General features: G+C 40.3%; 43 protein-coding genes, 1 tRNA gene, 1 other RNA gene and 2 pseudogenes (2 of these 47 running past the window's edge). 16 read left to right on the top strand and 31 right to left on the bottom strand.

Translation table 11 applies throughout. From position 1 onward, the window contains the following. From truA to fabB, 5 genes are all read right to left on the bottom strand, one after another. On the bottom strand, positions 1 to 485 hold the 5' portion of the coding sequence (gene truA, locus AC6H44_RS04275; RefSeq protein WP_500737715.1) for a tRNA pseudouridine(38-40) synthase TruA. 313 nt of this gene lie to the left of the window's left edge; the window shows 485 of its 798 coding nt (coding positions 1-485); the start codon lies at positions 483 to 485; the stop codon falls past the left edge of the window. Positions 486 to 648: 163 nt separating this feature from the next. Continuing rightward, positions 649 to 5,586, bottom strand: coding sequence for a FimV/HubP family polar landmark protein (locus tag AC6H44_RS04270; RefSeq protein WP_500737714.1), 4,938 nt, complete (start codon positions 5,584 to 5,586; stop codon positions 649 to 651). A 349-nt stretch (positions 5,587 to 5,935) separates the two neighbouring features. After that, positions 5,936 to 6,952: an aspartate-semialdehyde dehydrogenase gene (locus tag AC6H44_RS04265; protein WP_500737713.1), complete on the bottom strand. Its 1,017-nt coding sequence runs from the start codon at positions 6,950 to 6,952 to the stop codon at positions 5,936 to 5,938. Between the two features lie 45 nt (positions 6,953 to 6,997). Continuing rightward, positions 6,998 to 8,119: a 4-phosphoerythronate dehydrogenase gene (locus AC6H44_RS04260; protein WP_500737712.1), complete on the bottom strand. Its 1,122-nt coding sequence runs from the start codon at positions 8,117 to 8,119 to the stop codon at positions 6,998 to 7,000. A 109-nt stretch (positions 8,120 to 8,228) separates the two neighbouring features. After that, entirely contained in the window at positions 8,229 to 9,440 is a 1,212-nt protein-coding gene (fabB, locus tag AC6H44_RS04255; RefSeq protein WP_500737711.1) for a beta-ketoacyl-ACP synthase I, read from the bottom strand. 179 nt (positions 9,441 to 9,619) lie between these two features. On the opposite strand from fabB, the gene mnmC reads away from it, so the two are divergent. Both mnmC and AC6H44_RS04245 read left to right on the top strand, forming a co-directional pair. Continuing rightward, positions 9,620 to 11,629, top strand: coding sequence for a bifunctional tRNA (5-methylaminomethyl-2-thiouridine)(34)-methyltransferase MnmC2/FAD-dependent 5-carboxymethylaminomethyl-2-thiouridine(34) oxidoreductase MnmC1 (gene mnmC / locus AC6H44_RS04250; RefSeq protein WP_500737710.1), 2,010 nt, complete (start codon positions 9,620 to 9,622; stop codon positions 11,627 to 11,629). 122 nt (positions 11,630 to 11,751) lie between these two features. Then, positions 11,752 to 12,387, top strand: a complete 636-nt coding sequence (locus AC6H44_RS04245) for an SDR family oxidoreductase (protein ID WP_500737709.1) — start codon at positions 11,752 to 11,754, stop codon at positions 12,385 to 12,387. A 159-nt stretch (positions 12,388 to 12,546) separates the two neighbouring features. On the opposite strand, the gene darG is transcribed toward AC6H44_RS04245, so the two are convergent. The 4 genes and pseudogenes from darG to AC6H44_RS04225 all read right to left on the bottom strand — a co-directional run bounded on the left by darG (position 12,547) and on the right by AC6H44_RS04225 (position 18,455). After that, a complete protein-coding gene (gene darG, locus AC6H44_RS04240; protein WP_500737708.1) occupies positions 12,547 to 13,581 on the bottom strand; it encodes a type II toxin-antitoxin system antitoxin DNA ADP-ribosyl glycohydrolase DarG in 1,035 nt (344 codons plus the stop codon). Positions 13,582 to 13,599: 18 nt separating this feature from the next. Continuing rightward, positions 13,600 to 14,271 (bottom strand): annotated as a pseudogene (gene darT, locus AC6H44_RS04235) (type II toxin-antitoxin system toxin DNA ADP-ribosyl transferase DarT). Continuing rightward, complete coding sequence (locus tag AC6H44_RS04230; RefSeq protein WP_500737707.1) at positions 14,264 to 17,140, bottom strand: DEAD/DEAH box helicase; 2,877 nt, start codon at positions 17,138 to 17,140, stop codon at positions 14,264 to 14,266. The pseudogene darT and the gene AC6H44_RS04230 overlap by 8 nt, the downstream one beginning before the upstream one ends. 412 nt (positions 17,141 to 17,552) lie before the next feature. Continuing rightward, complete coding sequence (locus AC6H44_RS04225) at positions 17,553 to 18,455, bottom strand: McrC family protein (RefSeq protein WP_500737706.1); 903 nt, start codon at positions 18,453 to 18,455, stop codon at positions 17,553 to 17,555. A 73-nt stretch (positions 18,456 to 18,528) separates the two neighbouring features. Here AC6H44_RS04225 and AC6H44_RS04220 point away from each other — a divergent pair, with 73 nt between their 5' ends. Further along, positions 18,529 to 20,136, top strand: a complete 1,608-nt coding sequence (locus AC6H44_RS04220) for an IS1634 family transposase (RefSeq protein WP_500737705.1) — start codon at positions 18,529 to 18,531, stop codon at positions 20,134 to 20,136. Here AC6H44_RS04220 and AC6H44_RS04215 read toward each other — a convergent pair. The 9 genes from AC6H44_RS04215 to ssrA all read right to left on the bottom strand — a co-directional run bounded on the left by AC6H44_RS04215 (position 20,093) and on the right by ssrA (position 31,042). Beyond that, positions 20,093 to 20,653: a 5-methylcytosine restriction system specificity protein McrC gene (locus AC6H44_RS04215; protein ID WP_500737704.1), complete on the bottom strand. Its 561-nt coding sequence runs from the start codon at positions 20,651 to 20,653 to the stop codon at positions 20,093 to 20,095. The two genes, AC6H44_RS04220 and AC6H44_RS04215, sit on opposite strands and share 44 nt — an antisense overlap. Positions 20,654 to 20,662: 9 nt before the next feature. Further along, positions 20,663 to 22,384: an McrB family protein gene (locus tag AC6H44_RS04210; RefSeq protein ID WP_500737703.1), complete on the bottom strand. Its 1,722-nt coding sequence runs from the start codon at positions 22,382 to 22,384 to the stop codon at positions 20,663 to 20,665. 95 nt (positions 22,385 to 22,479) lie between these two features. Further along, complete coding sequence (locus AC6H44_RS04205; RefSeq protein WP_500737702.1) at positions 22,480 to 22,866, bottom strand: hypothetical protein; 387 nt, start codon at positions 22,864 to 22,866, stop codon at positions 22,480 to 22,482. Positions 22,867 to 23,092: 226 nt separating this feature from the next. Then, positions 23,093 to 23,581: a hypothetical protein gene (locus AC6H44_RS04200; RefSeq protein ID WP_500737701.1), complete on the bottom strand. Its 489-nt coding sequence runs from the start codon at positions 23,579 to 23,581 to the stop codon at positions 23,093 to 23,095. After that, a complete protein-coding gene (locus AC6H44_RS04195) occupies positions 23,578 to 24,279 on the bottom strand; it encodes a DUF3800 domain-containing protein (RefSeq protein ID WP_500737700.1) in 702 nt (233 codons plus the stop codon). Before AC6H44_RS04195 ends, AC6H44_RS04200 begins: the two co-directional genes overlap by 4 nt. A gap of 12 nt (positions 24,280 to 24,291) precedes the next feature. Continuing rightward, positions 24,292 to 26,145 carry a restriction endonuclease subunit S gene (locus AC6H44_RS04190; RefSeq protein WP_500737699.1) on the bottom strand — a complete coding sequence of 618 codons (1,854 nt, stop codon included), beginning with the start codon at positions 26,143 to 26,145 and terminating at the stop codon, positions 24,292 to 24,294. Further along, positions 26,145 to 27,635, bottom strand: coding sequence for an N-6 DNA methylase (locus AC6H44_RS04185; protein ID WP_500737698.1), 1,491 nt, complete (start codon positions 27,633 to 27,635; stop codon positions 26,145 to 26,147). The genes AC6H44_RS04190 and AC6H44_RS04185 overlap by 1 nt, the downstream gene beginning before the upstream one ends. Before the next feature lie 118 nt (positions 27,636 to 27,753). After that, positions 27,754 to 30,204: an EcoAI/FtnUII family type I restriction enzme subunit R gene (gene hsdR / locus AC6H44_RS04180; RefSeq protein ID WP_500737697.1), complete on the bottom strand. Its 2,451-nt coding sequence runs from the start codon at positions 30,202 to 30,204 to the stop codon at positions 27,754 to 27,756. 481 nt (positions 30,205 to 30,685) lie between these two features. After that, positions 30,686 to 31,042: a transfer-messenger RNA gene (ssrA, locus tag AC6H44_RS04175) on the bottom strand. Positions 31,043 to 31,295: 253 nt separating this feature from the next. Between ssrA and AC6H44_RS04170 the strand changes: the two genes are divergently transcribed. Beyond that, complete coding sequence (locus tag AC6H44_RS04170; protein WP_500737696.1) at positions 31,296 to 32,921, top strand: flagellar assembly protein A; 1,626 nt, start codon at positions 31,296 to 31,298, stop codon at positions 32,919 to 32,921. Positions 32,922 to 32,974: 53 nt separating this feature from the next. Here AC6H44_RS04170 and rnt read toward each other — a convergent pair whose 3' ends face one another. Further along, on the bottom strand, positions 32,975 to 33,649 hold the full coding sequence (rnt, locus tag AC6H44_RS04165) for a ribonuclease T (RefSeq protein ID WP_500737695.1): 675 nt from the start codon (positions 33,647 to 33,649) through the stop codon (positions 32,975 to 32,977). 201 nt (positions 33,650 to 33,850) lie between these two features. Between rnt and AC6H44_RS04160 the strand changes: the two genes are divergently transcribed. From AC6H44_RS04160 to AC6H44_RS04150, 3 genes are all read left to right on the top strand, one after another. Continuing rightward, positions 33,851 to 34,729, top strand: coding sequence for a flagellar protein MotY (locus AC6H44_RS04160; protein ID WP_500737694.1), 879 nt, complete (start codon positions 33,851 to 33,853; stop codon positions 34,727 to 34,729). A 290-nt stretch (positions 34,730 to 35,019) separates the two neighbouring features. Further along, a complete protein-coding gene (gene tyrP / locus AC6H44_RS04155; protein WP_500737693.1) occupies positions 35,020 to 36,222 on the top strand; it encodes a tyrosine transporter TyrP in 1,203 nt (400 codons plus the stop codon). 184 nt (positions 36,223 to 36,406) lie between these two features. Further along, positions 36,407 to 36,772, top strand: coding sequence for a hypothetical protein (locus AC6H44_RS04150; RefSeq protein ID WP_500737692.1), 366 nt, complete (start codon positions 36,407 to 36,409; stop codon positions 36,770 to 36,772). A gap of 69 nt (positions 36,773 to 36,841) precedes the next feature. Here the strand turns inward: AC6H44_RS04150 and AC6H44_RS04145 are convergent, their stop codons facing one another. After that, positions 36,842 to 39,064 (bottom strand): TonB-dependent receptor, encoded by a 2,223-nt coding sequence (locus AC6H44_RS04145; RefSeq protein ID WP_500737691.1) that lies wholly within the window; start codon positions 39,062 to 39,064, stop codon positions 36,842 to 36,844. A gap of 291 nt (positions 39,065 to 39,355) precedes the next feature. Here AC6H44_RS04145 and AC6H44_RS04140 point away from each other — a divergent pair, with 291 nt between their 5' ends. Both AC6H44_RS04140 and AC6H44_RS04135 read left to right on the top strand, forming a co-directional pair. Continuing rightward, a complete protein-coding gene (locus AC6H44_RS04140; protein WP_500737690.1) occupies positions 39,356 to 40,501 on the top strand; it encodes a porin in 1,146 nt (381 codons plus the stop codon). Positions 40,502 to 40,513: 12 nt separating this feature from the next. After that, positions 40,514 to 40,921, top strand: a complete 408-nt coding sequence (locus AC6H44_RS04135) for a type 2 periplasmic-binding domain-containing protein (protein ID WP_500737689.1) — start codon at positions 40,514 to 40,516, stop codon at positions 40,919 to 40,921. A 114-nt stretch (positions 40,922 to 41,035) separates the two neighbouring features. On the opposite strand, the gene AC6H44_RS04130 is transcribed toward AC6H44_RS04135, so the two are convergent. From AC6H44_RS04130 to rlmE, 8 genes and pseudogenes are all read right to left on the bottom strand, one after another. Beyond that, complete coding sequence (locus AC6H44_RS04130; RefSeq protein WP_500737687.1) at positions 41,036 to 42,661, bottom strand: methyl-accepting chemotaxis protein; 1,626 nt, start codon at positions 42,659 to 42,661, stop codon at positions 41,036 to 41,038. Positions 42,662 to 42,914: 253 nt separating this feature from the next. Continuing rightward, positions 42,915 to 42,998, bottom strand: a tRNA-Leu gene (locus tag AC6H44_RS04125). 77 nt (positions 42,999 to 43,075) lie between these two features. Beyond that, positions 43,076 to 43,429: a preprotein translocase subunit SecG gene (secG, locus tag AC6H44_RS04120; protein ID WP_500737685.1), complete on the bottom strand. Its 354-nt coding sequence runs from the start codon at positions 43,427 to 43,429 to the stop codon at positions 43,076 to 43,078. A 1-nt stretch (position 43,430) separates the two neighbouring features. Next, on the bottom strand, positions 43,431 to 44,180 hold the full coding sequence (tpiA, locus tag AC6H44_RS04115; protein WP_500737683.1) for a triose-phosphate isomerase: 750 nt from the start codon (positions 44,178 to 44,180) through the stop codon (positions 43,431 to 43,433). Positions 44,181 to 44,261: 81 nt separating this feature from the next. Continuing rightward, positions 44,262 to 45,601 (bottom strand): annotated as a pseudogene (glmM, locus tag AC6H44_RS04110) (phosphoglucosamine mutase). Continuing rightward, complete coding sequence (folP, locus tag AC6H44_RS04105; protein ID WP_500737681.1) at positions 45,602 to 46,447, bottom strand: dihydropteroate synthase; 846 nt, start codon at positions 46,445 to 46,447, stop codon at positions 45,602 to 45,604. 105 nt (positions 46,448 to 46,552) lie between these two features. Further along, positions 46,553 to 48,496, bottom strand: a complete 1,944-nt coding sequence (ftsH, locus tag AC6H44_RS04100) for an ATP-dependent zinc metalloprotease FtsH (RefSeq protein WP_500737679.1) — start codon at positions 48,494 to 48,496, stop codon at positions 46,553 to 46,555. Positions 48,497 to 48,562: 66 nt separating this feature from the next. After that, complete coding sequence (gene rlmE, locus AC6H44_RS04095; RefSeq protein ID WP_500737677.1) at positions 48,563 to 49,192, bottom strand: 23S rRNA (uridine(2552)-2'-O)-methyltransferase RlmE; 630 nt, start codon at positions 49,190 to 49,192, stop codon at positions 48,563 to 48,565. 88 nt (positions 49,193 to 49,280) lie between these two features. Between rlmE and yhbY the strand changes: the two genes are divergently transcribed. Then, positions 49,281 to 49,577 carry a ribosome assembly RNA-binding protein YhbY gene (yhbY, locus tag AC6H44_RS04090; protein WP_500737675.1) on the top strand — a complete coding sequence of 99 codons (297 nt, stop codon included), beginning with the start codon at positions 49,281 to 49,283 and terminating at the stop codon, positions 49,575 to 49,577. A gap of 84 nt (positions 49,578 to 49,661) precedes the next feature. Here yhbY and AC6H44_RS04085 read toward each other — a convergent pair whose 3' ends face one another. Then, positions 49,662 to 50,816: a serine hydrolase domain-containing protein gene (locus AC6H44_RS04085; protein WP_500737674.1), complete on the bottom strand. Its 1,155-nt coding sequence runs from the start codon at positions 50,814 to 50,816 to the stop codon at positions 49,662 to 49,664. A gap of 116 nt (positions 50,817 to 50,932) precedes the next feature. Here AC6H44_RS04085 and AC6H44_RS04080 point away from each other — a divergent pair, with 116 nt between their 5' ends. The 6 genes from AC6H44_RS04080 to AC6H44_RS04055 all read left to right on the top strand — a co-directional run bounded on the left by AC6H44_RS04080 (position 50,933) and on the right by AC6H44_RS04055 (position 56,732). After that, positions 50,933 to 51,742: a hypothetical protein gene (locus tag AC6H44_RS04080; protein WP_500737673.1), complete on the top strand. Its 810-nt coding sequence runs from the start codon at positions 50,933 to 50,935 to the stop codon at positions 51,740 to 51,742. Between the two features lie 84 nt (positions 51,743 to 51,826). Beyond that, positions 51,827 to 52,684: a MipA/OmpV family protein gene (locus AC6H44_RS04075; protein WP_500737671.1), complete on the top strand. Its 858-nt coding sequence runs from the start codon at positions 51,827 to 51,829 to the stop codon at positions 52,682 to 52,684. Continuing rightward, a complete protein-coding gene (locus AC6H44_RS04070) occupies positions 52,674 to 53,060 on the top strand; it encodes a DUF3019 domain-containing protein (RefSeq protein ID WP_500737669.1) in 387 nt (128 codons plus the stop codon). The genes AC6H44_RS04075 and AC6H44_RS04070 overlap by 11 nt, the downstream gene beginning before the upstream one ends. 26 nt (positions 53,061 to 53,086) lie before the next feature. Beyond that, positions 53,087 to 53,791: a response regulator gene (locus tag AC6H44_RS04065; RefSeq protein WP_500737667.1), complete on the top strand. Its 705-nt coding sequence runs from the start codon at positions 53,087 to 53,089 to the stop codon at positions 53,789 to 53,791. Positions 53,792 to 53,911: 120 nt separating this feature from the next. Continuing rightward, on the top strand, positions 53,912 to 55,210 hold the full coding sequence (locus AC6H44_RS04060) for a sensor histidine kinase (protein ID WP_500737665.1): 1,299 nt from the start codon (positions 53,912 to 53,914) through the stop codon (positions 55,208 to 55,210). Positions 55,211 to 55,376: 166 nt separating this feature from the next. After that, on the top strand, positions 55,377 to 56,732 hold the full coding sequence (locus AC6H44_RS04055; protein ID WP_500737664.1) for a sodium-dependent transporter: 1,356 nt from the start codon (positions 55,377 to 55,379) through the stop codon (positions 56,730 to 56,732). 45 nt (positions 56,733 to 56,777) lie between these two features. Here AC6H44_RS04055 and AC6H44_RS04050 read toward each other — a convergent pair whose 3' ends face one another. Beyond that, a complete protein-coding gene (locus tag AC6H44_RS04050; protein ID WP_500737663.1) occupies positions 56,778 to 57,221 on the bottom strand; it encodes a GNAT family N-acetyltransferase in 444 nt (147 codons plus the stop codon). A 53-nt stretch (positions 57,222 to 57,274) separates the two neighbouring features. Further along, positions 57,275 to 57,671, bottom strand: partial view of a sporulation protein gene (locus tag AC6H44_RS04045; RefSeq protein ID WP_500737661.1) — the 3' portion only. 347 nt of this gene lie beyond the right edge of the window; 397 of the gene's 744 nt are visible here — the last part of the coding sequence; the start codon falls outside the window, past its right edge — the gene reads right to left on this strand; the stop codon is at positions 57,275 to 57,277.

The following is a 57,671-nucleotide window of genomic DNA, read 5'->3' as shown; positions in this document are numbered from 1 at the left end:
GCTTGGCAGTGAATTGCCCTGAACGAGGTAAAGTCATGCTCACCTAGTAAATATTGGCAAGCTTGCTGCATTTTCACTTCATCTAATGGGTGATGAAAATGGGTCACTCCCTCATTTAATACTGCACCACGAAACGCATAATTATAAATAACATAACGATAGCGCCGAGCGGTTGCGCTAAAGCGAGCATGAAAGTCTGCAACCACAGGTTGTGCAAAACGAATAGCAATATCCTTAGGTAGTAAGGTGTTCATACCCAAAGTAAAGGCCACCATTTCACGCTGGGCATGTGTATCAAAATGCACCACTTGCCCAGTGCCATGAACACCCGCATCGGTGCGCCCTGCACATACAATGTCAACTGGATGGTTACAAATGCGAGACAACGCTTTTTCTACTTCTTGTTGTACACTATTTACATGTGATTGACGCTGCCAACCACTGTAACGCGCGCCATTGTATTCAACCCCAAGTGCTACTCGCATAATTACTGCTTTACCTACTGTGCTAATCGACGCTGCATTTTATGCTATATGGCGTTCCAATAAAAGCGGCGAACTTGGGTTCCTAACAATGTGATACAAAAAACCGTTATTAGTGGCACTAATAACGGGTTTTTCAGTCTGTAATCAGTGATAGCAAAACTGATCATTCGTTTTTAAGTTTAGCCTTTAAGTTTTGTGCTTCTTCTTGCACATCATCTGGGCCATTATTAATGATTTCTTCAAGAATTTTAATTGCAGAGTCGGCATCATCAATCTCAATGTAAGCATGAGCAAGGTCAAGCTTAGCTGAGTAACCGCCACTTTGGGTATCAACATCCATAGGATTATCGCCCGCAAGTAATGAGTCATATTCACCTAAACCAACATCCATATCAACATCGGTGTAGGGTTCATGATCTAAATCTGCTTCATCGCTTTGCTCTAATAATGCATCAATATCGACAAAATCGTCCTGCGCTGCTGGCTCAGTAACCTCAGGTTGTTCAATAGGCTCTTGCAACGACGATGCTTTATCGTCAGCTAAGTCTTCACTTAACAAGTTATTAAAATCAACATCAAACTCACTGCTATCGCTTAAATCAAGGTTTTCAGGCTCAGCCAGTTCACTCAACAATGCGTCAAAATCAGTTTGCGTTAATTCAGCCATAAACTCATCGTCAAGTTCATCATCTGAAATCACTTCTGATTCAGGTGGTACTGAAGTTTGCGTTAAATCAGCTTCACTGTCGGCGTTTGTTTGCTGACTGTCAAATTCTGATGATTCAAAAGCGTCAAGCTGTTCATCATCAAAATCATCTTCTAAGCTATCTAATCCACTGCCAGCAGATAACGCATTAGCGAGATCTTGTTCAGCCTGACTAGCTGGCATAGCCGTTGTATCACTGTCTGAATTATCGCCTTGAAGCTCTTGCGGTGTTAGCGGTTGCTCTTCTTCATCAGGTAAAGATAGCTCATCATCAAGTTCTAACTCAGGATACTCTTCAAGCTCTTCACTCGGTGTGACTATTTCTGGTTCATAGAGTCCATCATCTGACGGTAAATTGTCGTATTCAACATCATCTGCGAGCGGATCATCACCTAAATCAATTTCATCTTCTTCAAGTTCATCGTTTAAGTCATCAGTTGACCAATCTGGTGCTTGTTCAGCTTCATCGCTTGTTTGCTCAAGCTCACTTAACAGTTCATCGACACTTTTAAAGTTTTCATCGTCGTACTCGTCGAGCGCATCTTCTGGATCGAGTAACGTTGATGACGTATCTGAAAAATCATCATCCGATCCAAGCTCCAGTTCAGATTCAACTTCTGGCTCTACTTCAAGTTCTGGTTCAGCTTCAACTTCTGGCTCTGCTTCAATTTCAGGCTCAGCTTCAAGTTCTGGTTCAGCTTCAACTTCTGGTTCTGCTTCAACTTCTGGTTCTGGTTCAGCCTCAACTTCTGGTTCGGCTTCAAGCTCTGGCTCTACTTCAAGTTCAGGTTCTTCTTCAAGCTCAAGCTCTGGCTCAGCTTCAATCTCTGGTTCGGCTTCACCCTCTAACCGAGATTCAGCTTCAAGCTCAGATTCTGATTCAAGTTCAGGTTCTGCTTCAAGCTCAGGCTCTGCTTCAACTTCTGGTTCAGCCTCAACCTCTGGCTCGGCTTCAACTTCTGGTTCAGCCTCAACCTCTGGCTCGGCTTCAACTTCTGGTTCAGCCTCAACCTCTGGCTCGGCTTCAACTTCTGGTTCAGCCTCAACCTCTGGCTCGGCTTCAACTTCTGGTTCAGCTTCAACTTCTGGTTCAGCTTCAACTTCTAACTCGGCTTCAGGTTCTGCCTCAGCTTCAAATTCTGGTTCAGCTTCAACTTCTGGCTCGGCTTCAGGTTCTGCCTCAGCTTCAAATTCTGGTTCAGCTTCAACTTCTGGCTCGGCTTCAGGTTCTGCCTCAGCTTCAGCTTCAATTTCAGGCTCAGCTTCAATTTCAGGCTCAGCCTCAAATTCTGGTTCCGCTTCACCCTCTAACCGAGATTCAATTTCAGATTCAGCTTCAACTTCTGGTTCTGGTTCAGCTTCAACTTCTGGTTCAGCTTCAACTTCTGGTTCAGCTTCAACTTCTAGCTCGGCTTCAGGCTCTGCCTCAGCTTCAAATTCTGGTTCAGCTTCAACTTCTGGTTCTGCTTCAACTTCTGGTTCGGCTTCAAGCTCTGGTTCAGCTTCAAGTTCTGGCTCAGCTTCAGATTCTGGCTCAGCTTCAGGCTCTGGCTCAGCTTCAACTTCTGGCTCAGCTTCAACTTCTGGCTCAATCTCAGCTTCTGGCTCAATCTCAGCTTCTGGCTCGGCTTCAACTTCTGGCTCGGCTTCAACTTCTGGCTCTGCGTCAAGCTCTGGCTCGGCTTCAATTTCTAACCGAGATTCAATTTCAGATTCAGCTTCAGGTTCTGGCTCTGCTTCAAGCTCTGGCTCAGCTTCAAGTTCTGGTTCTGCTTCAATCTCTGGCTCTACTTCAAGCTCAGGTTCTACCTCAAGCTCAGGTTCTGCTTCAAGCTCAGGTTCTGCTTCAAGTTCAGGTTCTGCTTCAGGCTCAGGTTCTGCTTCAAGCTCTGGCTTTACTTCAAGCTCTGGCTCTACTTCAAGTTCAGGTTCTTCTTCAAGCTCAGGTTCAGCTTCAATTTCAGGCTCAGCTTCAACCTCTGGCTCAGCCTCAAGTTCAGGTTCTGCTTCAAGCTCAGGTTCTTCTTCAAGTTCAGGTTCTTCTGCAAGCTCAGGTTCAGCTTCAAGCTCAGATTCTGATTCAAGCTCAGGCTCTGCTTCAAGCTCTGGCTCTGCTTCAAGCTCTGGCTCAGCTTCAATTTCTGGTTCTGCTTCAACTTCTGGTTCTGGTTCAGGCTCTGCTTCAAGTTCAGGTTCCGCTTCGAGCTCAGATTCCGCTTCAAGCTCAGGTTCTGCTTCAAGCTCAGGTTCTGCTTCAACTTCTGGTTCAGCTTCAAGCTCTGGCTCTGCTTCAAATTCCGGTTCAGATTCAATTTCTGGTTCAGCTTCAAATTCCGGTTCAGCTTCAATCTCTGGTTCAGCCTCAATCTCTGGCTCAGCCTCTGGTTCAGCCTCAACCTCTGGCTCGGCTTCAATCTCTTGTTCGGCCTCAACCTCTGGCTCGGCTTCAATCTCTTGTTCGGCCTCAACCTCTGGCTCAGCTTCAACCTCTGGTTCAGACTCAGCCAACGATGAAGCGATAGATTCAACATCTTCATTGTCTAATTCTTCTTGTGCCTCTGTTAAATCCTCAATTGAATCAGCAAGCGCATGATCTATTTCAGAATCATGAGCATCATTTTGAGGTTGCTCTGCATCAAGCACATCATCAATGTCAAACTCGTCATCTTCGTCGATTAAACTATCAACATCAGCCTCTGTAACGTCATCTTCAGAAGTAGGTTGCTCGGCATCGAGTAAGTCGTCAATGTCAAATTCATCGTCATCTTCGTCTATTAAGCTATCAACATCAGCCTCTGTAACGTCGTCTTCAGAAGTAGGTTGCTCGGCATCGAGTAAGTCGTCAATGTCAAATTCATCGTCATCTTCGTCGATTAAGCTATCAACATCAGCCTCTGTATTGTCGTCTTCTGAAGTAGGTTGCTCGGCATCGAGTAAGTCGTCAATGTCAAATTCATCATCTTCGTCGATTAAGCTATCAACATCAGCCTCTGTAACGTCACCTTCAGAAGTGGGTTGCTCTTCATCAAGCAGGTCGTCAATATCAAAGTCTTCACCTTCTTCGGCTAGCTCTTCACTGAGCGCTGCCATGTCATCATTCGATTCATCTTTAGATTCATAAGGCAATGAATCGTCGTCAGCTTCATCAAATAAGCTATCTAAATCATCATCACTTAAAATATCATCTGACTCATCAACATCAATTGTATCGCCAGTGTCATCCATATCTGGATTATCGAAGTCTTGCTGCATGAAAACATCAAGCTCGTCTTCCTCGGTATTCTCATCCTCAAAAACAACATCATCGCTCAGTAAACTTTCTAACTCATCTTGATCTAACAGGCTGTCATCATCTAAATCATCACTGAATGCCACGTCATCATCGAGCAACACGTCATCCATGTTATCGTCTAGGCGCACACTTTCGTCATCAAGCGGATCGGGAGCTTCGTCAAGTGAAGGCTCGGGCGCTTCATCTAGCGGGTCTGTATAACTGGGTGCCTGCGGTGTAAACTCATCGTCGTCACTCTCAACCTCTTGATTATTACGTTTACGCAACCACATAACCACGGCAAAAATAATTAATAAGGCTGGAATAGTCATTAATAAAATAAGTACAAAAGGATTAGACAGTAACGCGGCAAAACTAAATTCGCTCTCTTGTTGGGCATCTTTTAGCTTTTGTTGCGCAATCATTTGGTTTTGCTTAATGATTAGCTCTTTAAGTTGTTGCTGAATTTCACTGTCTTGACCAAGTTGAATACGCACATTTTCCAACTCGTTTGAAATACCTGTCAGTTGCTTTTTAAGGTTATTATTTTCAACTAAGATTTCTTCAACATTATCTACTGAGCTTTTAAATTGTTGCTGAAGCTCTATCAATTTATTACTTTGATCTGTTTTTATTGCTTTTAGTTCTTGCTGTAATTCTTTTTTGGCTTCATCAACGTCTGCTTTGCGGGCTTGAGTTACTTGTGTTTGTGCTAAATTGATTTGTGCTTGAGTGAGCGTGCCATTTTTCTTTTTTTCCCATAGCTCATCATCTTGCTCAGAGCGCTGTTTAGCTAATTGCGGGTTTATTCGTCTAATTTCTGCCAATGTGGGTATATTTAAATAGGCACCACTTTGCATATGATTTAAATTTTGCTCTAAAAACGAATTGGGGTTTTTTTCATACAAGGCCTGCATTACTTGATAAATGCTGACGGAATCATTTGGGCGAACTTTAGCGGCAATGCGCCAAAGCGTATCGGTTGGTTTTATAGGCCCTATAGAGCGGCCCTGTGCGCCGTAATCAGCACCCTTTGGCCCTCTTAATTGGGTACTGTCTTGAGAGTAAACAGTCGTTACCATCAGTGCAGACGCTAAAAAAATAAGTGAAACGAAACCGCGCATGCTGATCCTTTAATGTTTAAATGTTAGCGCAGCGCTTTAAAATTAGCGCTTAAACATTGATTATTCTTGCCGTTGTCAGCCAAGTGGCTAACGCACATTTTTATTACAATCTATTTTTATTGCAAGCTCTATTCCAGTTACAAACTATAAACCAGTTAGGCCATAATATCCATCGCAACGCATTGAAAATAAATACCTTAAACATCAAGGTGAATTATTTTTATGTTGTTTATCAATATGTTTACACTATCACAATTAATAAGTGGCAAAAAAATGACAAGTAACGCATAAAAAAACGGCAAACCACGTTGGCTTGCCGCTGTTAAGACTAATCTAAACTTTTACCAAACTACATATAATTGGCAATCAGTTCTTCTGCTATTTGCACGCTGTTAGTTGCAGCTCCTTTGCGAGTGTTATCACTCACAACCCACATGTTTAATCCATGAGGGTGAGAAATATCTGCACGTAAACGCCCAACATACACAGTATCGTTACCACTGGCATCCGACACTGCCGTTGGGTAGTCACCCGCATCGTCAATTAGCTCAACACCGGGTGCATCGCTTAATAGCTGCTTAACATGCTCTAAATCAAAAGGCATTCGGGTTTCAATGTTAATAGACTCAGAATGGCCAAAAAATACAGGCACCCTTACACAGGTCGGGTTTATTGCTATGCTCGTATCGCCCAAAATTTTATGTGTTTCGTTAACTATTTTCATTTCTTCGCGCGTGTAGCCATTATCTTCAAAGCTATCTATTTGCGGTATTACATTAAACGCAATTTGCTTGGGGAAAATTTCACTTTCCATTGGGCGCGCATTCATTAAGTTAGCCGTTTGTTTAGCCAGCTCATCAACCGCGTTTTTGCCCGCACCCGATACGGCTTGGTAGGTTGAAACGTTGATACGATCAATGCCGTATGCATCATAAATAGGTTTAAGCGCAAGCATCATTTGAATGGTTGAACAATTAGGGTTAGCAATAATATTGCGGTTTCTAAAATCGGCTAAGCTCGCTGCATTTACCTCAGGCACAATAAGCGGCACTTCAAAGTCATTTCGAAAGTGTGAAGTGTTATCAATCACAATACAGCCAGCGTCTGCAGCAATCGGGGCATACTTTTCAGACACACTGCCACCGGCTGAAAATAAACCGATATGCGCTTGGCTAAAGTCAAAACCTTCAACATCACGTATTTCTATGCTCTCACCGCGAAATTTAATATCTTGGCCTGCACTACGACTACTTGCGAGTAAAAATAGCTGATCGACCGGAAATTTACGATCTTCCAATGTTTCAATAATTTGACGACCTACAAGACCTGTAGCACCGAGTACGGCAATGTTATATTTTTGCGACATAGTTTATCCTCTGTAAGCACGATTAAAACAACCGTGCTAATTAAATTAGTTTGCTGTTGTAAAACCAAGCTGCGCAAGCGCAGCAAGCTCAGTGCTATCACCTTCAACCATTACGGTGCTAAATTCACGTCGCGTTGGGTAGTTTTTTCGTAAACTGTCAAACCCTTCATCGGCTAAGTGACGCAGCAAAATGCCGTCATCGCGGCGAACATCATAAGTTAAGTGCACTAAACGCGCGATGTCGGCTTCCGTAAAGCTTGGTGCTAAAGTAACGCGGTTAATAGCCGCTGGCGGTAAAAAATCGCTGAGTGACTTATTTGCCTCAAGCCCTTTTAGTTCGCACAAGCTTTGATACAACATGTGAGTCCCCCGCGCTTTCCCCTCTAAGGTGTGACCTGCAATGTGCACACTGGCATAACGCACATGTTCAAGTAATTCAGTTAAAATGTTAGGCTCATTTTCCCAAACATCCATGACTAAATCGAGCTCTGCTCCTGCTTTCATCACTTCAAGTAAGGCTTGGTTATCAATCACATCGCCTCGGCTGGCGTTAATTAACGTCAGTCCGGGTTTAAGTTTAGTTAACCGTGTTTTATCAAGCATGTGCAGGGTTTTATGCTTACCCGTTTTAACTAATGGCACATGAAAAGTAACAATGTCTGATTGCGCTAATAGTTCATCAAGTTCAACATGTTCGGTTAATAACCCTTGCGCATGCTTAATTGGGTCGCACAATAATAAGTTAACATTCAATGCTTTTAACTTTTGAGCTAAGCAACTACCAATATTACCTACGCCAACAATGCCAATTGTTTTACCGCTTAACGGGCTGGCGTTTTCTTGGCTTAATGCAAACAAACTACTAATTACATATTCAGCAACCGCGATGGCATTACAGCCAGGTGCACTGGTAAAAACAATATTGTTGGCATTAAGTAAATCGGTATCAATATGATCAACACCTATCGTGGCGGTGCCTACAAAGCTGAGCTTATTTGCTTTGGCGAGTAATTCACTGTTTACCTGCGTAACAGAGCGCGTAAGCAATACATCAACATCAATGAGTTGTTCAGGGGTTAATTGCCTGCCATCAAATCGTTTTACCTCACCCACATCTTTAAAGAATTGCTCAACTAAAGGCATATTTTGATCGGCAAGAATGTTCATTGTGAGTCCGTTTGGCAATTAAGAGTGGCTATTGTAACGAACAATCGCCTATTTACACAAACGAAAAAGCCGAGCATTTTACTCGGCTTTAAAATAGTTAAAGGTTAACTTAGCCTTTGTATTTGCTCATCACTAGTGTGGCGTTAGTACCACCAAAGCCAAAGCTGTTAGACATAACGGTGTTTAATTCCACGTCTTTTGCTTCAGTCACAATATTCAAGCCTGCCGCTTGTTCATCTAGCTCATCAATATTAATTGAAGGTGCAACAAAACCATGCTCAAGCATGAGTAGTGAAAAAATGGCTTCGTGCACGCCTGCCGCGCCAAGGGCATGGCCTGTCATTGCTTTAGTGGCGCTGATCATTGGCGAGTTACCACCAAATACTTCTTGAATAGCGCCAAGTTCTTTCACATCACCTACCGGTGTTGACGTACCATGGGTATTTAAGTAATCAATACTATCGACGTTTTGCATAGCTTGACGCATACAGCGTACCGCGCCCTCGCCTGAGGGAGCAACCATGTCATAGCCGTCAGATGTCGCACCGTAACCGGTAATTTCTGCGTAAATATGCGCGCCACGAGCAAGTGCATGCTCAAGCTCTTCAACAACCACAATACCGCCACCCGCTGAAATTACAAAACCATCACGATTTGCATCATACGTACGCGATGCTTTTTCAGGGGTATCGTTATACTTTGTAGACAATGCGCCCATAGCGTCAAATTCCATTGCTAACGTCCAGTGAAGCTCTTCACCACCGCCTGCAAAAATAACGTCTTGTTTGCCAAGTTGAATTTGTTCAACCGCATGGCCAATACAATGCGCAGAAGTTGCACACGCAGAGCTAATTGAATAATTAACGCCTTTAATTTTAAACGGTGTTGCTAAACATGCAGACGTAGTACTTGCCATGGTACGTGGCACCATATAAGGGCCTACTCGTTTAACGCCTTTTTCGCGTAGAATATCGGCCGCCTCTACTTGCCATTTTGATGAACCACCGCCAGAGCCCACTAATAAACCAGTACGCTCGTTCGACACTTGATCGTCGCTAAGGCCCGCATCTTCAATCGCTTGCACCATTGAAATATAAGAATAAGCCGCCGCATCACCCATAAAGCGCATAGCTTTACGGTCAACATGTTCTTTAACATCAATATCAATTTTACCTGACACATTACTGCGCAACTTGTAATCAGCAAATTCTTGATTAAACGCAATACCACTTTTACCTGCTCTTAATGACTCTAATACTTCTTGTTTATTATTACCGATGCTTGATACAACACCAATACCTGTTATTACGGCTCTTCTCATGGGTAATTCCCTTAGCTTAATACTTAATTGTGTTCTATTTTACGCGAATTTGATCGCCTAAGTGGTCAGCTTTCTAGCGTACACTTGTACTCTGAACCTACAGCTTATAAATAACGCCAGACTATTTCAAAGAAAACACGTAAAATAATTAAAAAATTATCTATAAAATTGAATTTGTCATGATAAAAAATGCCCATATACACTTTAACGATTTAGGCACACCGGTTGCTAATGACTTTGACGATGTTTATTTTTCTAATGACGATGGCCTCGCTGAATCTGATTATGTGTTTTATCAGCAAAACAATATAGCGACACGGTTACAAAATCATGACCGTGAACACTTTGTAATTGCCGAAACGGGTTTTGGTACTGGGCTTAACTTTTTAAATGCATGGCAGCAATTTTCAGACCACCTACAATGCCCACAAGTTCAAAGTAAGCACCCTAATAGCGTGCAGCGACTACATTTTATTTCTTTTGAAAAATATCCACTTAGCGTAAATGATTTAAAACAAGCATTACAAGCTTGGCCTAGTTTAAGTCATTTAAGCGACCAACTCGTCTCCAACTACCCTATTAATTTAACGGGCTGTCATCGGCTTGAATTTGCCAATGGCCGCATTGTACTCGATCTATATTTTGGCGATGTGTTGGCGTGCATTAATAACATGAGCTACCCGCAAAATGGATTAGTAGACGCGTGGTTTTTAGATGGCTTTGCACCAAGTAAAAACCCCGATATGTGGCAGCAAAGTGTATTTAATGCCATGGTCGACATTTCTAGAGCCAGCGCCACATTAGCTACATTTACCGCGGCGGGTTTTGTGCGCAGAGGCTTAATTGAAGCCGGCTTTAACATGCAAAAAACCAAAGGCTTTGGCCGTAAACGCGATATGCTTATTGGCACACTTGCCAAGGCCAATGCTAAGCAATCTGCTCCTGCCTATTTTGAGCATCACCCCTCACCGCTTTCAAATGTGGCTGTAATAGGCGGTGGCATAGCCAGCAGTTGTGTCCTGTATAGCCTCGCAAAGCGTGGGATAAAGAGCCAGTTATTTTGCCAAGATGAAAAGCCCGCCATGGGTGCATCGCACAATGTACAAGGGGCGGTGTATCCGCACTTGCAAGCAAAAAACTCGCCACACAGTGAGTTATTTGCGCATAGCTTTTTATACGCAAAACGGCTTTATAATCAATTAATCAACACGGGCTTTTTGTTTGATCATCAATGGTGCGGCGTGCTGCAACATGCAGTAAAACCGCCACTGGCAGAGCGTCATCAAAACCTTGCTGATAAACAACTGTGGCCAGAGCAACTTATGCGTAATGTTACCGCTGATGAGGGTGATGCAATTGCTGGAGTTAAAACAGGTTACTCTGGGGTGTTTTTTGAACAAGGCGGCTGGGTTAATCCCCCGCAGTTGGTTTGTGCTATGCTAAATGCTGCACAGCAGTTAAACCCGTTTAAAAGCCAATTTAATTGCCACATTGAACAGTTAACTAAGCAACCTGATGGCTGGTACTTAACCACGCAAAAGCAAACAATTGGCCCCTTTAGCGATGTGATTATGTGTGCCGGCGAGCACAGCGATGCATTTACGCAAACCAACACACTCCCTATTGTTGGCGTACGTGGCCAAGTGTCGCATGTTCAGGCAAGCGAGCAATCACGCAAGCTAAAAACCGTATTATGCCACAAAGGCTATTTTACCCCCGCCTATTTAGATCATCATTGTATGGGCGCCACCTTTGAAAAAAACAGCAAAAGCCGCGAAGTGACCAAGCAAGATAACCACACTAACCGTGAACAATTACTGAGTTTTTATAACAACACTGAATTTGCCACCAGCTTAGGCGATATTAGCTCGGCTAAAGCGGCTGTTCGCTGTAGTTTTATTGATCATTTACCTATGGCTGGTGAATGGGCGCAACAAAGTGACTATACACATGCATTTGCTAATTTACGCTTGGGCAAGCGCTATCAATATCTGCCACTTAAAAAGCCACAACAGGGCCTACATATTTTTACCGGCTTTGGCGCGCGCGCATTGTGTAGCGCACCACTCTCTGCCGAGCACTTAATTAGTAGTTTAAACAATGAACCTCGCCCATTAAGCGAGCGGGTAAGCCAAGCCATTCACCCTGGGCGCTTTATTGTGCGTGATTTAATTCGCAATAAAATTTAAAAGGCGCATCGCACCACTAAAAATGAAACTATACTTTAAAAACACATTATTACCCCCAACTCTTTAGTACAGTGGATAAAGTGTAAGTCGGCTGTTTTGTTTTACAAAATAAGGAGTCAGTAATGAATAAAACGTTAGTAATTGGTGCCAGTGGGCAAATTGGTAAACTAACCACCGAGTTATTGCTTAAGCACCAACACCCTGTAGTGGCTTTAGTGCGTGACAAAAGTAAATTAGATGACTTAAAGAGCGATTACCTAACAATTGTAGAGCAAGATTTAGAAAATGATTTTAGCGATGCGCTACGCGGTTGCGACCACGTTATTTTTGCCGCAGGTTCAGGCGGCAATACCGGCGCAGATAAAACCCTACTTATCGATTTATGGGCTGCTACCAAAGCCATTAATTACGCAAAAGAGCATGCAGCTAAACACTTTACTATGGTCAGCTCTATTGGTGCAGACGACCCAGATGCAATCCAAAGCGATTTAAAACCCTATTTAGTAGCCAAACACATGGCGGATAGGCATTTAATTAATAGCGGACTCAATTATACAATTGTCCGCCCAGGCTCACTCACTAATGATGATGCCTCAAAACTTATTTCTACCGAACGACCAAAAGAGCGTTCTAAAGCAATAATTAGCCGTGAAAATGTAGCCCATATTTTATTTACCATTGCCACAGAGCAAGGCAGTAACCGCTGCATATTCGAAGTATTTGACGGCGACAAACCAATAAAAGCCGCTATTAAGTAAGCATTACACTCACCCCTTGCCATGCAAGCTGCATGGCAAGCAAGGTTAAAACACCTTTAAAAATAACCGATTGGCATTAGAGCCTAACTGCACTAAACCATGTACCGGCACTTAATTTATCTTAAAATCAAGGGCCAATTAGTAGTCCTTAATCTACTTCTAAATCCAGTCGTGACTCTTTAGCTGCTCCCATGCGGAGGATACATGCTCTAAAGACATTAAGCTCTTCTTACGCTCATTCCAATTTTGAATAGCCATAAATGCTTGCTCAGGTGTGTTTGCATGCTCTTTTTTAGCAACCCAATGAACTGTCGCTAATAACTCTACACCATATGGTGACTCATACCCTTCGATTAAATCTGTAACACGCGCTATTCGAGAACTTATTTCAGGGTTAGAGCTTGCTAAAAATAACTTTGCATCTTCGAGGGTAGTTTCAACTGGACGGATTTCAGACTCAACAACACCATCGCCTACACCTTGAATATAATGACCGTCCATCGTATTTAAAGCATGCCTTAACGCATCAGCATAAGGACCAAACTTATCTTTAACAAAGTTAAGTCGCATATCTTCACCAGCGGCCTGCAAAAAGTAGGCAAGCTTTTGCACTTCAATTTTTGATAAGCCATAACTAATTGATTGGTACGATTGTAATAGAGCTAAAATTGCAGCCCTACCTGGAGTCATTTTTGGCTTAGGGGTACTCGTTTTCATGTCTTGTGCTTTTATAGAGGTTGTTGGCTCATATAAATAAACATCAAGTTCAGGAATGTCAGCCAGATACCTTAACATTAAAGGTTTTACTATTTCCCAATCGAGACCACCATTACCACAACCTAAAGGTGGAATAGCAATAGATTGAATATTTAACTCTTTAATGCAAGCAACCAAATCGTGTAAACCCGCTTCGATATCTTTTAAGCGAGAATCACTGCGCCAATGACCTTTTGTTGGGAAATTAATAATTAGCCGAGGAGTGGCAAGTGCACCCAGTTCAAAAATAAACATTTTACCTAGGGCAATGTCTCCAGCTTTACAGGCTGTCGCATAAGCTTTGTAGTTACTTGGCCATTTCTTTTTAAACTGTAACGCAATACCTTTACCCATGACGCCAACACAATTAACGGTATTGACTATGGCATCAACATTTTGCTGTTGTAAAAGATTGCCCTCTACTGATTTAATACTCATACAGCCCCAAAATAACTCTTAAAAATACCAAACTGGCATAACAACTACTGGCAAGTCTAACGCAAAGCGCCTCAAAATAGCATTAATTTCTTGCGCTTTTGTTTGGTTAGCTACACCAATTCGCACTCCCCAAGTAAGTGGTACTTGCTCTTTTATCAAAAACTCAGCCATACGTTTTTCTAGCCTTTGTGTATATCGAGGGTTAGTAGGCACTGCATGAAAAAACTTACAGTATCCATCTAAACTAGGCTGTTCTGTTAGAAGTTCCCAGTCAATTAATGTATGTAATTGTTTTAAGTCCGTACTTGGTTTGCTATACGCAATAGTCGCATTTCAATCAAAAAAAATATACTCACGCATACCTGAGCGATAAGCTTCCGCTATTGTTAGTTCAAAATAAATAATATCAGTTTGACTATACTTACAACCCTCTACTCGCCCATTATGAATTGCAGATAACATTGGTGAACGCGGTGCAAAATAAAAAGGCACATAATCATGAATACTTCCACCAGGAGGGTTAATTACCTTTTTGTTAGCACGAGTGCTTTGCGCGCCTTTATGTGCAATATTATTGTATGTAATGCCTAATCCAGTTGACTTCGCTTTACTCCACAATGCTTCGTGCTGACAAATCATCGGCAAGTTATCAATCGCAGTAATATGGAATATTCGTACAGGTCTAGGCATGGTCATAGACGATTTGTCCTTTTAAAAGGGTTCTTTTATCTGCATGTATTTTATCCGCAGGTTCTAGCAAACCTATTGCATCAGTGAAATACCGCAGTCCAGCCCATTGGTTATAGCAGCCAATTATATAAACTCGCTTTTTAGCTCTTGTAACAGCAACATTGAGTAAATTAGGTTTACTAGCAGCCCATTTAGCAGCCCCTGCACTATCTGTTGCACCTAAAACAAAAATTACTAATTTTTCTTCTTTACCCTGAAACGTATGAACAGTTCCTACACGCCCTGCTAGCCAAGTTTTAAACTCGGAATCACTAAATTGCTGGTGTGAAAAATGTTTCTTGAGGTATTTAATAACGCCCTTTTTAACATTAGAAAATGGCGAAATGATATAGCAGTCAGGTAAATAATCTTCTCTATTGATGAAATCATAAAGCATTGAGAGTACATATTCAGCTTGCTCAGCGACAAAATGTTTACTCTGCTCTGATCCACTAACGTCAAACCAGCTACTAGGGCCCCATATAAATGACTCTGTTTCAGCTATATCATCCAAACCATGAATCATTTTATTGTTATAAGCTATTTGATTTGATATTGAAAACATAGGATCACTACAACGACGATGCACACGCAAAGGGCTACCCAGCCATTTATCATATGCTATTTGCGAAGTTCCGTAAGGGTTTACTCTATCGGCTAGTTCTTGCACTGAAGTCAAAGAGGGCGACCAGTCAAGCCAATCATCTTGTAATAAACGCTCTCCCAAAAATTCAACTATGTCTGGCGGTATAGTAAATACAGGCTCAATTTGTAGTGGATCGCCAACAACTACAGCACGTTTTGCTCGTAATAATGCGCCAACGGCTAGCTGCGGTGCGGCTTGGCCAGACTCATCGATAAATAACCAACCTATATCACCTTGCCCAAAGCTTGAAAACTGATTCGTTACCGATGCAAACGCGGAAGAGACTACCGGACAGATCATAAAAAACAATTGCCACATTAATTTCGCATCTTCTGGTTTAGTAATTTTGTCTTGCAATAAATCAGGGAGTTTATTGAGAGTTTGACTCAGGCCATTATTGTAACTCGCCACTAGCCAAGCTTCATGCAGGTTAAAAGCTGCAATCGTTAATTCAGAGCGAAGTTTATTAAGTGTTTGACTGTGCCCAAACGCCTTGCGCTGGTGGACTGTTGTATCTAAGTCATCGTTAGCTAATACAAACATCACATCAGGATGAAGCACCAGGATTTCTTTACACGCACTCTCCTCAGCATGTACTTTAGCTTCGAGTGTTACTACTTGGATTTTTAAAGCTTCAAAAGCTCTCTTTCTTTGTTCAACTCGTAAACAGAATGCACTATATAACACCCTTAGTTTACAGCTTTTAAAGATACGATAATGCCACCAAGGCAAACATTTCTGATGAAGCTTTGATGCAAAAAAATGACATTTTTTATAGCTGACTTCACCCTCTAAGCACTTTTGCTTTAGTTGCTCTAAACTATGCTTTAACCCATTAAGCGCTTCTAAACGATGTAAATCTGCTATCGCTTTATTTACCGCCTTTTCCGCTTTTACATATAGCTGTTGTGCATCTTTAAATAATGTTTCAGGTTCGCCTTTTTGGCTTAATAATTTAATACCATCAACCAAAGTTGTATAGCTTTTAGAGACCTCATCGGTCTGCATCTTATCTGTTTTATCGAAGAACACTTTATTCGTGAAGCGCTTTCTATTGCCACTATTTCCTAATGCAGCTGCAATCATGCCCCAACAGTTATCTTTTTCTTCAAGACCTATTAAACGTTTTTGTTTTATTTCAACATCGGCTGCTACTTTTTGAGCCACTGATTGAAGATAGGTTAAGCAATTAAACTCATTCCCTAGCGCCTTAATTTGAGGCAGCTCCTTCGTGATATTTTCAACAGCATTATTGTTGCTTGAGACAACAACCATTTCAAAACCGGTGAGTGCAGGTTTCAGTACTTGTATTGAAGAGACCTCATCACCTATTTTTATTTTCTTTGTTTTAGAAAATGCACCTTTAGCGCTTTTTAATCGAGACAGCACTTTTGCGCGCTTTACAATATTAGCCGCAATAATATCTCGCAGCATAGTTGTTTTACCAGTGCCTGGCGGACCGTTCACTGAATATAAGCCACCAGCTTTTATATGTTCACTAGCTGTATTTATCGAAAACTGCTGCATTAAACTCATAGTATGTTTAGCGCTATCTGGCCATCGCCCTAAGGGCGTATAATCATGAGAAAGCTTTTGCTTAATGATACTCTCGCCTGATTTACTCAATAAATCTGCATAATAGTTAGGTTTATTAAGTAAATACGAATACAACGGAGAACTAGTATCTAGCTCATTCTTTTCAACCAATTTAATAGAACGGGCTATATCTTCAATAAAAAAACTATTGAGTATAGGTATATCATTTTCATTAATGTGTGAATCAAGCTGCTCGACAGATTCTGCGACTACTTCCTCAACATCAGAGCTATCTTCTTTTAATAAATCAGTAAGTTTACGTAACTTTTCTAAGGCAGCATCAGAAATCAATTTTGAACTTTCAGGGGCGGGTTCCTTAGGTGCATTGTTTAATTGCACTATTAAGGAATAACGGGGTTGTTCTGGTTTGAATCCCGCCCACTGGGACAAAAACTTTAAGATTTCAAATAGCTCAAAATGGGTAAATGCATCACTTGTATTCGTTTCGTGTTTAATGTTTCTAGCTAACTGATGAATTTTTTTTAATTTATCAGAAAAGTCCTCTACGTCTTGGTCAAAATCACTTTTTCGCAGACTATCTATTTCACCCTTCAATAATTTCCCTAAAGCCCATGGCGCAGTAGACATTTCAAGAGAATCAAGTTTAAGCTCAGCTTGTGCATTTAGTTTAATTTTAGCGCAGCAAGTAATACCGCCATCATCACGTCGCTGCTGCCAGTCTTCCTCTTTTTGAGAATTCATGGAGTGATTATCTGCTAAGTCTTTAAAGTACGCTTTTGTCTGCTGTGCAAACTCGTTACGATTAAAAATGCCAATATAAAGAGTATAGCTATATGCTTTATTCGGATGATAATCTTTGCCAGCCAAACGAATTTGCTGACGGTTAAACCAAGGCAAACTATTTGGATCGTTTTTTAAATCACTTGCTGTGTATTGTAAAAAACCATCATCAGCACCTGGCAGCATATTTTTTAAATCAAAGGTATTAAAGAACTCAGTTTGCAGCCAAAACTGTAAAACCTTTAATGCATGGTTTTTATCAAAATTCATTAACTAGAAGATCCTTTTTATTTTTTATTACTGGCCCATCTAAAGTATCTGAAATGATATTTCTATCAATAAGTTTCAAAACCGAGCTATCAATATCAAATGGTAATACTTTGAGTGTAAGCCCGTTATCAAAAATAAAATCAGGCAAGGGCTTTAAAAACTTAGCTGTCATAGGGTAGATCAGCCAAATCACTGCGGGTTCTAATTCACCCTTCTGGTAAGTTTGGTTATAGGCCAACATCTGGTATATGTCGCCCTCACTTATTCCATATTTTTTGTTAGGTAAGCTTTCATCAATCACCTTCCACTTTGTATCACCAATAATTAATTTACTTCCAGCTTGAATATGCAAGTCAGGCCTTAATTGGAAAAGATTGCCATTATTGGTGCGTTTTTTATTGTCGCTAGGCTCATGGCTGATTAAATATTTACTGCGGGTTTGTGTTTTTATGTCATAATTTTGAAATTGTTTTTTTAAACAAATTGGTACGTAATCCTCAAATACGCGCTCCATAGGAAATAATATAGACAACATACTTTTTGAACCGTTTACCGATGTAGGGCTTTGATCTTTAAAAATCATTTCTATCCACGGCCTAATCGCTTCATAATGAGACAAATGCCTGCCCCGTTGCCAAGCATTGAGATCCTGCCATATAGCTTTTGAGCTTGTTACTTCTTCAAAGTGAAATAGTAACTCCCTACAAAGGTGTTGCGTTTTTGCTGTCACGCGCTTGAGCGACCAGAGCAATGCACTTTTAATTAATCGGTTTTCTGGGCGATTAGTTGTCAGTTCATCAAAGGCTATAAAGTGATGATGTTTATTAACTAAGTTATGCCTGATTTGCCGGCCAACTAGTATTCTACCTTTAATCCGTCTTTCCGCACCCAAAAAAATTAATAAAAAAGCTTGACGACGATCTCCATTTTTGATCTATTACTTATCTTTAAGTGGTGTAAAATTTATGGCGTCTTATTCAACAAAAAGTATTGATCATTTAGGTTTAGTCGCAGGTATGAACAAAGAACTTGGTATTGCTAAGTTAATTGATCAATCACTCCCTGAGCAAAGCCCTGATAAGTTGATTTCTTATGGTCAACTTGTTGAAGCCATGATTTTAAATGGGCTTGGTTTTGTTGGCCGCACTCTGCATATGTATCCGCAATACTTTAAAGAGCGCCCCGTTGAGCGCCTTATTGGAGAAGGGATAAAAGCTGAGTACATTAATGATGATGCATTAGGTCGTTGCCTTGATAAACTGTATGACGCCGGTGTTTCCGGTATTTATCAAACCTTATCAGCTCACGTTGTAAAGCACTTAAACCTTCCTTGTGAAGGTATCAATTTAGACTCAACCAGTATTCATGTTGATGGTAAGTATGAGGATGATATTGATAGCCAAGCGATCAAACTTGTCAAAGGCTATAGTCGAGATCACCGCCCTGAGTTAAATCAAGTTATATTGAATTTGATCACAGAAAACAGAGCGGGGATCCCTATTTATATGCAAGCAGCCAGCGGTAATAGCAATGATAGCGAAGGCTTTAAACAGATTGTAAAACAGCATATAAGCAGTCTCAAAGCGGCACAGAATAGCCGTTACTTTATTGGCGATGCAGCGCTTTATACCGCAGAAACGATCCAATCACTTCACGAACAAGCGCAGCTTTTTATTTCCCGTGCGCCACAAAAATTAAAACAGGTTAAAGAAGCCATCAAGGCACAACATACACTCGATTTCGAGCAGATGGACAATGGCTATAGCGGCGCTTGGTTGACATCAGAATATGGAGAAGTCAAGCAGCGTTGGTTATTGCTAAAAAGTGAGCAAGCCAAAAATAGAGAGCAACATACGCTCACTAAGCGGATGGAAAAAGAAAGCAATGAAACGCTAAAATCCTTTAAGAAATTAAACAAACAAAAATTTGCGTGTCGTTTAGATGCAGAGCAAGCATTAAAAACGTGGCAAAAAGGGCATCCTGACAGTGAAGTATATGCGCATGAAATCATTGAGCAGGGCGTATTTAAACGCAGTGGTCGTCCAAAGCTAACGCAACAACCCGATAGTATTGAATATCAAATTACAGGCACAGTTTATTGGACACTAGCAGCGAGAAAAACGAGGTTACAAGACAAAGGCATGTTTATACTGGCGACGAATGATTTACGCGACTCGCTGTCGATGGAAAAAATGCTCAGTTTATACAAATCCCAACAAAGTGTTGAGAAAGGATTTCGATTTTTAAAGAGCCCTGATTTTTTAACCTCATCACTTTACTTAAAAAAACCAGAGCGGATAGAGGCACTGTTAATGATAATGACGTGCTGTTTAATGGTTTACGCTGCACTGGAGCATAAAATGAGGGCTGAGTTAAAAGCGCAGGAAGCTCATTTTCCCAACTTAAAATACAAGCCCTGTCAAAACCCAACAGCGCGTTGGGTATTTTTCTGTTTCCAGGGTATTCATGTGTTAACGCTAAGTGAAACACAGGAATTAGTATTGAATATAGAGCAGAGGAACAGGACAATCATTGATTGCATGGGCAGTATCTATCAAGAAATTTATTCCTGAAAGCGTTGCGGAATGTCGGTTTAATAAAAGGCTCATTACTTTCATGCGTTTCATATTGCCTTGCAACACCACGCTTAATTAATAAGCTTACTTCTTGCAAAAATAATTGAATAAATACATCAAGTAATGGCATTTTAACCATATCTAACGATGCATTGTCAGCAACCTTACCTGGTAAATACTGTGTTGCCTTTAACATCTTTATAAGATTGGAGCGGTTCCTGCTAATACTTTCATCACTCTCAGCATGTACGCTTTTCCGATGTGTTTTAGGCAATATTTCAATTTGATCGCCGCAAGGTAAGCAAATTACACCAACGTAGTTTTGGCAAACTAATATCTCTTGTCGCTTTTCAAAGCCATATCTAAATAACTTATCATGGTCTGCCTCACTGCAAGTTAACAGCTGTTTGAGCGCTTCAAATTGAGAGTGTTCTAGGTTTAAATTATCGCCTTCATACTTAGTAATATTACTTTTATACAAGCGAGAAAACTCATAAACAGACCATGTACGCATAAACCTTCCTTAGTTTTGCTCTTGTTCAGAAAAAAGCGCGGCAAAATTTTTGTCATCAATACCTTGATAAACAGCTGTATAGTTTTTAATCTCGTCAAAAGCTTTACGGTCTACAAAGTAAGACTTAGCTGCATACTCATCGGAGTCACCAAGCCAAGTTGTATGAGCATCTTTGAGCTCTGAAACAAATCCGTTGCCGTTAAATACTTGCTTAATTTTGTCCCAATCTTCAAAAAAGTATTCTTCCAGTAGCGGCATAATGTTAGTGATAAATACTTGTTTAAGATCCGCTAAGTTACTAACTTTCATTAATAAGGCATGGCCAATAATATGCTCTCTATCTAATAAAAGTTCTATCCGTTTATTAATCGTGAATAAGAGCTTTCTTAAGTTAATACCATCTACATTATCGCTTAATAAAGAGTAGTCAGTTCTCAGCTCTATAAATTCAAAGCGGCGTCTTAACGCAATATCTATATGAGTTAAAGAGCGATCAGCCGTGTTCATAGTACCAATAATATCGAGGTTGCTAGGTACCGAAAAAGGTAAGTTTGAGTATGGCAAAGTAACTGTAAGTGAATGCTCTTCACCAGCACGTTTATCTATTTCAATAAGGCTTATCAACTCACCAAATATCTTACTAATATTGCCTCGGTTAATTTCGTCAATCACTAATGCATATTGATGGTTAGAGTCAGCTTCAGCACGCATACACAGGCGTTTTAAAATACCAGGTTTTACAACGTAGCTTATATCGCCATCGTCGTTAGTTACTGGCCTTAAACCTTCAATAAACTCCTCATACCCATAAGATTGATGAAAGGTCACAAATTCAAAGCGCTTTATTTCGTCTTCAACAGGAGGGCCTGCTTTAAGCTCATTTAGTTGTTCTCTAAAACCAACAATTAATTCATGTTCTTTTTCAACAATAGTCCACTTACTATCTGTATTTTTGTCAAAAATTAACGGTTCAATGCGCTTAGCGTACTTAACAGTTTTTGATTCTTGAATGGTATGAGTTTGCAAAGCAGCCCACGCTGTTTGGCGTATATTGGCAGTTCTGCCATTAAGCGCTAACTTCTTTGTAAAATACTCATGATTCACAATATCTGTTACAGATAAATCGTTGTCAGTATCCAACAAAATAAGAGTAATAATTTCAAACCAACTTAATTCACTCAACTTATTATTAAGCCACACTTCAGGCTGTTCAGAAGTTCCTGTTTCTGTGTATTTCTCTTTTAACAGCTTTTGAAGTTTATATGTTTTACCAGTACCTGGTGGGCCGTAGTAAATTAAGTTCGTTGGTGTAGTTGTCATATGAGTAGCCAAATCTGAGTTAGTTGTATTACCATTATTGTAATCTCTCGGTAAATGCTTATTGCCAGCAAGATTACTTTCTTTAAAAAACACTTCGTTGCTTTTCAGTTCAGCATTTAATTGTGCTTCATTACTTTCAAGGTCATCAGTTAACTCAACAGTAACAGCTTTTTCCCTGCCGTAACTCTTAGGAAACCAAACGATTAATCGGCCTTTATCAACCTCAAACTGACCAGCAACTCTACCTTTAGTTAAATGCAGAGGGCGATTACCAAATTTTAGAGCTGATTCAATATGATCTACATTGTAAAAGTCAAAGTTTAAGTTGCTTTGACTTATTACCCTGATTGCATCATCTAACACTGTAAAATTAACTGCTTTCTTTTTTAAAAAATCATCAAATGCTTGCATCGACTTGCATTTATTAATCCATTGAAACTGACTGCTACTCTTTGAGTCTATTTGGGTTACGCCTAGATCTTTGAGTGAACAATTGTAATATTTCTTTAAAATCGATTCCTCAAACTCTTGCCATTCAGATTTTGGAATTTCAAAAAAAGTACCATTGTAATTAGGTGTCCAGCCTTTTTCCCTCCATTATATGGGGTTAAAGCAGGTAGTTCGCTAACAAGCTCATATTGTCTAAAAACCCAACCCTCAGTAAACGGTGTATCTTCGAGTATTAAAATATCACTGGTTATTTTAACCAATGCTTTAAGATCACCACTGCATGAAAGGCTAATGATGTCACCGATATCCACTTGATTAATAAAGTGCTTTCCTTGAGACTTTTTAGTACTTTTATGTAATGAAAGGTAATTATGTTCATCTAACCAATCAGATTGCTGTTGCGAGATATCGTTATATCCATGTGATAGCTTCCAAATTTTCATTGTTTCTCCATATTCTGATTAATTAATTTTTCGAGCTTTCACTGCTTTGTAACCAACACAATGTCATTAGCAGTGTTTTACTAATTATTTTGTAATTAACCTTGATTAATACGTGATCCGACCGTATGATCATTCTATCTCATCTACCAACGTTTACGTATAAGTGTAGAAGGAGTTACGGTTCCGCCTTCTTCGGAAGGCGAGACTAGCTTTTACTTTTCCCAATTCAGCTTTTATTCTTTTCCCAACGCTTATTGTACTTTTTACGTTGGTGCTCATATTCAATATAAAAAGCAGTCCAGGGTAAAATAAAATCTTTTCTGTCATCTAGCACTACTAAATAACCTTCAGGCTCAAACCAAATATGTATACGCTGGCTACTGCCACGCTTTTCTGACCATACTTTGAGCGATGGGTCGGTACTATTATCAATAATTGGCTTAGGCCAGCAAATCCGCTCACAGCGACGCATATCTGGTGTTCTTTCTGCCTCATTACTGCCTTCGCTCATCATATGCCAAAACGTTGCTGACTTACCATCATACTCAGGGTGCCTTTTTAACCCTAATCGCTTACCTCTATAAATTGGTTTACTTAAAACAAAATCTTTTTCAAAGCAATTATATATAAAATCAAAAAAAGCATTCCAATCACCGTTAAAATCTTCTAATAAAATGAGATCTGGCAACCACTCTGGGAGTGTATTAGCTGTCATGCTCTAGGCTCCCAAATTAATAAGTTAAACTTGGTTTCCATTTGTAAGGTATTTTTTAACAACGCATATCCGCTGCGTTTTCGAATACGCTCAATAATGGCATTTTTAGCGGTGCTTTCGCTTAAACCCCGATGAAGGTATGACAAAGCGCCAATTAATAAGTCAGCTAGCTGTAACTGCTCTGCTTCCTCTGAATGAACTTGTTGAATACGCTCTACCATTTTGCGTGAGTAGTCGTAAGCGTTGTTACAAAGCACATCATGTAACGTGCTTATTTTTTCTGCGCCAAGCGTGTCTTTAATATCAATATAAACACGGTATTTTGATTGCGGTTTAAAAATAGCTTTTAGCATCACAAAGTACATTTTGTAATACCAATCATCATGGCTTTGAACAAACTTACTATGCTCTAAAATATTTTTATCTGGCGCAACTACGCCTCTAAAATGTAGATCATCGTCATCAAAAAAATAATCAATCACATCTAAATAAAACGCGAGTTTACTGGGGCTGACCTTGGTCCACTTAATCTCAAATTGTTTTGATAAACCGTGTTTTTGTTTAATCTCACGAATGCGCTCAGCAACCTCTCGTCGCTTATCTGTCGCACACCATACTGCGCCCAGCACCATTGCTTTTTGCTTGTCATTTTCTAAATGACAAGACTCGTCGCAATAAACGTTATATGTTTGGCTCATAATATCTCCTACTTACAACGCCTGTTCGACTATGGCGTCGGTTAGGTAAAGTTTAGTGGTTTGTGCGTCGGTTAAACGGGCTTTAAGTTGCTCGCAGAGTATCATTAATTCATCGACTTTAGCGACGATGCGGTGCTGTTCTTCTTGTGGCGGGAGGGCAACAACTAAGCTTCTAATTTGTTCTCTTGATACATTTTTCATGGAACTACTTGTTCCACCTGCAACTCGATTGTAATAATCTCTAGAAACTTGACTATTATTCATCAAGTTTAAATACTCACCACTTACACTTTCATGTAATTTAAATCTAATAATCTTGTCACTCATCATTAAATTTTTAGGTGCAAGATCTGGCACTATTACAGCTTTTGCAACTAAGTCTGCGGTATTAGCTCTTGAGATAAGAAAATCACCGCTTTGAACTTCATGTTCAATTCTTGGTTCTAAGTGAGGTGGAAGTTCTTTATTTTCTTCTGGATTAAATACTCCCCAAGTAACAGCACTAACTTTTAAAACTCCCCAGCTATCACCATTTCTAGGGGTTGGTAAACATTGAGGACTCCATCCAGCACTTGAACTAAGTGCCGCATCATCAAATCGACACCACTCCCATCCTTGTGCCAGCTCAAACGGTTTTTCTTCATCGGTGATTTCTGGCAGTGGTTTTTGCTTTAGCTGTTTATTAGTAAAGTTTTTGTCTTTAATCAGTTGGGCTTTTTCTGCTGCTATGCGATCTAAGAGCTTGGCGGCAGGTTCGTCGTTTGGGTTTTGTGGGACGAGTTTGCCCATTACAGCTAGTTGTAAAATGGTTTGCTTTAGCGTGTCGATGCTGGCGGTGGTGGTGAATAGTGTGTCGAAGTGCTCGCTTAAACGTTGCCAGTTTTGTTGGAATTGTGCTGTGGCTTGTTCGGGTGTTGCGGTTTGCTCTGGTGCTTTGAGCAACGCCTCTAACAGCACTTCAACTAATGTTTGATGTGCCGTAATACTATTTTCAGTTTGTGCCTCAAGCGCATCACACAAGCTCATTAGTTCATCGACTTTAGCAACTATGCGCTCTTGTTCCTCAAATGGAGGAATTATACAATGTAGCAACGCAAGCTTGCCTTGATATATAGCCCAAACGTTTGTAGTACCTGACTTTATTTTTTCTAACTCCAGTTTACCAGATGGGCTTCGCATCCAGATGTCGAGTATGTAAGAGAGCTTATTTTCAGAAAAGAATGCCCGTAAAATATTATTGTTATATAAGATAGGATCTGGATAGTCACTTACATATACACATGTTTTACCGACTAACTCTTTACTATTTCTAGTGTTAAATAATAAGTCATGATCATTTAAAGTATATTGCTTTACTTCTTCATCTGAGGCGTCCACAAATACAACATTTTTTAAATCGAAACCACCTTCATTGGAAATATTGTTCATCTTAAAGTAGCGAAACTTATTATCAGGGCCTTGTTGCGATTTACCTCTATCTAACCCAACAGAATAACCTAGGGGTAAATAATCAAAACGACTCCACTCCCACCCTTTCGGCAATTCAAACTGTTTTTCATCCTCACTAATTTCCGGCAGTACTTTAGGCTTTTTGATTTTCTTATCTTTAACTAACTGCGCTTTTTCATCAGCTATTCGCTCAAGCAATACTGACGCAGGTTCATCATTAGGATCTTGTGGCACTAACTTACCACGCACTGCGAGCTCTAAGATAAGTTCGCGGAGCTTTTTAATGCCATGAAGCGAAAACTTTTTAGATGAACCGCGCCCTGCTGACGATTTTTGCTCAATAGCCGTCGTCCAAATATCAAGATGTTCGGTTATTAGCTGCTCAGCGTTTGTGCTTGGTGTTTTTGACTCAGCCATTACTTGCCCTCAGTATCTTTTGAAAGGGCTGCTGACAATATGCCTTTTAGCTGATCGCGTAGGGCTTGTATGTCGGCTTGCTGCTTTGAATAGTCGGCTAATAACGCTTGTGGGTCGTGGCTTATTACCTCGCCTACATGCGGGTTTTTAATATCGAGGTTGTAGTTACGAGCAATAATATCGTCGATTGATACCTTCCACGCTTGTTCGGTCTCTGTACGGCTGGCAAAACCGTCTGCCTCGTTGCCCCACCATTCGAGCTCAGTTTTAAATTCTTCAAACTTCATGGGTTTTGTTTTGTTGTAATTTTTTACACCGGCTGGATATGGGTGCTCGTAAAACCACACATCTTTTGTTGGTGTGCCCTTAGTAAAAAACAGGATGTTGGTTTTAATGCTGGTGTACGGGTTAAACACGCCATTGGGTAAGCGTATTATGGTGTGTAAATTACACTCCTCTACCAATAGCTTTTTAATTTTGGTTTTTACCCCTTCACCAAACAAAGTGCCGTCTGGCAATACCACTGCGGCGCGCCCACCTTCTTTACCGGCTGAAGGCTCATTAAGCACTTCTATAATAAGCTGTAAGAACAAGTCGGCTGTTTCGCGAGTTTGCATGTCGCTTGGGAAGTTTTTCTCTATGCCGTCCTCTTCTGTACCGCCAAATGGTGGGTTGGTGATGATTACATCTACTTGGTCATCCCAACTTGAAAGCGGCTTATTTAGGGTATTACCGTGTTTAACTTGTACCGGTACCTCAATGCCGTGAAGCATCATGTTGGTGGTACATAGTAAGTGCGGGAGTTGTTTTTTTTCTACGCCGTGTATTTGTTTTTGCAATATTTGGTGGTCGTCGCCCGATTTAACATAGTTTGCTTTTACATGGTCGAACGCACACGCTAAAAAGCCGCCGGTACCACACGCAGGGTCCATGATTGACTCGCCCAGTTTTGGGTCGGTTACTGCTACTATAAATTTAGTGATGGCGCGCGGGGTATAAAATTCGCCCGCGTTACCTGCGCTTTGTAAGTCTTTTAATATTTGCTCGTACAGGTCACCAAATAAGTGGCGCTCTTTTGAGTCTGTAAAATCTATTTCGTTTAGCTTGTTGATAACCTGGCGCAGTAGCGTGCCGTTTTTCATGTAGTTAAAGGCATCGCTAAATGCCTCTTTTACTACATAGCCGCGTGGATTTTTATCTATGGGGGCGGTTAGGTTTTTAAGCTCAATAAATAGCTTGTCGTTTACAAACTCTAATAGCTCATCGCCAGTTATGCCTTCGTTATCGGCCGCCCAATTGCGCCATAAAAATTGCTCGGGGATTGGCTCGCGGTAATCGTCTAACTCTAGTTCTAGCTCTTCTTCTTGCGCGTCGAATACTTTTAAAAATAGTAACCACGACATTTGACCAAGGCGCTGTGCGTCGCCATCGACGCCGGCGTCTTTACGCATAATATCTTGAATAGATTTAATAGCTGAACTGATAGACATAGGTTTCTCTTGTTTGATTACTTTTATAAACAGCGGCTAAAAGCGAGTAGGAAAGCTGTTTAATTTAAATGGTTTAATGCTTTGCTGTCGCTAATACATAGCGACAGCAAACTTAAATTTAGGCTGTTTTAGGCGCTGGCATTTGGTAAATTTGTGCTTCGAGCTCTTTAAGTGCTTGCTCGTATTGCGCCTTACCCCCAAAGCCTTTTTTTACTATTTCACTTAGGCTGCCAATTTGGTTAAATGGCGCTACTTTGAGTGCTTGCATAGATTCTATTTCTTGCACGCCAACATCGGCGTATTTTAACAGAAGGTTCTCGAGTACGGTGTGTGCGGTACCCGAATATTTAGTAAAATAGTTACGCTTTTGTACGTTATCTGCGCGCTCTTTACGGGTAAGGGGTGGTTGGTCATAAACTACATGGCAGATCATATCGAATGGGTCCATGTCTTTGCCGACTTCTTCCTCAAGCGCTGACCAAATAATGCCCTCTTCGGCGAGCTCATCGATAATAACTTGTTTACGATCTGACTCGTTCCAACGTTTTACAAACTCATCAAGTGAGCTGAACTGCTTGCTCATGGTTTTGCGGGTGTAATCTTTAAATGATTCGGTAACAAGTTTGCCGTCAGTATCGTAATACTGTACTCGCTCTGCCACTTTATTTACGGTAACACCAGATACGCGATACTTAACCATTTTGTTTTTTTCATCGTCCCATTCGCCATCAAGCGTACCATCGCCTTTGGGGTCGTTAATGGTATCGGCTTTTGATTGATCATCTAATGGGCTGGTGGATGTATCTGTGCCGGTTGTGTCATCATGTGACTCAATATCAACGTCTTCGTTTTCAATGTCGGTTGGGGTTACTTTAATTACTTTTTCTGGTGTGCCATCAAAGCGTTCATCAGCAAATAGTTCAGTGGCTTTTTTAAAGTCGAGTATGGTAAACCAAAGCTTGCCGTACTTATCGTCTATACGCGTGCCCCGACCAATGATTTGCTTAAACTTGGTCATTGATTGTATGTTTTGATCGAGCACCACTAGCTTACAGGTTTTGGCATCTACCCCTGTGGTCATGAGTTCTGAGGTAGTGGCAATTACTGGGTATGGGCGTTTAGGGTTTATAAAGTTATCGAGCTGGCCTTTACCTAGTTCGTCGTCGCCTGTGATTTTCATTACGTATTTGTCGTTTTTAGCCATTTGCTCTGGGTTTAAGTTGGCAATGGCGCGGCGCATACGTTCGGCGTGGTCTATGTCGTTACAAAACACGATGGTTTTAGCCATAGGGTCTGTACGCTTTAGGTAGTTGGTTATGGTTTCGGCCACCAGCATGGTGCGCTCGTCTATGACCATAGTGCGGTCAAAGTCTTTTTGGTTGTATATACGGTCTTGTATTACTTCACCGTTGTTATCAACCTGTCCTTTTGTAGGTCGCCAGCCTTGTAGGTCTACGTCGAGATCGACACGGACCACTTTATAGGGCGCTAAAAAACCATCCTCTATGCCTTCTTTAAGGGAATAGGTATAAGCAGGGTCGCCAAAATAATCAGAGTTTGATACTTCGTCGGTTTCTTTGGGTGTTGCGGTTAAGCCTATTTGCGCTGCGCCTTTAAAATATTCTAATATTTCGCGCCATGCGCTATCTTCGCTTGCACTGCCACGGTGGCACTCGTCAATAATAATAAGGTCGAAAAAATTAGGGTCTACTTGCTTAAACGCTTTTTGAGATTCTTCTGGCCCTGTTAGCGCTTGGTATAGTGCTAGGTGTATTTCGTAAGCGGGGTCGATTGTTCTGCCGGTAATTTTGGTCATTGAGGTGCCAAACGGCTGAAAATCGTTAATGCGAGTTTGATCAATTAATATGTTACGGTCGGCTAAAAACAAGATGCGTTTTTTAGCCCGTGATTTCCATAACCGCCATATAATTTGAAACGCGGTATAAGTTTTACCGGTGCCGGTTGCCATTACAAGGAGTACGCGGTCTTTACCTGACGATATAGCCTCTACTGTTTTATTAATTGCTTGGAGCTGATAGTAACGCGGGTGTTTACCGCTACCATCATCGTAATAAGCTTGGTTAATTATAGGGAGTTGCGATTCGGTATAGCCTTTGTAGGCACAGTATTTAGCCCAAAGCTCTTGCGGTGATGGGAAATCTTCTAAGCGTATTTCGGTTTCAAGGTTATGCGCATCAGGCGTGCCGCCTTCATTTGGAATTAAGGTGGTTTTATCATGAAATATAAAGCCATCTCCATTAGAGGCAAATACAAAAGGCACATCAAGTAAATTGGCATAATCGAGCGCTTGTTGCATGCCCTTACCTACTTCGTGCTTATTCGCTTTAGCCTCAATAACAGCAAGCGGCATACTAGGTTTATGGTAAAGCACGATGTCAGCCGATTTAACCGTTTTACGTATACCAAGTTGCCCACGGACAATTACTTTACCGTCACGTAGTTTAACCTCTTGGCGTATTTGAGTTATGTCATCCCACCCTGCGGTTTTAACTGCGGGTAGAATAAACTTGCTAATTATATCGGTTTCGCTGAGCTTTCTTTTATCCATAACTTAAACCATCCCTAAATACTGCGCTATGAGTTCGTACAACTCGTTGATTCAACGCGTTTCATGCTATTTAGTGATGCTATATAAAATACGGTTAATAAGCAAAAATAAAAGATAGTAAAGGCTTCTTCCTGCTTAAAATTCATCTTCCCACAAAAATTATATACTGGAGCGATCTATGTTTTTTGAACCCCCTCAAGCAATTTACCAAAGTTGTTAGCATATTCGCTAATGTAGTAGTGGTGTTGCTGGATAGTTTTAAGGTGGCTATTGCTTCAGATCCAAGGGCTTTTAACTTTTCTCTCTCTGCTTGCATATTCTCTTCAACTAAACCGTCATTTAATATTTTATTAGTAACTCCGAGACTGCAAAGCAAATCAATTGCTTTAATTAAATTTTAGCCATAAAAAAACCCGCAACTTGATTGCTCAAGTGGCGGGTTTTTTAGGGTTTTTAAACAAACGAATTTAAAAACCATTATTGGTGGAGCTGGGGGGATTTGAACCCCCGTCCGAAAAGCCTCGACCGTCGGTACTACATGTTTAGTATTGTCATTTAATTAACCTTTAAATCCCGGACAAACACGGTAGATAAAGGCGAGGCCGCTTAGTTTTAGCGCTTCAACCCCGGCCAGGGTTTCCGTCGCGATCAGGTGTTAGGGTGACACTCCAAAATCCAGTCCACAAGAATACATGGAAGGAGCGCTAGCTAGCCTAAGCTGCTAGAGAGTAGTTATCGTCGTTTGCGATTACTTTAGATTGCGGCTTTTTTACGAGGCAAACCGCACCTCGACATGCACCTTGGGCTTCTTGAATTCCGTCGAATCCTAATCAGCCCCTGAATTAGTTATTACTCATTCAGAGCGTGCAAGCAGTATAACTGAGTAAGCTACCAATACTCAACACCTTAGCACTTTATTTTTATTGGTTGGTTAATTCTGCATCAAACACGCACTTTTAAATGTAAATTACTGGATACTTAAGAAACAATTACTTAACAAGCAACCTGCTTTATGCTCAAATACCGGGCTAGACCTTGGTCTAGTACACTATAAAAAATAATAACAGGCATATCACCTAGAGGATTTATAAATGTCGGTTTTTTCCTTTGATGAGCAAACGGGGTATATTTCTTTACTTGCGCATCCTGCTGTTTCGGGTTTAGCCTCAACAGCAACACAGCTTATTGAACTAATTGGGCAGTCAGAGTATTGCGAGTGTGAAATTATTGCTAGCAATATTGGTAAGCTCTTTGTTCAAGGTAATGCCGAAAAAGCCTCCTCTTTAGTCATTGCAAAAGCCATTGATGCCAAACTCACTATAAACATTGATGAAAAAAACATGTTAGTTGCAGCTACCCTCACCACTGCTAAAGGCGGCAAACTGCTTAATACGGAACAAGCAGTTGAAGTTTTAACTCAAGCAGGCGTTAAAAAAGGCATTAGCTCTCATGCATTAGAGCAATTATTGGCGCAACAGTTTGAACAGCCAGCAGGAAGCATGCATACCGCAGAAGTTGCCTTTGGCAAAACACCTAAACTGGGTAATGACGCAAAATTTGTACGCCTTTGTTGCACAGCGCAAGACCGCGTGCTTAGCCCACAAGCCAAAGGTGGTGGTAAAGTCGATATGAGAAACCTAGGTGATATTATTACTGTAAAACCAGGCAATGAGTTAATGCGGCGTATTCCCGCAACACGGGGGGTTGATGGCTTTACTGTGTTTGGCGATGTGCTTGCGGCAACCCCAGGCAAAGAGCATAAATTACAACCCTTTGACGGTACTAAAATTGCGCCCGATAACCCCAATTTACTAATTGCCGACTGCACTGGCGTACCCGTTGCCCTTCCCCGCGGTATGCGCGTTGATGATGTTTTATGTTTTCATAATATTGATCCAAGCACCGGCCATGTTGAATTTGATGGCAGTATTATTGTAAGCGGTGATGTAAAAGATGGTATGCGCGTGACGGCCACCGGCGATATTACTGTTTTAGGCTTTGTTGAATCGGCACAATTAAAAAGTGATAGCGCAATCACCATTGGAAAAGGGGCCATTGGCAGAAAACGAGAAGCTAATGAGCCCTTTACCTGTTCTGTTTTTGCTAAACGAACCGTTGCCATTGGTTACTCTCAATACTGCGATATAAAAACTGAGCAAAATTTATTAATAGAGCGCCAATCATTGCATTGTGATTTGAGTGCCGGAAATTTAATTAGAGTGGGCAAAGCAAACGACCCTAAAGGTAAAATCATTGGTGGCCATATTTTAGATGCAATGCGTATTGAAACTGGCGAATTAGGGGCACCTGCAGGAACAAAAACCCGTGTTTGCATCGCCCAGCAATGGTATGTATTAAAACAAAAGCAAGCCCAAATTACCGACTTTGAAAAAATACTGATAAGTAAGTCAATTGAATTACAGCAAACACGTGATCGCATTAATAAACGGGTTGCAAGCGCACAGCGTCAGCAGTTTTTAAATAAGATAATAACCAATGAAGAACACATAGCGAACCGAAGCGCCAGTATTAATCAACAAAAGCAGTTGCTAAGAAAGAAAATGGCACAGCTTTTAGCGCTTAGTCGTTTAAAAGTTAATGAGCTTATGCACCCGGGGGTGGAGCTTAAAATTGCACGTGAGTCTATTAGCTTTTCTCGCAATTACCCACCGCATTTAATCACCCACAGTGAAGGTAAAATAACTCAATCGTTTTAATAATGCTTATTTAAACTGGCTCAGCTCATAAAGTGAATACTCACTAATATAAGCTAATTTTGGTTGCTTGCTTGGTCTTCGTTTTGTGGTGTTTTTGCTACAGCAAGCGGCCAACCACCTAGCTGCTGCCAGCGATTTACGATTAAACAATATAATTCAGCTGTGCGCTCTGTATCGTATAACGCAGAGTGTGCCTGGCTATTATCAAACTCAATACCAGCAGCGCGGCACGCTTTAGCCAATACCGTTTGCCCTAATGCCAAGCCTGCAAGCGAGGTGGTATCAAAACTCACAAACGGATGAAATGGCGTTCGTTTAATGTTATTGCGCTCAATCGCCGCATTTAAAAAGCCATGATCAAAAGCCGCATTATGGGCAACCACCACAGAGCGCTGACACCCTGCGGCTTTTTGCGCTTTACGCACCACTTTACAAATTTCTTTAATCGCGTCTTCTTCAGGGACGGCGCCGCGAAGTGCAGAAAAAGGTTCAATCCCATTAAACTCAATGGCGGCTTGTTCTATGTTTGCTCCCTCAAAGGGTTGCACATGAAAATGAACGGTATGATCTATGCTAAGCAATCCTTTGTCATCCATTTTTAAGACAGATGCTGCAATTTCGAGTAAAGCATCGGTTTCTTTGTTAAAACCGGCGGTTTCAACATCAATAACCACGGGAAAAAAGCCACGAAAGCGTTGTGCGAAAAGTGTTTGCTCAGTATTTGCCATAGTATTCTTGGTTTATAGGGGTTAGCTGTCTATTATGTCAAAATTGAGGGCCTGTCGGCTAGGGGATTTATTGATTAATTACAGCTAAACTATAGGCATGTTACTTGCTTTATAATTAATGTTTACGCCGAATTATAAACTGTTGCGTAAAATTTTACGGTTTTTGTCAGTTTTTTGGCAAAGCTTATTGGAGAGTTCTTGATGAAGTATACGTTGTTATTTATTAGCTTAAGTATTAGCAGTGTAGTGTGTAGTTTTAATACAACTGCAGCAATGCGCCAGTACACGGCTAACCAAGATAATTCAAATTGGAACTTGGTTAAAACAACTCGCTTACAATGCCAATTAAATCATGAAGTTCCCTACTATGGTGAAGCTGTTTTTAAAGCATCGGCAAGTAAAAATAAAGATCTCACTTTTAATTTAGACATGATGGTACGCCCAGATAATTATGCGATTGCCGGATTAAAAGCGGTACCGCCTAGTTGGCGAGCTGGCCGCCCTGCCCGTGATATTGCCGATATGAAATTACTTAAAAAGTTTGATGGTGAGTTAGGCAATAAAACAACGTGGGAAATACTCACTGAGCTTGAAAAAGGTAATCAACCCACCTTTTATTACCAAGACTGGCAAAATAGTGCCGACAAGATTGCCGTTGGCATGTCTAATGTTAACTTTAAACACGCGTATTGGGCGTTTTTACAATGTCGCGATCAATTGTTGCCGTACAATTTTGAAGATATTTCGTTCACCATAATGAATTATGAATCTAATAGCAGTAAGTTAACTAAATCATCGCAGCAACGCCTTGATAAAATTGCTGAGTATTTGAAAAACGACCCCAGTATAGAATCAATCAATATTACATCGTATACCGATAGTTACGGTGGCCGCTGGAATAACCTCGACCTATCTAGAACGCGTGCTAAAGCGATTAAAGATTACATGGTTGGCTTAGGCGTAGATGAAGCTAAAGTAGTTACGCAAGGCTTTGGTGAAAAACGCTTTGTGGATACCAATGATAATATTTTAGGCCGCGATAAAAACCGCCGCTTAGTGATTCAAATCGCAAAAATGTAAGTGCAGCTGTTTATTTTAATGACCGAATGGGTAATTTATAACGCTTTTGGTCACAGTTTTCTTTATATAAACACCTCACCCCTTTACCTAATTTTACAATTAACATTTAATAATTTTATTTACCTTTAAAATCAATTGATTAACTTTTTACACTAGATGATTCTTGGCATTTTAATACAGTTGTAAATAGAAGATTACATTTTATTTTGTCTCTTTTATGACAAAACTATTTAAGTTTTGCATCACTAGTTATATCTTGCGTGTCTCTCACGTTTAGTCAGGATCATTAAGTGCTTAAAAATAAAACAATAGGTAGCATGTTAATTGTTGCAGGAACCACCATAGGCGCAGGAATGCTTGCTTTGCCTATCGCCTCTGCAGGACTGGGATTTAATACGGCATTAGTGTTAATTGTCGGTTGTTGGTTATTAATGACTTACACCGCTTTGCTCATGTTGGAGCTACACCAATACGCCCCTCGCGATGCCACGTTAAATACCTTAGCTAAGCTTTGGCTTGGTAAACGTGGTCAGTATGTGGCTAATTTTTCGATGATATTTTTATTTTATGCGCTATGCGCAGCCTATATAGCGGGTGGCGGTGCACAGTTACAAGAGCGCATTAATACCGGCTTTAATTTAAGTATTGCCCCACAGTTAGGCTCGGTTATTTTAGCGGTTGTTATTGCTGGCGTGGTTACTTTAGGTACCAGTAAAGTAGATAAACTTAACCGCATTTTATTTAGTGTAAAAATTGTAGTGCTTGCAAGCTTATTTTATATGCTTACACCCCATGTACATGGTCAATATTTGCTGGAAATGCCAATTGAACAAGGGCTTATAATTTCCGCTATTCCAGTCGTTTTTACTTCGTTTGGCTTTCATGGCTCTATTCCTTCTATTGTTAAATACGTTGGGCTTGACATAAAAACCTTGCGCAAAGTCATGATTGCAGGTGCCTCTTTGCCGCTGGTTATTTATGTATTTTGGCAAGTATTAAGCCAAGGCATAATGAGTCAAGAGCAATTACTACAAAGTGAAGGCCTGAGTGGTTTTGTAGCCAGTGTGGCTAGTATTGCAAATAACACCAATGTGTCTACTGCGGTTAAACTATTTGCTGATTTAGCGCTAGCAACATCATTTTTAGGAGTGAGCCTAGGGTTATTTGATTTTTTTGCCGACACCTTCAAAAAAGCAGATACGAGCGCAGATAGAATCAAAACAGCGCTTATTACCTTTATTCCCCCTCTTGGGTTTGCTTTATTTTACCCGCAGGGGTTTATTATGGCATTGGGCTATGCGGCCATTGCTTTAGTAATATTGGCGGTATTTTTACCCGTTAGTATGGTGTACAAGCAACGCCGAGGCGCTGAAAAACAAGGGTATAAGGTACGCAGTGGTAACATTGGTTTAGCCATAGCGGCTTTGTGCGGTATTTCAATTATTAGCGCACAATGCCTACAAATGGCAGGCCTAATACCTGCAATAGGTTAATAGCTAAAAATATGCATATTAACGAAATGCTGTTTATCTAATGTATCTTTTGTTGCCAATTAATAATTGCTGCTAATAATTATCGCCAATTAACTTAAAATTTAATTGTGCTGTTACAGCTATGTTCATTTTCATTGTTGTATAATTGGATCTGAATTAAATTTTTCTCTAAAGGAGATAGTCAATGAAGAAGTTAGCAGGTTTAGCATTATTAGGTACTTTAATTACATTAACAGGCTGTGAAGACGCCAACGAAGTTAAACAAGACGCCAAACAAACGAGTGCTGAAGTTCAAGACAAGTTAAACGAAACATGGAATGACGTTAAAGAAAAAACCAATGAGCTTAAAAATGACGAGTCATTTAATGAGCTATTGCAAGAAAGCAAAGCCATGGGCTTAGACATGTACGATGACGGCAAGGAAGTAGCTGTTGATGCATGGATTAAAAGCAAAGAAGCCGCTGGTGAGCTAACTGAAAAAACCAAGCAAAAAGCACGTGAACTTGCTGATGAAATCGAGCAAGCACGAAAAGAATACAAAGAAGGTTAATTATTTTTTAACCGTAAAAAGGTAAGCCGCGGCTTACCTTTTTTGTTTAACATTTAAATTTTATAGTAACTACAGCTCGAAATCTTTTTTCAATTTCAAACCAAATTCACTACGATCATTACTGCGCATTACGCCAACAAACCCTGTTTGTTGCAAACGACCTACATCATAAACTTCGTTTAATACGTTCTCACCATAAAGAGTGATTTCCATATCGCCGTATGGGTTAGTGTAAGAAATATTAAAACCCACTAGCTCACGAGAATCAATGGTTTCACTTTTATTGAATACTGACTGCCCTTGCATTTCGCTGCGGTACGAATAATTTGCATTAAGTGCTACTGTGCCACCATTGCTTAAATCAACAAAGTAAGAAGGCGCAACCATGACCGTCCAACGAGGCGTGAGTGCGGGCGAGTCGCCTTTGCCAATACCTTGAACGCCCTCGGCTACTTCGGTAATTTCAGAGTCTAAGTAACCTACGGCACTGCGAATAGTAAAGTCGTCGGTGATCGCAACAGTGGTTTCAAGCTCAATACCTTGTGCTTTAGACTGGCCTGCATTTTCAACAATAGTAACAAAACCACCGCCTGCGGTTGGATCTGAGAATGGCAATGCTAAATCAGTGTAATCGGTCACAAACATCGCCAACATCATAGACACATTTTCATGCACTTGGCCTTTTAACCCAATTTCGTAGTTAACGGCTTTGGTTTCATCGAACGATATAAACTGATCAGCACCACCAAATGGACGCGGAGGGAAACCACCTGTTTGGTAACCTTTTTGCACTTGGCCGTACACATTCATATTATTGCTAAGCTGGTATGAGGCATTAATGTCCCATGTCACGGCATTAAAATCTGCACTGATGTATTTACGCTCTGCGAAGGTTGGAAAAATCGCATTGGCATCTTTTTTATCTTCTGAATAACGCAGGCCACCGCCTATTGTTAAATCATCCGTTAAATCGTAGCTACCGTTAATATAAGCGGCGTATGAGTTGGTTTCTTGATTGATTTCAAAGAAACCTAAGCCACCAAATGACGGAGTAACGCCATCGTTTAACAGGCCATCAGGCGTGTTAAATGGGCTAAATACAAAGTCTTCAGAGCGAGTAAAGCCATCTTCATTAAAGAAATATAATCCCGATACAAAGTCCATTTTATCAAACGTGGCGTTTAGCTGAACTTCAAAAGAGTATTGATCTGCGCCACCCACTTCTGGAAACTCAGATAAATTAAGTGGCGATGCATCATCATCTAGACCACCTTCATACTCAGAGGTACGGTAGCTTGAAATAAACTTAGTTGTATACGTGTTATTAATCGCCCAGTCGGCTGTAAAAGACGTACCCCAACCAGAATATGAGGTTGACTCAATACCCGCAACCGTTGTTCCTAAGTCATCAGGGTTTTGAGGAATTAGGTTTTCAGTTAATAATGGAAAATCGCCATTAAATACATTACTTGAGTCTAATGAATCTGTCAGCTCAATAGTATACGGTGATTGACCTGATTCGTTATCAACCCCATCTAACGAGAAAGTAAATGCTAAATCACTCGTTGCGTCATATTTAACGGCAATACGACCACTAAACTCTTGCTCTTCACCTATTTCTTTTTCAGGATTAATTAAATTTACCGCAGTACCCACACCATTACGTTGCTTATATGACGCACTTGCTGACATGCTTAAATCATTGGTTAGTGCATTATTAAAGTAAATATCACCAGCCACTCGACCACGGCTACCGACCTTAGCTGTGCTGGTTAAAATACCTTCATCACCTGGTTGTTTAGTGATGACGTTTACAGCTCCACCGAGTGTATTGCGACCATAAAGTGTGCCTTGTGGTCCGCGCAGTACTTCAACACGCTCAACATTAGGAAGCGACAAGTTAGAGCCCATTTGGCGACCTAGGTAAACACCGTCTAGATAAACACCCACGCCTGGATCTGTGGTTATAATGTGATCTTGTAAGCCAATACCCCGAATAAAAACAGAAGCATGTGCTGCGTTACCTACACCATAACGGGTAATATTTAAGTTAGGGACGTACTTACCAATATCTTCTAAGTTACTCATATTGGCTTTATCAATAAGATTGGCACCTATTGATGTGATTGCAGTTGGAGATTCAAACAAGCTCTCAGTACGTTTACGTGCTGTTACTTCAATTTTTTCAAACGCATCTTGCTTGGCTGTTGTTTTAGCTTCTTGTGCATTTACGGCAGTCGTTAGGGCTGCAATAACCGCTAAACTTAACGGTGAGAGGGTGCGTAATTTCAAGGTTTTCTCCAAAGGGGATTAATTTAATTATGCGTTATGCTGTGTAAACAACATAAACAGTAGGCATAAAAAAAGATGCTTTTGATGCATCTTTCCTCTGGGAGGGCATTATATTACATTAAAGTTACAATATAAATATTTTAGTTTCGCTTATTCAAAAAACAACCCTTTATTACTAAATATTAACCTTACAAACCAATAAAAATAATAATTTGTTAATTTAGATTAGAAAAAAGTAAACACTAACCTTATACTACACGGGGAAACACATGAAACTAAATAGGATACACAATGAAAAAACTATCTGTAGCAGTAGCAGTTTGTTGCGCACTTGCCACAAGCAATGCCAGTGCTGATGTTCGTATTAACGGGTTTGCTTCAATTGTTGGTGGTAAGTCACTTGACAACAATCAACCTTTGTACGGCTATGATGACGATATTTCATTTAAAAATGAAAGCTTGTTTGCACTTCAGCTAACCGCTGACTTACAAGAAAAATTAACCGCCACAGCACAAATAGTGGCTCGCGGCGAAAACGATTTTGACGCCGAGTTTGAATGGGCTTATTTAACTTATGAGTTCACAGATGAGTTACAGGTTAGCGCTGGTAAATTGCGTGTACCGTTTTATCGTTACTCTGACTTTTTAGATGTGGGTTATACTTACCGTTGGGTACGTCCTCCTCAGTCTGTGTACAACTTACCATTTTCAACTTATGAGGGTTTAAGTTTATTGCATAACACACAATTGGGTGATTGGGACTCAACGGTTCAAGTTATATACGGCAGCTTTGACGATGACATTGCGGTTGTATCAGTCAATGGTGATACAGAGCTAAATGATATCGCGGGTTTGAACTGGACGCTTGGTTATGATTGGTTTAGCGCGCGAGCCGCGTACTTTATTGCCGATACCACTATTGCTATCGAAAACGATACGCCAGAAGGGATGGCACTTAATGGGTTAGAGCAAACTCTACGCAACTCTGGCTTTATTGAACAAGCTGATAACATTGCAATAGATGAAGATGACGGTACATTCTTAGCATTGGGTTTTTCTATTGACTACAACAATATTTTATTTGACGCTGAATACACTCAATTTGAGGTCAAAAATAGTGCGTTAGCAAAACAGTCTCAATACTATACCTCTTTAGGCTATCGTATGGACGAATGGCTTGTTCATTTAACCTATGAAAATAACGACGATAAGCATGATAATAACCGGTATAACGCTCTCACTGCCGTTCCTGCTCTTAATCAAGGAATTAATATTTTATTAGATGGCTCTAAAGCAAAAAGTAATGTTTACACTATTGGTGCGCGTTATGACTTTCACCCAGCAGCTGCTTTAAAAGTAGATTTTAGTCGCTTAAAAGATGACATAACAAATACTGAAACTGATGTTATCGCCGTTGGCGTTGATTTAGTATTTTAATTGGAGCGAATAATGAAAAAAATAATTTTAGCCAGTGCGTTAACACTGTGTAGTTCAATAGCGTTTGCCGAAGTTGCAGTGATCGTTAATCCTGCCAATAGCAATACAATTAGCCAGGATGATATTCAAAAAATATACCTAGGTAAAAGTAAATCGTTTGCTGATGGCACCAAGATAAACCCTGTTGATCAAGATGGTAATGCAGTGGCCGACGAATTTAACAATAAACTGGTAGGTAAATCGGGAAGCCAATTAAATGCCTATTGGTCTAAGCTGATTTTTACTGGAAAAGGTACGCCACCTAATAAACTTAATAACGACCAAGCCGTTATTGAGTTTGTAGCTGCTAATGCAGATGCAATTGGTTATATAGATAGCTCAAAAGTTAGCGATAACGTAAAAGTAGTGGGTAAGTTTTAACCTAAACATATACCACCTTAAAGTGGTTTGACATAATACAAAAGCCCGCAATAAAATTTATTGCGGGCTTTTTTGCTAACTAAATATCACTATTAAAGAAACCGGCAGTATTAATTATTCAATCTTAAACTTAGCCGTTGCATCTAATAAATTATCAGATAAGTAATGTAAATTTTTAGCAACATCTCTTACTGCTTTAAGTGAGCTCATGGTGTCTTCAAAGGAAACATGCATATTTGATACATTATCAACCACCATTGCCGCTACTGACGTTTGCTCTTCAGTGGCTGCTGCAATTTGTGAGTTCATACCATTAATTTCTAATATTTGTTCTGCTATTTTTTCAATAGATATGCCCGTTTGCTCTGCTGCACTGGCATTATTGGTTGCCATATCGCGAGCTGAGTTCATGGCCGTTACCGACTCATTAGCCGCTGTACTTAAGGTACTTAATAACTCACGAATTTCATTGGTTGATTGCGCAGTACGAGAAGCAAGCTCTCGAACTTCATCGGCAACCACCGCAAAACCGCGTCCATGCTCACCGGCACGTGCTGCTTCTATCGCCGCATTAAGCGCTAAAAGGTTTGTTTGCTCTGCAATCGATGTAATTACATTTAATATTTGCGATACGTTTTTAGTGTCGTCTGCTAGTTTATTAATCGTATTTGCGGCTAAGTTTATTTCGTTGCTTAAGGTACTCGACGCATTAACCGATGTCTTTACTTGTATACGGCTTTGATCTACTTCTTTTTCTGCTGTTTGTACCGCATTAGAGGCACTCGCCGCAGATTGAGAAATATCACCCACACTTTGCTTCATTTCTTCCATTGACTGTTTAACAATATCGGCATCTGTAGTCTGTTTTGTGGTTGCTTGCTCTGCTCGCTCCATCCCTTGTACAAGACGTGTAGAGTTTTCCATCAAGGGTTCACATACGGCAATAACTTCTAAAACGGTTTCTCTAAGCAGGCTAATAAATGCATTAAAGTTTATTGATACTTGGCCTATTTCATCCTCAGAGTTAACCGCGAGCTTAGTGCTTAACGACCCCTTACCGCTTGCAAGTAAACTCAAATTACGAGCTGCGTCGCTCGCTGATGAGCCTATATTTCGTGCAATCCAAATAGCCATAAATAATAATAGGGCAAGCGACACAGCTGTAACAATGAGCATTAAGTTCAGTGCGTCATCGGAGCGCTCTTTTGTATTTTCTACTAATTGAAAAAAACGATCGTCTGCTTTTTGTTGTGCATTTTTTAAATTTACTAACACAGCGTCATAAAGACTTGTTTTTAGCTGGGCCTGTTGTTGTATTTTACTAAAATCGGCAGTGCCGTTAATCATTCCGTTTGCAATGGTTGACGATATTTTCTCATAATTTGCAAGCTGCGTTTTGGTCTCATCATTAACGTAGCTGTTGTTAATTGCTTCAATCTCCTCTAAGTTGGTTACTAGGTTTGTGTACGTTTCCCGCGCTTTAATGACTAAATCTTGTTCGCCAAAGGTTACAGCCTGAGTATATAATTCATCCAACTTTTCTAAAACACTGACATTCCTGAGCGTTAATTTAGCGACTTTATAAGAAGATTTTTGCATTTCATCAAGTGATATACGATTTTCATTCATCGCAACATAGTTAACCAAAACAATGACTAAAAATGCGATAATCGCTATAAATGTAATTGCATGTATTTTTTTGGTAATGCTAAGGTTTTTAAAAGAGAAACCATAAGCCATATTCATTTACCCCATTTAATTGTCTATTGTTATTATCGGCTTAATACACGTAAATGTTAACTTTATTTTTAACTTTTAGGCATTTTTTATACTTATAATTAAATTATACGTCACATTTTTCATAAATATTGATAGTTAGACTATAGAGGGTTCTATTCAATGGTCAACTTTACGATTAAATAACTACTTATTGACTTTGTAAAATTTTGATACAAAAAAAACCAGTAACATTGCTGCTACTGGTTTTTATATTTGGTGCGGATGGGGGACTTGAACCCCCACGCCCGAAAGCACTACCCCCTCAAGGTAGCGTGTCTACCAATTCCACCACATCCGCATTTTTTAAGCTGTTGCTTGGTGTTAAGTTTTAAAAGCCAATTTGAGGAAAAAAGCAACCTAACAATTTAATTATAACTAATTTGGCACATCAGAGCTTTGCTCTTTAGTAGATGAAACTGGTACATCTTCTTCAACAGGAGTCACTGTCTCTACTGCCGGAGCTGCTTCTAAATTTTCCCATTCATCGGTTTTTTTAATTTGCCCGGCGGTTAAGTTACCTAAAACAATACTTAGCACAAAAAAGATTGTCGCTAACGTTGTTGTACTTTTGGTCATGAAGTTACCAGCACCAGAAGAGCCAAAAACTGTAGACGACGCACCTGCACCAAATGATGAGCCCATGTCGGCGCCTTTACCTTGTTGAATTAAAACCATACCAACAAGCGCTAAAGCTACAATTAAATACACTACTAATAAAATTTCGTACATCTTATACGGTCCCTTTTGCACTATTACAGATAGCAGTAAATGAATCTGCTTTTAAACTTGCACCGCCAATTAAGCCGCCGTCTATATCTGTTTGTGCAAATAATAATTCGCTATTTTTTTCGTTAACGCTACCACCATATAAGATGGTTAGCCCTTGTGCTAAATCGCTGTCTAATGCAGCAATTTTTTCACGGATAAATTTGTGAACAGTTTGTGCCTGTTCAGGCGATGCAGTTTTACCTGTGCCTATGGCCCAAACGGGCTCATATGCTATCACAGAATCTTTGAGTGCTGCTACACCTAATTTATTAATTACTGCGTCAAGTTGGGCAGCAATTACTTGTTCTGTTTGACCGTTGTCTTGCTCTTGTTCGCTTTCACCAACGCATAAAATAGGGATTAGACCTACCTGCTGAGCACGTGCAAATTTTGCAGCAACGGTTTCATTGCTTTCTTTGTATATACTGCGTCGCTCAGAGTGACCAACAAGCACATAGTGAGCACCTAACTGCTTGATTAGTTCAGCGTCAACGTCACCAGTAAATGCACCTGGTGTGTTTTCAGACACTGTTTGTGCGCCTGTTCTTACACCACTAGCAACCATTGCTGATAACAGTGGAAACGGAGGAAATAAAACAATGTTTACTTCAGAAGATTTAGCATCGTTTATAGCATCAGACAATTGTTTAACCAGCTCTAATGAACCATTCATTTTCCAGTTGCCGGCGACCATCGCCTTGCGTGTTGCCATTTTCCCACTCCACGTTAGAAAGCGGGCGAGATATTAACTCGACTCGCCCAAAGTTACAAGAGGTTATTGTTATCAATCAGCTTATTTGCTCATAGATTCAACAACTGCGGCAATTTTTTGCGCACTGTCTATTACGATTTTTTCTTGCTCTGCTTCAACCATTACACGCACGACAGGCTCTGTACCTGATTTACGCAATAAAACACGGCCCTTATCAGCTAAGCTTTGTTCAACTTCTGCCACTGCTGCTAACACCTCTGGTGCTTGGGTCGGATCGGTCCCTGGTGTGTAGCGCACATTAATCATTTTCATTGGGTACTTGACAAAACCTGCGCCTAAATCTTGCAATGTACGGTTTTGAGCCACCATCGCCGCAAGCACTTGCAAGCTTGAGATAATGCCATCACCTGTGCTGATTAAATCAAGATTTAATACATGGCCTGAGCTTTCCCCCCAATCTTCCAACCTTTTTGTTGTAATAGCTCCATAACATAGCGATCCCCGACTTTGCTACGGGCAAATGCGATGTTTTTAGCTTTAAGTGCGTTTTCAAGTCCCATATTTGACATAACAGTACCAACAACCCCGCCGCCTAAATTGTCGTCCTGTGCAGCTTGGCATGCAATAATATAAACTAAATCGTCGCCATCAAATACACGACCGTTATGATCCACCATCATTACACGATCGCCATCGCCATCATAAGCAATCCCCACATCCGCTTTGTACTCAAGCACTTTACGTTTTAACGTATCTACATGCGTTGCACCACACTCATGGTTAATATTCACTCCATTTGGCTCACATGCATGAGTAATTACCTCAGCACCAAGCTCTCGCATTACCGATGGTGCAATATGATAAGTAGCCCCGTTAGCACAATCTAGAACAATCTTAATTCCCTCAAGCGATAGCCCTTGTGGAAACTGACTTTTACAAAATTCAATATAACGACCATCAGCACTGGGTAAACGCGTTGCTTTACCTAACTTATCTGAAGCAACACACGTCATAGGTTCATCAAGCATCGCTTCTATTTGTAGCTCTACTTCATCATCAAGCTTTAAACCTTGGCCATTAAAAAACTTTATACCATTATCATAATAAGGGTTGTGTGAAGCGCTGATCACAATACCGGCTTCAGCACGAAATGTTTGTGCTAAATAAGCAACGGCAGGCGTTGGCATTGGACCCAGTAAAATAACATCAATACCCGCTGCAATTAAACCTGACTCCAAAGCGGTTTCAAGCATATAACCAGAAATACGGGTATCTTTACCTATAATAACTTTTTTTGTGCCATGTTGAGAGAGAACTCGCCCTGCAGCCCACCCTAATTTCATTGCAAACTCTGGATTGATTGGTCCTTGACCCACTAAACCACGCACGCCATCGGTGCCAAAATATTTTCTTTCTTTCATTTATAGTACTCCTTGTTTGCAGGCTTGATATACGCCAAGCACATCTGCGGTTTCTTTTACATCATGCACCCGAATAATCTGTGCACCGTTTTGTGCTGCTATTAATGCACCAGCTAAACTACCAGCTAACCTGTCTTGTGTTTTTCTATTTAATAAATTACCAATCATTGATTTACGTGATAAACCGGCTAAAAGTGGTAATCCAAATTTGTTGTAATTGTTAAATTGAGCCAATATTTGGTAATTGTGAGTTAATGTTTTTCCAAAACCGAACCCAGGATCTAAAATTAACTGGCTTTGTTTAATACCCACCGCTTCACAAGCAGCTATTCGCTGACTAAAAAAGTCATTTATTTCGCTGGCTAAGTCATCATAATGAGGATTATTTTGCATACTACGAGGTTGCCCTTGCATATGCATCAAGCATATTGCCACGTCAGGAAACTGTGCGACTACCTGTAATGCATTGGGTTCTTGTAATGCTCGTACATCATTGACAATATCAGCACCCGCCTCTATTGCTTGGCGCATAACCTCAGCTTTACTGGTATCAATTGATATAAAGCTGTCACTTTGCTCACGAATTGCTTTAATGATAGGAATAACGCGCTTTAGCTCTTCTTCAAGCACTACATCGGGTGCACCTGGGCGTGTTGATTCGCCACCTATATCCAAAATAGTCGCACCCTCATCGAGTAATTGCATGGCATGACTTACTGCAGCCGTTGTATTTAAGAATTGACCGCCATCAGAAAATGAATCGGGGGTAACATTTACTATTCCCATAATAACAGGCTGTGCAAGGTCAAGTGTTCGGCCACGGGCAAGGTTAAGTTTATTATTCATCGCTAACCTTAAAATTAGTCTGTAGAGTGTCATGTTGATTATTTACATCAAAATGATACAAAAAAGCCCCGAGATTCGGGGCTTTTGGTTACGCTATTTTAACGATTATTCAGCTTTATCATCAAGGTTTGTTTCATCTTTTTTAGATTCATCAGTTGGTTTTTCTACGTCATCAACTGACTTTTCATTAGAAACAGCGTCTTTTTCTGCTTTAGGCTCATGGCGGTCATGCGCATCACGTGGTTCACGCACAGGCTGACGTGCCATTAAATCATCAATTTGCTTTGCATCAATGGTTTCATACTTCATTAAAGCATCTTTCATAGCATGGAGAATATCGATATTGTCTCTTAATATTTTTTCAGCACGCTGATAGTTTCTATCTGAAAATAAACGCACTTCTGAATCAATCACCTTCGCTGTTTCATCCGACATACTCATAGAACGACCACCGCCGCCACCCATGTACATTTCGTTTTGATCTTCAGCGTAAAGTAATGGGCCTAGTTTTTCACTTAACCCCCATTGCGTCACCATTTTACGAGCAATGTCTGTTGCACGTTCAATGTCATTACTAGCGCCAGTGGTGACTTTGTCTTCACCATAAATGATAGCCTCAGCAATACGACCACCGTAAAGGCTTGAAATCATTGATTCTAAAAGCTCTTTAGAATGACTAACACGATCTTGCTCTGGTAAATACATAGTGACACCCAGTGCACGACCGCGTGGAATAATAGACACCTTATAAACCGGATCATGTTCTGGCACCATGCGACCCACAATAGCGTGGCCAGCTTCATGGTAAGCCGTCATTTCTTTTTCTTGCTCGCTCATCACCATGGTTTTGCGCTCGGCACCCATCATGATTTTATCTTTTGCAGCGTCAAATTCAGCCATACTGACAACACGCTTGTTGCCACGAGCAGCATAAAGCGCAGCTTCGTTGACTAGGTTAGCAAGGTCAGCACCTGAAAAGCCAGGCGTGCCGCGGGCAATCACTGCCGCTTCAACATTATCCCCTAGCGGGACTTTACGCATGTGAACTTTAAGAATTTGCTCACGACCACGAATATCCGGTAACCCTACCACAACCTGGCGGTCAAAACGACCTGGGCGCAGTAGTGCTGGATCTAATACATCAGGACGGTTGGTAGCTGCAATAACGATAATACCTTCATTGCCTTCAAACCCATCCATTTCAACGAGCATTTGGTTAAGCGTTTGCTCACGTTCATCGTGACCGCCTCCCATACCAGCACCCCGTTTACGACCAACAGCATCGATTTCGTCGATAAATATAATACAAGGCGCCGCTTTTTTAGCTTGCTCGAACATGTCGCGCACACGTGATGCACCCACACCAACAAACATTTCAACAAAATCAGACCCTGAAATAGTGAAAAATGGCACTTTTGCTTCACCTGCAACGGCTTTCGCAAGTAAGGTTTTACCCGTACCAGGAGGCCCTACCATTAATACGCCTTTAGGGATACTGCCACCTAATTTTTGGAATTTTGAAGGGTCGCGTAAAAAATCCACTAATTCAGTGACATCGTCTTTGGCTTCATCACAACCGGCTACATCCGCAAAGGTGGTTTTTACCTGATCTTCACCCATTAAGCGCGCTTTACTCTTTCCAAATGACATGGCGCCTTTACCACCGCCACCTTGCATCTGGCGCATAAAGAAAATCCATACCCCGATTAACAAAATCATAGGGAACCAAGAGATGAAAATGCTTGCTAAAAATGATTGTTCTTCAGCCTTAACGCCTTTGACTGTGACATCACCTTTTAACAAATCATTTAAAATATCTTTGTCATAAATAGGCATAATCGTTTGAAAACGCTCGCCACTGTTTTTTATACCCGTAATTGTGCCACTTGTACTTTCAATTGACACTTCTTGTATAGAGCCGTTTCGGGCTTCTTTAACAAATTGACTGTAACTTGTTTGACGATCAACTTGATCGCCGCCATTAAAGCTCTGAAATACTGACATAAGCACAACTGCAATGACCAGCCAGAGTATTAGATTTTTCGCCATATCGCTCAAGGGGTTAACCTCTTGTATCCAATTAATTTAAATTCAACTAAACGCCCTGCAACTGTACTACAGTTTGTATCCAGTCGCTACTATATATACTTCCCGTGAACGGGCACGCGAGGCATCCGGTTTACGTATTTTTACTGTCTTAAAACTATTACGTACATCTTGCAAATATTGATCAAAGCCTTCACCTTGAAACACTTTAACAATAAACACACCATTTTTCTTTAAAACTTGATGACACATATCAAGCGCAAGCTCAACCAAGTACATACTACCTGCTTGATCAACCGAATTATTACCACTCATGTTAGGTGCCATATCAGACAATACCACATCTACATTTTTACCATCAATACGTTTTAACAGCGCATCAAGTACGGCTTCTTCACGAAAATCGCCTTGTAAAAAGTCAACACCCGCTAATGAATCCATTGGTAATATATCACATGCAACCACCTGGCCTTTATCACCTACTTTTTCGACTAAGTATTGTGACCAACTGCCAGGCGCTGCCCCTAAATCAACAACGGTCATTGCTGGACGCAATAACTTATCTTTGTTTTGTATTTCATCTAATTTGAAAATAGCTCGTGAACGCCAGCCTTTTTTTTGCGCCTCTTGAACATATTTATCATCAAAATGTTCTTTAAGCCAACGTTGTGAACTGGCTGACTGTTTTTTATTTGTCATAAATTAACACGCAACTAATTAGTAATATTTCTTAGATGGCGTTAGAATACCCTTAATTCAAGCCATATTCAGCAAAATTTGTAAAATCATGACATTATCAAACAAACAAAAGCAGTTTTTAAAAGGCAAGGCACACAGCCTTAAGCCTGTAGTATTACTAGGTTCTAACGGTTTAACCGAAGGTGTAGTCGTTGAAATTCAAAGTGCGTTAGAAATTCACGAATTAATCAAAGTGAAAGTACCCACTGACGATCGCGAAACCAAAAAACTTATTTTTGATGCGATTGTTCGCGAAACCGCCGCTACAAAATTACAAACAATTGGTCATACAATTGTACTTTACCGTCAAAGCGCTGAGAAAAAAATTCATCTTCCTCGCGGTTAATTTTCGGTCCTAATTTAAAAAACCAGCTTTAGCTGGTTTTTTTATATGTGACTATAACGCTGTGGTTGACGTATCGACGACTTTTCACCCTTTTTCACCTCGCTTATAGGTCAATAAGCGATTTATAAATTCGGTTGTTAGCTCATTTATAAGCCCTGACTCTGCATTTAATATTAAACTAAAGCCAACATTTAAGTGCGGGAAAACCACCAAATCACTACGATATCCTTGCACCCATCCGCTATGATAATAAAGAGTCTCGTTATCATAATCATAAACACGCCAACCCAAGCCATAATAAGCTTCATTCATATGCTCTCGCCATACTCGTCTGTAACGCTCTTTTTTAGTATGTGTATAAGGACGTGTTTGTGTTGCTAACGCCTCTAACGATAAAACCTCTGGATAGCGTCCAAGTTGCGCATTTAACCAAATAGCCATATCAGAAGCACTGGCGTTAACACCGGCCGCCGGTGCCACTTTGTAATAATTCTTTTTCAAACGGGCACTGTACCAGCGCTTTTTACCGCGAACGTGAGGATGTGCATAGTTATTATCTTGCACCATGGCATCGTAACCTAAACTTGCGTCTTTCATTTTTAAAGGGGTAAAAAAGGCGTCATTGAGCCACTGGGTATAAGTTTTACTGGTACTTTTTAAAATCACGTCGTCAATTAAACTAAACATCACATTTTGATAGCCATAGCAGTCACCAGGGTCGCAAATAGGTTCTACGCTCAGTAGCTTTTCAACGATGTCTGTATACCCCATTCGCGATTCTATTAAGTTATCGTATGCATTGGGTACTAATCCGCTAGAATGGCTAAGAATATGGAATACTTTTAAATCATCTTCGTAGCTCGTTTGTTTAAACTCAGGAATATAATAGCTAACCGGTAAATACAAATTAAGCAAATTTTTGTTTGCAAGTTTAGCCGCCAACGAGCCTGCAAAAGTTTTAGACACGGACGCTAAACGAAACCGGGTGTGAGGGTTAATTTTTTGACCTCCACGCACCTTTGTGTACCCCATAGTATGAATATAATCAGGCGCTTGAGAATTGACAATAGAAAGTGCCCCTCCTGGAATTTTTTTTATTTTTAGTTTTTGCTCTGCATAACGCCCATAACTTTTAACAAAGGCTTCCCAATCAGGATCTGTGTTAGCGTGCACTTGAATGTGCGTTCCTACAAGACACAAAGCAAAAAAATAGATGGGTAAGGAGTTAAGATATTTCATGCTTAGTTAATTTTTCTTTTTTTAATCATAATCAATCTTTATAATATCATGAACTTTTGCTTGGACTAACGTACAATATGACCAATTAATGGCTTTTGGGTGGATGTAAAATATTTATGCGTTTTTTAGTTGTATCACTTTGTATCATATTAACTTCGAGCTGTGCTGTTATTCAGCAACCTGCAAAACTCATAGCAATGCCTATAAAGCCAATACTTAAAAGCCAAACTTACCAAATTAAGTATGAAGCAGATTATACGCCTCCAAAAGTAAAGTCTGTGCAATTACCAGCTCATAATGTAAAAACAAATCAAACTGTCAGAGTATTAGTTGACCGTGCAAGCGTCACTGACACCTTAGTCTCGCAAATTAGTCAAGCATTGAACGATAAACAGCTTAAGGTCACTAAAAGCAACCATAGTGATTACACGTTAGCAATTCATCAGGTTGACCTTGAATTTATAGATGATGCCAAATACACGCTAACGCCGCCAGAAGAATTCTCCGCATTGTTTTCAGCGGTTGCGCAACAGTACCCTTTTCAGCAATGTGCAAATATATTTGCACAAGTGAGTATGCGCCTAACTCATAGGGCATCGGGTGACGTAGTGTGGTTTGCTAAGTCGTCAATAAACAGCGCAAGTTTTCATCGTGAACCATTAATTTATAGCGTTACTGAAGAAAAAAAGATCACCAACGAATTAGAGGTTGTCGCATTTGTTCATAAACAAAATACTGAACAGGCTCGCTTAAAACGTGCTGAGCTTAATAATAAAGTAACTGTGCCTGCGTATAAAACACTTACCAAACTTAGTAGTTTAACTAAACAACAAGGCCCGTGTACGCGTACTGAAATAAGTGCATTGACCCCGATGATACAGTTTTACTTAAGCAGCATACTTATTGATAAAATTAAGGTTCATTAACGATCACTACATTTTTTTACAGATTTAGCTAAGGGTTTGACAATATACTACGCTTTTTAGCAAAATCTAATTTAGGTTCCAAGGATGAAGTACTTCAAACAAAAACAATTACTACATTGTGTATCCTTATTTTTTGCACTTATTTTTAGTACTCAGAGCACCGCTAGTAATCGTTACTATGCGGATAACACTTTACAACCCACTTCAGGTTTTGCATGGGATTGGAGCGCTGGGGCAAGTTATTACATAGAAGACTCTTATTTGGTCGGTATGAAATCCTACGATGTGGGTGCTGAATTAGATTTAAGCCTTGCGGTTTCTTACGATAATTTTTATCTTGATTTTGACCATAACCAACTCAGCGGCGGACTTGTTTTAGGTTATAGCATAATTAATAAATATAATTGGGAACTTGACTTATTAGGCACTAATGCCCAAGCCGGGTTTGATGAACAAGGTCTAGGCTTTTATGACGACGGGATAATTGATTCCCTGCGCGGAATAAAAAAGCGTAACTATGACTTTGATACTGGCCTTCGACTTACACGTCGATTTGACAGTTCGCAAATCTCTCTTGAATACTTACATGATATATCAGGGGCTCATAATGGCTGGGTTGCAAACGTATTTTTTAGTCATATTCAGCCTTGGCGCAATTGGGAGTTTCGCTCTGGAATTGGCTTAAGCGCCTATTCAGCTGATTTTACAAACTATTATTTTGGTATTGATAGTGATGAAGCAACCGCAACACGCCCAATTTACACGACCAATGACAGCACCAGTATCATCTTTGAATTTCATGCTGAATACCCTATTAATCAAGATTGGGTCTTTTTAGCAGGCTGGTTAAGCACATGGTTTTCAAAAGAAATTAATGACAGCCCTATTATTTCTCAAGGATATCAGCATAAAGCCAAGGTAGGCGTACGTTATGTACTGTAGATTTTTTTATTATTTACTGTTTAGTTACTCAGGTTCACTGTTTGCATCCCCCACAGAGGAGCCTTCTCAATTTAATGCGGTTCCTGATACCTGTGTTGCTTTACGTGAAGGACGCCACTGTTATGCAGATGTGGTTTTGTCATGGCAACAGCCACAAATTGGTAATTATTGTTTACGCGACGCCACCTCAAAATACATTATGCAATGCTGGCTTAAACAACAATACGGCTCCTTTAATTATACCTTCGATTCAACCCACAGTATTTCATTTGAACTGTTTGATAGTAATACTTCAAAAGTAATTGCTACAACAGAAGTAAAATTACAATGGGTGTATCAAAACAGACAAAAAAAACGACGCTGGCGATTATTTTAAATTAATAATAGGTATACAAAAAACGTATGGATAATTACGGTACTATTTTACTGGTTGAAGATGACATCTCCCTTGCACAGTGGGTAAATGAGTATTTAACAGAGCAAGGCTATATTGTGCATATATGCCATCGGGGTGATGAAGTTATAAGCCAAGTAAAACGCTTAAATCCACAACTTATTTTACTCGATATAATGCTCCCAGGGCTTGATGGCATTAATGTATGCCGCGAGTTGAGTAGTTTTTATCATGCCCCAATTATAATGCTCACCGCCCGCGATGAGGAAATGGATGAGGTTATTGGGCTTGAAGTAGGCGCTTATGATTATATTATGAAACCTGTGCGCCCTCGCGCATTACTTGCCCGCATCAAATCGGCTTTACGCTATAGCAGCGAAATACCTAAAGTTGATGCTCAACCGCAGATAGTTAATATTGGCCAGTTAAGTATTAATACTGAATCACGCAACGTTACTCTAAATAAACAGGATGTGAACATTTCAAGCGCTGAGTATCAGTTACTACATTACTTAGCCAGTAACGCAGGCCAAGTTGTATCGCGCGATGCCGTGTTTAAAGCAATTAAAGGCAGAGAATATGATGGACTAGACAGAAGCGTTGATGTGCTTATTTCTGCTTTGCGTAAAAAGTTTAATGATGACTCGCAAAAACCAGAAAAAATTAAAACCATTTGGGGTAGAGGCTATTTATTTGTGACTACCGCGTGGTAAATTTTCACCCTTGAGCATGTATAAATAACATGTATAAATAACATGTATAAGTAATAAGCGCTATAACAATAAACGTTAGTTCATACAGTAAGCCTGCACTGTTAACACGGAATAGCATCAATGAAAAAGTTTTATATTTCACTACTTGGCAGTGCACTGCTTTCAATTATTGTTTTAGGTTGGCTTATAGATGCATTTAGCCAGCAAACGCGCACACCGTTAGATGAGTTTAGCGTTCAAAGTCAAATTATTGTTGGGTTAAGTAATCAGCTCACGCCACTAAAACCCGATGCTCGCCCGCAACAAGTAACAAAGCTAGCCGCTGACTTTAACCTTATACTCAACTACAAATTAAATCAGTCGCTAGCACTGCCCTTAGCGCTATTAGATAAAATGCAAACTCAAGGCGGGTTAATACTCGAAGACGAGCAAGGCTTTTACATGCTTTACACTAATGATGCATTGAGTCCTTATCATTTAGCTATGCGTCTAGATAAAGCTTATGAAACCACACAACGAAATGACATTATTTTAACGCTATTATTTTATACTGGCTTATGTGTTTTTATGGGTTTTATTATCACCCCATTAGCAAAACGCCTCACCGTATTAAATGAAGCAGCAAAACAATTTGCATCGGGTAACGTAAAAGCGCGCATTAAACCCTCTCGCTTTACTTATATAAAAGATGTTGAACTAACCTTTAACCGCATGGCAAGTCAAATTGAGAAGCTAGTTGCTGAAAATAAACTTATGGCTTCTAGTCTATCTCATGATATTAGAACCCCAATTGCATGTTTACGTTTTGGTGTAGACGCCGCGCTTGATAGTCATGACAAGGAAAAAATAAAGCATTATCTAACCCGAATGGAAACTGATTTAGATCATATGGAATCAATGCTAAAAAGCTATTTAGCGTTTGCTACTTTAGAGCAAAATGCCAATAAACTGACTTATTCATCAGCCAACCTTAAGCATTATCTTGATGATATCGTGTTGCAGCTCGAACCTAAAATAGCCTCACGCTCGCTTACTCTTTCTTTAGAGTGTGATGAGCTTACAATTTATGCTGACTTGCATTGGCTAGCAAGAGCAATTATTAATTTAATTAATAATGCCTGCGACTTTGCAAATCAGCAGATTAAAATAACAGCGTTACTGCAAGGTAACGTTTTGGCTATCAGCGTTGCCGATGATGGACCTGGTATTGCTCAAGAAAATAATCATAACGTATTTAGTCCATTTTTCCGTGAACGCTGTCACCGCAACCGCAGTGATAAAAGTTATGGCTTAGGGTTGGCAATCGTTGCAAAAGTCGCAGATTGGCATCACGGCACGGTAAAAGTGAGTAAAAGTGAACACCTTGGCGGAGCCTGCATTACACTGACACTTGCCCAGCTAGATTATTTGGCCAATTAAAAAACTAACTAAAAAATAGTGCTATTTATAAGCAATCAATATCCATGTTATTTATATCGCCCACTAAAACGAAATAATTGTACAACTAAGACAAATAAGCACTTTTTATTTATTTACAATTCCAGTAGATTGTCAGCGGCGTCAAAAAATAGAGAAGCAAAATAATATGAGTGCAGTAAGAGGTGAGTTTAGCTCCCGCTTTGGTTTTATAATGGCCGCAGCAGGTTCTGCTGTTGGGCTAGGTAACATTTGGGGTTTCCCTACACAAACAGCAAGTAATGGGGGGGCTGCATTTTTAGTCGCATACTTAGTGCTGGCTTTCTTTTTAGCCTATCCGGCTCTAATGGCCGAGTTGATAATAGGTCGTCATGGGCAGGCTAATGCGGTCTCTTCATTGACTAAATTAACCACTAAAGCATGGCAAAAACACTTTGCTTTTGCTGTTGGCTTTGGCGGCATTTTATGTGCAGGCTTCATATTAAGCTTTTATGCTATTGTTGCCGGTTGGATGTTAAGCGCCACTTTAGAACCGATAACCACATTAATGGGAGCCGATACCACCTCTTTGTGGCTAAGTGAGCAATCGCTCACTCGCAATATTCTTTTCACCGTGGCGTTTATTATTTTAACCGTTGCCATTATTAGCCGCGGTGTAGAAAACGGTATCGAAAAGTGGTCTAAGCGTTTAATGCCAGCCCTACTAGGCATTTTATTTGCCTTAATTGCCTATGTAATGACTCAAGAAGGCGCTGTTGAGGGGTTAAAAGCTTACTTAGTGCCTGATTTTTCATCTATTTTTGATCCCACACTATTAGTCAGTGCACTGGGACAAGCTTTCTTTTCATTATCATTAGGCACGAGTGTGATGATTATATATGGCTCATATATTAGTAAAAAAGAAAACCTCGTTTCCTTAGGCGCTTATGTCACGCTAATCGATGTGTTTATAGCGTTTGTGGCGGGTTTACTCATTATACCTGCTATGTATGTGGCACAAGCACAAGGAGTGGAAATATTCTCTGCAACAACAGGTAAGCTCCTCTCAGAAGATACCTTAGTGTTTCAGGTTTTGCCTGCCTTGTTTGATGGCATGGGCGGTGTGGGTTTATTTGTTGGCTTTGCTTTTTTTGCATTAATGAGTATAGCGGCACTGACTTCTTCTATTTCAATGCTTGAAGCACCAGTATCGTACACAGTAGAGCGTTTTGCTATGAAGCGCGTACAAGCGACTTGGCTAATAGGTGCTTTAATTGCAGTTGTTAGCATTATTATAGTGTGTAATTTAAGCACCTTATTTAGTTTGGTGATCACCCTAACGACTAAAGTCGCACAGCCTTTATTAGGGCTCATGTGCTGCATATTTGTAGGCTGGATTTGGTACAGAGCATCATTGCTCAAAGCCATTCAAGCGGGTAACCCTGAGGTACATAATACCTTATTTTGGAAAATATGGCCTTGGTATACTAAGTTTGTCTGTCCTGTTGCGATTAGCTTAGTGTTTTTGCATTCCCTACTAAGCTAGTTATAAACTACAAAAAAAGGCCCGCATAGGTGGGCCTTTTTGAGACTAGCGCTTTAAAATCATATCTTGATGGGCTATTCCATCTTCTAAATATTCATCACCAACACACTCAAAACCAAATGCGCGATAAAAATCTAGCAGGTAAGTTTGAGCACCAATGTAAATATCTCTTGTGGGCCACTGTGATTTACAACAATTTATAGCCGCTTTTACTAAATGCTTACCCAGTCCAGAGCTTCGCTGTGATTGCGCCACTAAAACGCGCCCTATTGCACTGTACTGGGGAGCTTTTTCATAGCAACGAGCATAGGCATTTACTGCTTGCTCATCTAATAAATACACATGACGAGTTGACTCTGCAATATCATGATCATCAAGCTCGGGGTAGGGGCAGGCTTGCTCTACGACGAATACATCAACGCGTTCACGTATAATTGAAAATAAGGTCCTAGAGTCGAGCGCTGAGAATGGCTCACATTTAAACGTCATTTAGACACCTTTATGATTATAAAAGCTTACTTAAAATAAGCCTTTAATAATATTTAAGTAAATAATCGCTCTAGCTGATCGCATAGCTGCGATAAATTAACGTGGTCATGCTCTATGGTTAAGTCGACATAGCCATCGCCTCTGAACGATCTGTCTAATTCAATTAATACATGGGTTTTGTGCGCTTCAGGAATAAACGACAACTCAATCTCTTTTATGCCAAACAAGCTTCGGCTATTAGGTTTGTATTCAAGCTCTTGATAGCACCCCGATACGGATTGAAAAGTAGAAGCACGCAAATGGCCTTTCTCTACATCCGCTTTTACTAAGCTAAAGCCAAGCTTTTCCATTGCTTGCATGCATGTTTTGACTGCTTCATTGGGATAAATGTGTAAATGATCTTTATCTGTTGGGTCAAGCGCAAGGTCAATATCAAGACCCGTTTCTAAC

It is taken from the genome of Pseudoalteromonas sp. TAP-3C (assembly GCF_059888565.1).
This window is presented reverse-complemented; position numbering and strand designations above follow the sequence as displayed.

Coding starts and splice junctions, on each gene's coding strand:
- AC6H44_RS04050 (WP_500737663.1), bottom strand. CDS start 57,221: ATGACGTTTAAATGTGAGCCATTCTCAGCGCTCGACTCTAGGACCTTA.
- AC6H44_RS04220 (WP_500737705.1), top strand. CDS start 18,529: ATGGCGTCTTATTCAACAAAAAGTATTGATCATTTAGGTTTAGTCGCA.
- AC6H44_RS04215 (WP_500737704.1), bottom strand. CDS start 20,653: ATGCGTACATGGTCTGTTTATGAGTTTTCTCGCTTGTATAAAAGTAAT.
- rlmE (WP_500737677.1), bottom strand. CDS start 49,192: ATGACAAATAAAAAACAGTCAGCCAGTTCACAACGTTGGCTTAAAGAA.
- AC6H44_RS04200 (WP_500737701.1), bottom strand. CDS start 23,581: ATGACAGCTAATACACTCCCAGAGTGGTTGCCAGATCTCATTTTATTA.
- AC6H44_RS04190 (WP_500737699.1), bottom strand. CDS start 26,145: ATGGCTGAGTCAAAAACACCAAGCACAAACGCTGAGCAGCTAATAACC.
- secG (WP_500737685.1), bottom strand. CDS start 43,429: ATGTACGAAATTTTATTAGTAGTGTATTTAATTGTAGCTTTAGCGCTT.
- AC6H44_RS04150 (WP_500737692.1), top strand. CDS start 36,407: ATGAAGAAGTTAGCAGGTTTAGCATTATTAGGTACTTTAATTACATTA.
- AC6H44_RS04230 (WP_500737707.1), bottom strand. CDS start 17,140: ATGTCTACTGCGCCATGGGCTTTAGGGAAATTATTGAAGGGTGAAATA.
- AC6H44_RS04085 (WP_500737674.1), bottom strand. CDS start 50,816: ATGAAATATCTTAACTCCTTACCCATCTATTTTTTTGCTTTGTGTCTT.
- AC6H44_RS04065 (WP_500737667.1), top strand. CDS start 53,087: ATGGATAATTACGGTACTATTTTACTGGTTGAAGATGACATCTCCCTT.
- rnt (WP_500737695.1), bottom strand. CDS start 33,649: ATGGCAAATACTGAGCAAACACTTTTCGCACAACGCTTTCGTGGCTTT.
- AC6H44_RS04270 (WP_500737714.1), bottom strand. CDS start 5,586: ATGCGCGGTTTCGTTTCACTTATTTTTTTAGCGTCTGCACTGATGGTA.
- AC6H44_RS04070 (WP_500737669.1), top strand. CDS start 52,674: ATGTACTGTAGATTTTTTTATTATTTACTGTTTAGTTACTCAGGTTCA.
- folP (WP_500737681.1), bottom strand. CDS start 46,447: ATGAATAATAAACTTAACCTTGCCCGTGGCCGAACACTTGACCTTGCA.
- AC6H44_RS04195 (WP_500737700.1), bottom strand. CDS start 24,279: ATGAGCCAAACATATAACGTTTATTGCGACGAGTCTTGTCATTTAGAA.
- AC6H44_RS04055 (WP_500737664.1), top strand. CDS start 55,377: ATGAGTGCAGTAAGAGGTGAGTTTAGCTCCCGCTTTGGTTTTATAATG.
- AC6H44_RS04135 (WP_500737689.1), top strand. CDS start 40,514: ATGAAAAAAATAATTTTAGCCAGTGCGTTAACACTGTGTAGTTCAATA.
- ftsH (WP_500737679.1), bottom strand. CDS start 48,496: ATGGCGAAAAATCTAATACTCTGGCTGGTCATTGCAGTTGTGCTTATG.
- AC6H44_RS04160 (WP_500737694.1), top strand. CDS start 33,851: ATGAAGTATACGTTGTTATTTATTAGCTTAAGTATTAGCAGTGTAGTG.
- fabB (WP_500737711.1), bottom strand. CDS start 9,440: ATGAGAAGAGCCGTAATAACAGGTATTGGTGTTGTATCAAGCATCGGT.
- AC6H44_RS04080 (WP_500737673.1), top strand. CDS start 50,933: ATGCGTTTTTTAGTTGTATCACTTTGTATCATATTAACTTCGAGCTGT.
- AC6H44_RS04260 (WP_500737712.1), bottom strand. CDS start 8,119: ATGAACATTCTTGCCGATCAAAATATGCCTTTAGTTGAGCAATTCTTT.
- AC6H44_RS04245 (WP_500737709.1), top strand. CDS start 11,752: ATGAATAAAACGTTAGTAATTGGTGCCAGTGGGCAAATTGGTAAACTA.
- darG (WP_500737708.1), bottom strand. CDS start 13,581: ATGAGTATTAAATCAGTAGAGGGCAATCTTTTACAACAGCAAAATGTT.
- AC6H44_RS04130 (WP_500737687.1), bottom strand. CDS start 42,661: ATGGCTTATGGTTTCTCTTTTAAAAACCTTAGCATTACCAAAAAAATA.
- hsdR (WP_500737697.1), bottom strand. CDS start 30,204: ATGGATAAAAGAAAGCTCAGCGAAACCGATATAATTAGCAAGTTTATT.
- mnmC (WP_500737710.1), top strand. CDS start 9,620: ATGATAAAAAATGCCCATATACACTTTAACGATTTAGGCACACCGGTT.
- AC6H44_RS04210 (WP_500737703.1), bottom strand. CDS start 22,384: ATGCAAGCATTTGATGATTTTTTAAAAAAGAAAGCAGTTAATTTTACA.
- AC6H44_RS04140 (WP_500737690.1), top strand. CDS start 39,356: ATGAAAAAACTATCTGTAGCAGTAGCAGTTTGTTGCGCACTTGCCACA.
- AC6H44_RS04075 (WP_500737671.1), top strand. CDS start 51,827: ATGAAGTACTTCAAACAAAAACAATTACTACATTGTGTATCCTTATTT.
- AC6H44_RS04060 (WP_500737665.1), top strand. CDS start 53,912: ATGAAAAAGTTTTATATTTCACTACTTGGCAGTGCACTGCTTTCAATT.
- AC6H44_RS04185 (WP_500737698.1), bottom strand. CDS start 27,635: ATGTCTATCAGTTCAGCTATTAAATCTATTCAAGATATTATGCGTAAA.
- AC6H44_RS04205 (WP_500737702.1), bottom strand. CDS start 22,866: ATGAAAATTTGGAAGCTATCACATGGATATAACGATATCTCGCAACAG.
- tpiA (WP_500737683.1), bottom strand. CDS start 44,180: ATGGCAACACGCAAGGCGATGGTCGCCGGCAACTGGAAAATGAATGGT.
- AC6H44_RS04265 (WP_500737713.1), bottom strand. CDS start 6,952: ATGTCGCAAAAATATAACATTGCCGTACTCGGTGCTACAGGTCTTGTA.
- yhbY (WP_500737675.1), top strand. CDS start 49,281: ATGACATTATCAAACAAACAAAAGCAGTTTTTAAAAGGCAAGGCACAC.
- AC6H44_RS04170 (WP_500737696.1), top strand. CDS start 31,296: ATGTCGGTTTTTTCCTTTGATGAGCAAACGGGGTATATTTCTTTACTT.